Source organism: Streptomyces sp. NPDC025273, assembly GCF_040638585.1.
Lineage (GTDB): Bacteria > Actinomycetota > Actinomycetes > Streptomycetales > Streptomycetaceae > Streptomyces > Streptomyces cinereorectus.
Window position 1 is genome coordinate 172,800 of the sequence record NZ_JBEZYP010000011.1, and the last position, 57,671, is coordinate 230,470.

Sequence of the window (57,671 nt, forward strand, 5' to 3'; positions counted from 1 at the left end):
GCCCTGGCCCACTCCGCCTCCGAGGCCCTCGCCCGGATCGGCGAGGTGCCGGTCGATCTGATCCTGCTCGACCACTATCTGCCGGACCGCAACGGCCTGGCCGTCGTGCGGGAGCTGCGCGCGCTCGGACTCCACACCGACGTGATCATGGTGACGGCGGCCCGCGATGTCGCGACGGTTCAGGCCGCGATGCGCCACGGCGCCCTCCAGTACCTGGTGAAGCCGTTCGCGTACGCGGGGCTGCGCACCAAACTGGAGGCGTACGCGGCGCTGCGCCGCACCTTCGACGGCGGCGGCGAGGCCGAGCAGACGGAGGTCGACCGGCTGTTCGGCGGCTTGTGGGCGACGGGCGGGTCGGATCTGCCCAAGGGCCATTCGCCGACGACCGCGGAGCTGGTCCGCCAGGCCCTGCGCACCGCCGGGGGCCCGCTCTCCGCACAGGAGATCGCGGAGAGCGCCGGCATGAGCCGGCAGACCGCCCAGCGCTATCTGAAGCTGCTGGAGCGCACCGGCCGGGTACGGCTGTCGCTGCGGTACGGCGAGACGGGCCGCCCGGAGCACCGGTACACCTGGGCCGCGGACTCCTGAAGCCGTCCCCCTCCCGAGGCGGGCCTACGCGGCCCCCGCCCCGGTGAGCGACCGGACCTCGGTCTCGGCGTGCTTGGCCTCGTCGGGCGGCTCGGGCGAGGTGACCGTGCCGATCCAGCCGGCGAGGAAACCGCACGGAATGGATACCAGACCCGGGTTCTCCAGGGGGAAGAGCTGGAAGTCCACCCCGGGGAGGAGCGAGGCCGGACTTCCCGACACCACCGGCGAGAACAGGACGAGCAGAACAGCGGGGATCAGGCCGCCGTAGACGGCCCAGACCGCTCCGCGCGTGGTGAAGTTCCGCCAGAACAGCGAGTAGAGGAGCGCCGGAAGGTTGGCCGAGGCGGCGACCGCGAAGGCCAGTCCCACCAGGAACGCGACGTTCAGGTTCTGGGCGAGCAGCCCGAGGGCGATGGCCACCACGCCGACTCCCGCCGCGGCCACCCTCGCCACGGCGACCTCGCTGCGCTGCTTGGCACCCGGACGCCGGAACGTCGCGTAGAGGTCGTGGGCCACGGACGCGGACGAGGCCAGAGTGATCCCGGCGACGACCGCGAGGATCGTCGCGAAGGCGATGGCGGCGACGACGGCGAAGAGCACCGTGCCGCCGGTGGTGCCCTCACCGCCACCGAGTGCGAGCGCCAGGAGCGGGACCGCGGTGTTCCCCGAGGCGTTGGACGCCCTCACGTCCGCGGAACCCACCAGGGCGGCCGCTCCGAACCCGAGCACGATCGTCATCAGGTAGAAGCTGCCGATCAGCCCGATGGACCAGACGACCGAACGCCGTGCCGCGCGGGCGGTGGGCACGGTGTAGAAGCGCGACAGGATGTGCGGCAGGCCGGCGGTGCCGAGCACGAGTGCCAGGCCCAGGCTGACGAAGTCGAAGCGCGCGGTCCAGCTCCCGCCGTACCTGAGTCCGGGTGAGAGGAAGTGCCTGCCGTGTCCGCTGCGTTCGGCGGCGGTGTGGAGGAGGGCGTTGACGTCGCCGTGGAAGTGTGCGAGGACGAGCACGGTCAGCACGACGGCTCCGGCCATCAGCAGGACGGCCTTGACGATCTGGATCCAGGTCGTGGCGCGCATACCACCGAGCGACACGTAGACCACCATGAGAGCCCCGACACCGACCACGGTCCAGGACCGGGCCGTGTCGCTCGTGCCGCCCAGCAGCAGGGCGACGAGGCTGCCGGCGCCGACCATCTGCGCCACCAGGTACAGCACGGAGACCGTGACGGACGACGTACCCACCGCGGTGCGCACCCGGCGCTCGGCCATACGGGCGGCGACCACGTCGGCGAGGGTGAACCGCCCGCAGTTGCGGACGAGTTCGGCGACGAGGAGCAGGACGACGAGCCAGGCCACGAGGAAGCCGACCGAATACAGCATGCCGTCGTAGCCGAAGAGGGCGATCAGCCCCGAGATGCCGAGGAAGGACGCGGCGGACATGTAGTCACCGGCGATGGCGAACCCGTTCTCCATGGGTGAGAACAGCCTTCCGCCCGCGTAGAACTCCTCGGCGGATCCCTGCCTGTTCCGGCTCACCCAGGTGGTGATGCCGAGCGTCACGGCGATGAACACGCTGAACAGCAGCAGCGCCAGCGTCTGGTGATCCCCGCTCACCGGCCGGCCCCTCTCGTCATCTCCTGGGTGTCCCAGCGCAGTTCCAGCGCGGCCCGGTCCCGGTGCAGGCGGGCATGGCGCGCATACGCCCAGGTGAGCAGGAACGTGGTGACGAACTGTCCGAGCCCCGCGATCATCGCCACGTTGAGAGCGCCGACGACGGGACGCGCCATCAGACCGGGAGCCGTGGTGGCGGCGACGACGTAGGCGAGATACCAGAGCAGGAAGGCCGCCGCCGCGGGGACCACGAACCTCCGGTAGCGGCGGCGCACGTCGCGGAAGGCCGCGCTGCGCTGCACCTCCAGGTAGATATCGGCTGCGCTGTGGCTGTGCCGCGCCGCGGGCCCGGGCCGTGTGTCGGGCACGGTGCCCCCCGTACCGTCCGGCTCGCCCCACTCCGGGACCGGCGCGTCGTACCACGGGTCTTCGAGCCGCGTCACCACGGCATCCGGCACTGCTTCCTTCTCCACCGAACAACTCCCTTGTCCACGAGCCTTTTCGGCCGCGTAGCCAAGAATGGGCAGATCGGGAAGATCCCGAGCACTTCATTCACCGGGCTTCACCTTTTCAGGTGAAGGAAGTGCCGGGCGGCCGCGCGAGACCGGCCGGAAGCGAAGGGCCGGCGGGAACGCTCGGCGCGGCGCCCCGCTCCGGCGCCCGCCGGAGCGCCCTCGTCGCAGGGCCGGCCTCGCCGGGCACCACGGCCTCGATCACCGGAACACGGCCTCGATCCCCCGGAACACGGAAGAACCCCGCCCGCCGGTCTCCGGGATGCTGGAGGACCCGAGGCCTCCGACGCCGCGGGAACACCGGAGTCAGGGGATCGGCCCGAGGGGGTGACCATGGGCGGAGACGACGTCTCCGCCCATGGGGGAAGGAATCAGACGTCGATGCGCGAGCGGTCCAGCGTCGCCGCCGAGCTGGTGATGAACTCCTTGCGCGGCGCGACCTCGTTGCCCATCAGCAGGTCGAAGACCTGCTCGGAGGATTCCAGGTCGCCGATGTTGATCCGCCGCAGCGTGCGGTGGCGCGGGTCCATCGTGGTCTCTGCCAGCTGGTCGGCGTCCATCTCACCGAGACCCTTGTAGCGCTGGATCGAGTCCTTGAACCGGACGTTCTTGCGCTGCAGCTCCAGCAGCGTCTGACGCAGCTCGTTGTCGGAGTAGGTGTAGACGTACTTGTCCTGGCCCTTCTTGGGCTGGACGAGCTCGATCCGGTGCAGCGGGGGCACCGCGGCGAAGACCCGCCCCGCCTCGACCATCGGCCGCATGTAGCGCTGGAAGAGCGTGAGCAGCAGACACCGGATGTGGGCGCCGTCCACGTCGGCGTCGACGAGCAGGACAATCTTGCCGTAGCGAGCGGCATCGATGTCGAACGTACGCCCGGAACCCGCTCCTATGACCTGGATGATCGCGCCGCACTCGGCGTTCTTGAGCATGTCCGACACGGACGACTTCTGGACGTTGAGGATCTTCCCCCGGATCGGCAGCAGAGCCTGGAATTCGCTGTTCCGGGCCAGCTTGGCGGTACCGAGCGCCGAGTCGCCCTCCACGATGAAGAGCTCACTCCGCTCCACGTCGTCGCTGCGGCAGTCGGCGAGCTTCGCGGGCAGCGAGGAGGACTCCAGCGCGGTCTTGCGGCGCTGCGCGTCCTTGTGCTGGCGGGCCGCGATGCGGGTGCGGGCGGCGGCCACCGCCTTGTCCAGCACCGCCCTGGCCTGGGCCTTGGCGTCGCGCTTGGTGGAGGTCAGGAATGCCTTGAGCTCCTTGGACACCACGTTGGCCACGATCCGGTTGGCCGCCGAGGTGCCGAGCACCTCCTTGGTCTGCCCCTCGAACTGGGGCTCCGCCAGGCGTACGGTCACGACCGCGGTGAGGCCTTCGAGGGCGTCGTCCTTGACGATGTCGTCCTCGGCGACGCGCAGCAGCTTCGCCGAGCGCAGGACCTCGTTGACGGTCCTGGTGAGGGAGCGCTCGAAGCCGGACACATGGGTCCCGCCCTTGGGGGTGGCGATGATGTTGACGAAGGACTTGACGTTGGTGTCGTACCCGGTGCCCCAGCGCAGTGCGATGTCGACGGCGAGCTCACGGGTGACCTCGGTCGCCGTCATGTGACCACGCTCGTCCAGGACCGGGACGGTCTCCTTGAACGTCCCCGTGCCGGTCAGGCGCTGGACGTCGCAGACGGCCTTGTCCTGGGCCAGGTAGTCGCAGAACTCGCTGATTCCGCCGTCGAAGCGGAACGTCTCCTCGGTCTTTCCCTCGCCGTCGATGCCCCGCTCGTCCCGGACGACGATGGTGAGGCCGGGGACGAGGAACGCGGTCTGCCGGGCCCGCTGGTACAGCGTCTCCAGGTTGAGCTTGGCGTCCTTGAGAAAGATCTGCCGGTCCGCCCAGTACCTCACCCGGGTACCCGTACGGGTCTTCGGAACGCGCTTCCCCTTGCGCAGACCGTTGGCCGGGTCGAAGGGGCTGTCCGGCCCCTGCTCCGTGAACATGCCCGGAACACCGCGCCGGAAACTGATCGAGTGGGTCGAGCTGTTGCGGTCCACCTCAACGTCGAGCCGCGCGGAGAGCGCGTTCACGACCGAGGCCCCGACTCCGTGCAGGCCGCCGGAGGCGGCGTAGGAGCCGCCGCCGAACTTGCCGCCGGCATGCAGCTTGGTCATGACGACCTCGATGCCGGAGAGCCCCGTCTTCGGCTCGACGTCGACCGGGATGCCGCGGCCGTTGTCACGGACCTCGACGGAGGCGTCGTCGTGGAGGATGACCTCGATGGTGTCGCAGTAGCCTCCGAGAGCCTCGTCGACCGAGTTGTCGATGATCTCCCAGAGGCAGTGCATGAGTCCGCGGCTGTCCGTGGACCCGATGTACATCCCGGGCCGCTTGCGGACCGCTTCGAGCCCCTCGAGTACGAGAAGGTGCCGCGCGGTGTAGTTGGAGCTGTCCCTGTCTGCGCCGCCTGCTCCGGTCAGCAGCGCAGTGGACGGCACGGAATCGGCGGTCACGCGGTTCGCTCCTCGCTGAATTTCATCTGGGGCCCAGTGGGTAACGGGCTCGGCCTCGGTAGCCGCTGAGAGCCTACCGAGGCCTGGTAGAGCGGTTGTAACGCCACCCAGGGGGAATCCTTATGCTAGACCAGCTTCGTATACGCGTTCGATCATTCGTTGGAGTGACGTGCACATCACGTTCCCTTCGAGGCATGAACCATTTAGGCTCCGGGCACGTCCTCATGAACAACCGGCAAGCCAGCCGGCGGACGGGCCCACACAAGCAACGCGAAACCGTAGCGCTACGCAATACGGCACATTCGCCGCCAACCGGCAACGGACAGCCATCCCGAGAAGAATTTTCGAAGAAAAGCCACGAGCGGGAACGTTTTCGGCCTGGTTGGATGTTGACCCTGGTACGACAGCTCGTCGAGCTAGAGAAGAGGCGACGTGACTACTGTTCTGACCCCCGCGAGCCCGCTGACCGCAGCAGACCGCTGTGACCGTTGCGGCGCCCAGGCATATCTGCGCGTCGTCCTGATCAGTGGCGGTGAACTGCTCTTCTGCGCCCACCACGGGCGCAAGTTCGAGCCGGAACTCAAGAAGATCGCCGCGGAAATACAGGATGAGACAGATCGGCTCACTGCCGTGCAGGCAAGTGCCGCCGACGAGGAACAACACTGACACCTCGCATCCACGACGAGCCAGGGGTCCGGTCCAGGACCGGCCGACGGGCGGCCTTCCCACACGGGAGGCCGCCCGTTCTCGTACCTCCGGACCTGACCGGCCGGCCTGGCGGTCAGGCCTGGCCCGCCATCCACCCGATCGCCGCCGAGACGCGGGTGTACACACCGGGACTGCCCGGGCTCCCGCAGCCGCTCCCCCAGGAGACGAGCCCGATGAGGCGCCCACGGGCCACCAGCGGGCCTCCACTGTCGCCCTGGCACGCGTCCCGCCCCCCGGCCGTGTTACCGGCGCAGAGCATCGATGAGGCGTCGTACAAGCCCTGCGGGCCGCCGGGGTACGCCCGCGCGCAGGCACTGTCCGACAGCACCCGTACCTTCGCGGCATGCAGGAGGGACGCGTAGGCGCCGTACCCGGTCGTGTCCCCCCAGCCGTACACCGTCGCGGCCGTACCCGGCTCGTACGCCGCGTCACCGGCCCCGGCCATCGGGATGACGCTCCTTTCCGGCAGCGCCCCGTCCAGGGTGAGCACAGCCAGGTCTCCGGCGTTCGTGCGTGGGTCGTACCGAGGGTTGACCCAGGCCGAGCGCACCGGGATCTCCCGGCCCCCGGGCCCGCCCAGCTCGCCCCGGCCGCTGATGATCCGCAGATCGGGGACCTCCGGGACGGCGGCACCCAGGACCTCCTGCCTCAGGCAGTGCGCGGCCGTGAGGACTTTGGTGGGGGCGATCGCCACCCCGCCGCAGAACTGGCCCGCGCGGGTTCCTCCGAACCGGTCACGGCTCGACAGAGCCACCGTCCAGGGACTGTCCGCGACAGGGACCGGCCTGCCGCCCACCACGATGCCGTCCGCGGCGGCGGGGGCCGGCGGACCGGGTGGTATGACGGCCGCGACGGCCGCCAGGGCACACGCCATGGGGAGGACACGGACGACAACGTGGGGCATGAGGGCTCCTGACGCCGAGGTGAACAGTGCCCACTCAGCGTCATCCGCACGGGTGTGCGCCGCACCCCGCGCACGGACGGAGGGCCCGGAACCTCTCCAGGTTCCGGGCCCTCCGTCCGTGTCCGTCCTCGGCCTAGTCGAGGTAGTCGCGCAGCACCTGCGAACGCGACGGGTGACGAAGCTTGGACATCGTCTTCGACTCGATCTGACGGATGCGCTCGCGCGTCACGCCGTACACCTTGCCGATCTCGTCCAGCGTCTTCGGCTGACCGTCGGTGAGGCCGAAGCGCATGGAGACCACGCCCGCCTCACGCTCGGAAAGCGTGTCGAGCACCGAGTGCAGCTGCTCCTGGAGCAGCGTGAAGCTGACCGCGTCGGCCGGGACGACCGCCTCGGAGTCCTCGATGAGGTCTCCGAACTCGCTGTCCCCGTCCTCGCCCAGCGGCGTGTGGAGCGAGATCGGCTCGCGGCCGTACTTCTGGACCTCGATGACCTTCTCGGGGGTCATGTCGAGCTCCTTGGCCAGCTCCTCCGGGGTGGGCTCACGGCCCAGGTCCTGGAGCATCTGGCGCTGCACCCGCGCGAGCTTGTTGATGACCTCGACCATGTGCACCGGGATACGGATGGTGCGGGCCTGGTCGGCCATGGCGCGGGTGATCGCCTGACGGATCCACCAGGTGGCGTACGTGGAGAACTTGTAGCCCTTGGTGTAGTCGAACTTCTCCACCGCGCGGATCAGACCGAGGTTGCCCTCCTGGATCAGGTCCAGGAAGAGCATGCCGCGACCGGTGTAGCGCTTGGCCAGCGACACCACGAGCCGGAGGTTGGCCTCCAGCAGGTGGTTCTTGGCGCGGCGGCCGTCCTCGGCGATGATCTCCAGCTCACGCTTGAGCTTCGGCGCGAGCTTGTCGGAGTTGGCCAGCTTGTCCTCGGCGAACAGGCCTGCCTCGATGCGCTTGGCCAGCTCGACCTCCTGCTCGGCGTTGAGGAGGGGAACCTTGCCGATCTGCTTCAGGTAGTCCTTGACCGGGTCGGCCGTGGCGCCGGCGACGGCGACCTGCTGCGCGGGCGCGTCGTCCTCGTCGTCGTCGGAGAGGACGAAGCCCTTGTTCTCGCCCTCGCCCTCCTCTTCCTCACCCTTGCCGGCCTTGACTTCCTCGGCCGCCTCGTCGCCGTCGAGGAGCTCTTCGTCCTGCTTGCCGGACTTCTTGGCCGCGGTCTTCTTGGCCACGGTCTTCTTCACGGCGGTCTTCTTGGCAGCCGTCTTCTTGGCTGCGGTCTTCTTCGCCGGAGCGGCAACGGCGACGTCGTCCGCCGCCGCGTCCGTACCCCCGGCCGCCGGGGCGGCAGTGGCGACGGTCCGCGTCACGGTCGTCTTGGCCGCGACGGTCTTGGTGGCGGTGCGCTTGACCGGGCTCTTCGCTGCGACGCTCTTGCGGGCGCGCTTCGGCGACTCCGCGGCACTGACCATCAGCGTCACACCCTCTTCCTCGAGGATCTGGTTGAGGCTGCGCAGAACGTTCTTCCACTGGGTTGGCGGAATCTGGTCAGCCTCGAAGGCCCGACGCACGTCATCGCCGGCGATCTGCCCATCAGCCTTTCCCCGCTCGATGAGCGCCATCACAGACTCGGACTCGGCGATCTCCGGCGGGAGCGTACGGGATGTGCTGGCCGACACGAACAACCTCTCGGAACGATGGAAACGGCTTCCGGTCCGGCCCTGGAGAGGGCTGGAACCGACGTCCGGCGGCTGGGGATGTTGCCGACGGCGCGGGCTTGGCCTCAGAACTGCACAGCGCACTGTGTGGCTGCTGTATTCCTTCCGCGGCGGTCACCTCTTAAGTCATCGCACTGTTTCGAGGAGTGTTACGCCCAAATCGCGTGGCCCCAGTCACACCTCATGCGCGACAAACGGAACCAGGACCTATATATACGTACAATTATGCCGCCGGACCACAGGGGCCCGGCGGCACGCGGTCCGCACGCCCCGGCCGTGTCGTGCTCAGTGCTCGCGAGGCGCGGGCACCACGGGCTCCCCGTCCAGGTGGACGACGAGCAGTTGCCTCATCGCAGCCTCGGCGGCGGCGGAGTCACCCGACGCCAGAGTCTCGACGATCCGCGCATGGTGTCCGAGCGACGCCTCGGTGGGCCGGTCGCACCCCGCGACGGGTCCACCGGAGACGTGCAGAGCCGCCGACACGATGCCGGACAGGTGCTCCAGCATGCGGTTGCCCGCTGCCTGGATGAGCAGGGAGTGGAACTCCGCGTCCGCCCGGGAGAACGTGATGCCGTCCCCTTGCCCCATCGCGTGCCCCATGATGTCGATCATCTCGGCGAGGCGCTGCTGGATGTCCTCACGCCCATGGCCTGCGGCCAGCCGGGCGGCCAGCGGCTCGATCGTCCAACGGAGCTGAGCCAGCTCGCGGCGCTGGTCGTCGCGCTGAGGGCCGAAGGCCCGCCATTCGATGATGTCGGGGTCCAGGAGGTTCCAGTCACTGACCGGCCGGACCCGGGTGCCCACGTTGGGCCGGGCGCTGACCAGGCCCTTGGCTTCGAGAACGCGCAGGGACTCCCTCACAACGGTGCGGGAGACCTCGAATCGCTGACCGATCTCTTCCGGAACGAGCGGCCGATCGGCACCGAGGTCACCGGAAACGATCATCTGGCCGAGCTGCTGGACCAGTTGGCCGTGAAGACCACGGCCGCGACTGGCCGTGCCGCGGCGGCTCGCCCGCCCCAGTTCGGAATCGGAACCACCCCAGGACCGGAGGGCGGCGCGCTCGCCGGCCGGCACCTCCGTACAGGGATAGCGGTCGAATTCGCCCGAGCCGGCGAGGCCGGAGTCGGCGGAGCGGGCGGCGGTCATCATGGTGTGCGCAAGGGTACTCACGCATCCTTTGTCGGCGTGGCTCACCCAGCCCTTGAGGTCTTTGGTGAAAAGCACACGAAAGGGTGATCAGCACCCGCCTCGCAATTGACGCGTTATCGGTAGAAATCGCACACCCTCAGGAGAGTTGCACACACTCGGCCACCACGCCGTGCACCACACTCACCAACGGGCTCTCCCTCGAAGACTGGTGAACACGTACGCGCAGATCAGGGCCGACAACGACAGGGAGAGCGCCACCCCCACCGGATGCGCCACGATCCGCACCGCCGCCATGGCCCAGCGGTCGGTCTCGTACGGCCATTGCAGCCAGGCGAGTTCACGCAGCCGGCCCGGGAGCCCGGTGATCGAACGGACGGACGGCCCCGCGAGCAGCTTCTGCACCAGCGGAACGACCAGCACGGGGACGGCGAGCACGGCGGCGACCCCGGCGCCCGTCACACGGAAGACGCCGGCGGCCAGCAGCCCTGCCCAGGCGCACCCCACCGACAGCCCCGCCCAACTGGCTCCGAGCCGAGCGGCATTGGCCGGTACGTGAACCAAGTCGCCTCCGTAAACGAGGCGCAGGGCCTCGGCATCCGCCAGCACGGACAGCAGGGCCAGCAACAGCGCGACGGCGGCGGACACCATCATCTTGGCCAGCAGGAGCCCGAGGCGCCGCGGGACCGTCCCGCGCCCCGCCGCGAGCGCCGGGTAGCGGAACTCGTCGCCGAAGGAGAGGGCGCCGAGCAGGCCGGCACCGAAGGCCGCGGGAGGGAGCGGCAGCAGATCCGGCCAGGCGACCAGCAGATCGGGCAGGGGTGTACGGCCCGAACGCGCCAGGAGCACGGACAGGCCCGCCGACGCCACCAGAACGGCCACCATGATCATGGCGGTCGTCCTGACGCCGAAGAGGCGGCGCAGTTCATAGCGCACGGGTCGGAGCGGACCACGGGCAGGACGGACGGGAATCGGCGGGGGCAGCTCCGAGACCGCCACCGAAGACGCCTGCCCCGGCACGGTCCTTCTCGCCGGGCCGGCACCGGGATCCGCGACCGGACCCGCATCACCGGTCTCGTCGGCGAGTTGATGCACGGGCACGCCGTGCCGGTACGCCGTGTCACCGATCTCCGCACAGCTGCTGCCGTACACCGACAGCCGGCTGCCGTCCTCGGCGACGACTTCGACGGAGCGCCGGGCCGCGCGCGCCTCACGGCTGACCACGGCGGCCAGCCGGGCAGCGTGGGGTGTCCGCACCGCGACCCTGGGCCGCAGGCGGGTGCGGGAGAAATCTGCGACGTCCTGGTCGGCGACGAGACGGCCGTCGCCGATGGTGACCACACGGTCGGCCGCGCGGGCGGCCTCCTTGGGGTCGCTGGTGGTGTGCAGGACGGTGCCGCCTTCTGCGGCGTGCGCGCGGAGCAGGCCGTGCAGCCAGCTCTTCTCCCTCGGGGAGAGGCCCTTGGCCGGCTCGTCGAGAACAAGCGTGTGCGGATCTCCGAGCAGCGCCGACGCGAGGCCGAGTCGACGGTCCATGCCTGCCGAGAGGGTCCCGATCCGCTGGTCACCCAGCCCGGCCAGACCGACGACGTCGAGCAGTTCGTCGGCTCGTGACACGGGAACCCCCGCAGCGGCGCAGAGCATCCGGAGCTGGCCGCGGGCGGTGCGTGCGGGATGACCCGGTACGTCACCGAGCAGCACACCCACTTCGCGGGCCGGGTGGCCGATACGGTGCAGGGGCCGGCCGCGGAAGTAGGTGACGCCCCGCCCCGATTCGAGTTCGAGCATCAGACGGAGGGCGGTGGTCTTGCCTGAGCCCGGGGCGCCGAGCAGTACGGTGACGCGGCCGGAAGGGGCCTCGAAGGTCAGGTCGTCCACGACGGGGGAGAGGTCGCGGCGGGGAGTGCTGGTGAGTCCGATGGCCTGGAGCATCGCTTCTCTCGCGGAGGGTGAGACCGCTCGGCGGCAGGGTGGCGTACCCCAGCAAGATAACGCGACATTTCAGACTTTTGGTGCAGCATTGTTCCGATGGGCGTTCCGCACGTCCAAAACGCCTGGGCGTGCGGAGCGCCGGGCCTGGTCGAACTTCCGCCCGCCCCGGGCGGCTACGGGCTTCCCGCTCCGCACTCCGGGACCAGACCGGCGGCCTCGAACCTCGGGCTCAGACCTCCGGTCTCAGCATCGGAGGATTGAGCACGGTGGCCGCGCCGGCCCTGAACAACTGCGCGGGGCGACCCCCCTGCCGTGTGGTCGTGCCGCCGGACGGAACGAGGAAGCCGGGCGTGCCCGTCACCTTGCGGTGGAAGTTCCGTGGGTCCAGAACCACACCCCACACCGCTTCGTACACCCGGCGCAGCTCTCCGACCGTAAACTCGGGCGGGCAGAACGCCGTGGCCAGCGAGGAGTATTCGATCTTGGACCGGGCCCGCTCCACCCCGTCACCGAGAATCCGGGCGTGATCGAAGGCCAGCGGCGCGGACTGATCGCCGTCACGGCCGAAGCCGCCGTCGGGGCCGAGGAGATCCTCGACGGGGGCCCAGCGCGCGCTGTTGGCGTCACCACCCGCACGGGGCGCGGGAAGATCGGGAGCCAGCGCCAGGTGCGCGACGCTGACGACCCTCATCCGCGGGTCGCGCCCCGGGTCCCCGTAGGTGGCCAACTGCTCGAGGTGGGCGCCGTTCCCGACGGCGGGGGTGGCCGGATCCTGCGCGCAGAGTCCGGTCTCCTCGACGAGCTCACGCGCTGCCGCGGCACCGAGATCCTCATCTGTTCTGACGAATCCGCCGGGCAGGGCCCACCGGCCCAGGAACGGCGGCTCGCCGCGGCGCACCACCAGTGCGCAGAGCGCGTGACGGCGCACTGTGAGCACCACCAGGTCGACGGTGACTGCGAAGGGCGGGAAGGTCGACGGGTCGTAGGGCGGCATGCAGAAATCATAGTCGTCTGCCTGACGATAAACACCTCCTTCGCCATGTTGGCCCGCCTCCCCAACGATGTTGGTCCGCCTGCCCGCACGTCGCCCGTCCGCCTTCCTCCGGCCCGATGCCGCACTCCGCCGCGACCGCCCCCGTGCGGCCCGGTGGAACGCGGTCGGTCAACGGCCGCTCCTGGCGCCGCGCCGCCCCCGCCCCTGCGCCTGCCCCTGACGCCGCGGGGCGCGGGCACGACGCCGGGCCACGGCCGAGCCGGGGCGTCCGGTGCCGGGCGTCGTCCTGGTCGCCCTCCTCCGCTTCGCAGCCGGTGTGCGCGTGGACCTCGTCCCCGGCCGTCGCACGCCGTGTCCGTTCCGTCTGCCGTCGCCGCCGCTTTCGCGCTCGCCGTCGCTGCCGTGCCGGGCACGCACGCCGCGCTCGCCGCGGAGGCAGCGTCGCAAGGTTTCCGGGTCCAGGCCTTCGTTGCACGCCTGGTGCAGCAGCTGGGCGAACGTGTAGTCGGGATCGGCCCGCAGAGCGAGCCCCAGCGCGACCCTGGCGCCCGGCTCGTCACCGGTGGACCAGGAGACCCAGCCGGCCAGGGTCAGCGGCGCGGCGGAGTGCTCCACGTACGGGCCGACGCAGCGGCGGGCGAGCGCCCGCCACAGCCGCAGAGCCGTCTCCGCCTCACGGCCCTCCATCCACTCCGCGGCCCGGTCCCTGGTCTCGCGGTCCTGCAGCCCGAGGATCACAGCCGCGGCCTCGTCCGTACCGATCAGGCGGTCGTCGTCCGCGTCGGCGGACACGGACGCAGGCGCCCGCCCAAGGCGTTCCATGAGCTCACGGGCAAGCGTCAGGGTCTCCCCCGCGACCTCGCCCCGTCCGTCGGCGTCGAGGATCCTGGACACCAGGACGGCCCCCGCGGAGTCCAGCGCCCTTTCCTGTTCCGCGCCCGCGGAGGCGCCCCACGGCGTGAGCCGCGCCTCCATGTCCCGCAAGGATCCGCGCACCTGAATACCGGCGTACGCGGCTGCCGCCGCCATCACCGTCGTCCCCGGGAGTGCCAGCGGATTGCCCTCGGCCGGGCAGCAGCGCTCGTCGGGGCAGCAGTAGGACCAGTAGCGGCCGTCCGAGATGCAGAGCGCTTCGAGCACGGGAACGTCGAGCGCCCCGCAGGCCGTGCGCAGCCGCTGTGCCAAGGGCCTCAGCCGCTCCATGGTCTGATGGCCGCTCTCTCCCTCGGCGGGGTCCTGGCAGAGGAAGACGACGATCGCGTCCGGGCGTGACTCACGCCTTTCACTGCCCGAGATCAGGCACTGCGCCAGCTGGTCCGCCACCGGTGCCCACTCCGTCGGCGATGGAGGAATACCCAGGCGGAGCCGGCCGCCGAAGCGTCCCCGCCCGCCGTGGAGGGCCACCATGACCACGCTGTCGTTCGGATGGAATCCCATCAGGTACGGAAGGGCGTCGGCCAGCTCGGCGGGACCGCGCAGGGTGATCTGCTGCTCGTCGGCCGGTTCGGTGGATTCGTGGTGCTTGTTCATGGCATGACCGTCCCGCGGTCCGCCGTTTTCCGCGACCCCTGTGGATAAAGTTGTCCACAGGGGCGGGCGGTCGTTCGCGGTTTGCCGCGGGCATCGGGTTGCATGGGGGCATGACCAACCCAGACCGCGCAGAGCTCAGGGCCTCGGCCGATTCCGTACTCGCCCGCCTCGTCGGGGACGCCACCGGCGCTGCCCGGCTGCGTGAGGACCAGTGGCGGGCCATCGAGGCGCTCGTCGCCGACAAGCGCAGGGCCCTGGTCGTGCAGCGGACGGGATGGGGCAAGTCCGCGGTGTATTTCGTGGCGACCTCTCTGCTGCGGGCGCAGGGCAGCGGCCCGACCGTGATCGTCTCGCCCCTGCTGGCGCTGATGCGCAACCAGGTGACCGCCGCCGCCAGGGCCGGCATCAGCGCCCGCACCATCAACTCCTCGAACACCGAGGAATGGGACACCGTACGGGCGGAGGTGGCGGCGGGGGAGGTGGATGTGCTGCTGGTCAGCCCCGAGCGCCTCAACAACCCCGACTTCCGCGACCAGGTGCTGCCGGAGCTCGCCGCCGCGACCGGTCTGCTGGTGGTCGACGAGGCACACTGCATCTCCGACTGGGGGCACGACTTCCGGCCGGACTACCGACGGCTGCGGACCATGCTCGCGGATCTCCCCCCGGGCGTCCCGGTGCTCGCCACCACGGCGACAGCCAATGCGCGCGTGACCGCGGACGTCGCGGAACAGCTCGGCACGGGCGCGGGCACCGACGCGCTGGTCCTGCGTGGCCCGCTGGACCGGGAGAGCCTGAGTCTCGGTGTGCTCCAACTGCCCAATGCCGCGCACCGCCTGGCCTGGCTGGGCGATCACCTCGGCGAGCTCCCGGGCTCCGGGATCATCTACACGCTCACGGTCGCGGCCGCCGAGGAGGTCACGTCGTACCTGCGCAGGTGCGGGCACACGGTGACCTCGTACACCGGCCGGACGGAGAACGCCGACCGGCAGCAGGCCGAGGACGATCTGCTGGCCAACAAGGTCAAGGCCCTGGTGGCCACGTCGGCGCTGGGCATGGGTTTCGACAAGCCCGACCTCGGGTTCGTCGTGCACCTCGGATCGCCGTCCTCCCCCATCGCGTACTACCAGCAGGTCGGACGTGCGGGACGTGGGGTCGAGCACGCCGAGGTCCTGCTGCTGCCCGGCAAGGAGGACGAGGCCATCTGGCAGTATTTCGCCTCGGTCGCCTTCCCTCCCGAGGAGCAGGTGCGGCGCACCCTGGATGTACTCGCCCAGGCGGGCCGCCCCCTCTCGCTGCCCGCGATGGAGCCCTTGGTCGATCTGCGGCGCACCCGCCTGGAGACGATGCTCAAGGTTCTGGACGTCGACGGTGCGGTGAAGCGGGTGAAGGGCGGCTGGATCTCCACGGGCGAGCCCTGGGTCTACGACGCCGAGCGCTACGCCTGGGTCGCCCGGCAGCGGGCCGCCGAGCAGCAGGCCATGCGGGACTACGCCTCGGGTACCGGCTGCCGCATGGAGTTCCTCCGGCGCCAGTTGGACGACGAGGAGGCCACGGCGTGCGGACGCTGTGACAACTGTGCGGGAGCACGGTTCGACGACAAGGTCTCCACCGACACCCTGGACGAGGCGCGGGGCGAACTCGGCCGTCCCGGGGTGGAGGTGGAGCCCCGCAAGATGTGGCCCACCGGGCTGGCGGCGGTGGGAGTGGATCTCAAGGGCCGCATCCCGGCGGGCGAGCTGGCGTTCCCCGGCCGGGCGCTCGGCAGGCTCTCCGACATCGGCTGGGGCAACAGGCTCCGCCCGATGCTCGCGGCCGAGGCGCCGGACGCCTCCGTTCCCGACGACGTGGCGAAGGCGGTGGTCACGGTCATCACCGACTGGGCGAAGGGACCGGGCGGTTGGGCCTCCGGTGCTCCGGACGCGGCGCCCCGGCCCGTCGGTGTCGTGACGGTGGCCTCGCGTCGCAGGCCACAGCTGGTCCACTCACTGGGCAGCGGTATCGCCGAGGTGGGCCGGATGCCCCTGCTGGGAACCGTCTCCTACGCACCGGGGACCGAGGATCTCCGCTTCTCACAGACCAACAGCGCCCAGCGGGTGCGGGCCCTGCACGAGGCCCTGGTCGTGGAGTCCTCACTGGCCGAGGCGCTCACGACGGCGGGAGGCCCCGTCCTGCTCGTGGACGATCTCTCCGACACCGGCTGGACGCTCGCCGTCGCGGCCCGGCTCCTGCGCCGGGCAGGCGCCGAAGGGGTGTTTCCGCTGGTCCTCGCCGTTCAGGCATGACGATGGCTTCGTCCCGGCACCGAACGGGCAGGGATATCTGTGTCATTCCGCCCGATATCCGTCAGCCGCACCAATTGCTCGTTGCCGCCTGCCGATACGACAGGAAGAATTGGACTCGCTCCCCGCACCGTCCCTTCGCGGGCCAGGAAGGGCTGTGCCGCGGCGCGCCCTCACTCGACCCTGCCCGCACCGTGGGCGCGTAGCGAAGGGAGGACCATGACCTTCGGATTCGCTCCGTCCGCAGCCACTTCACTGTCGGCGTCCCCGGTGTCCGCGGGCTCCGTCAACAGCCTTGCCCGGATGCTCGAACCGGCCGAGTGGGCGGCGGCCGGCATACCCCTGCTGCGCAACCCGCGTGAGGTCGTCAGCGGCCTCCACGCGCGGCACAGACCGACCCCGGCCACCGCCGTCGTCGCCGTCCTCGACCATGAGGAACGGCTCACGGCCAGCGCCTCGTTCGCCCGGCGCACCACCATGGCCGCCGACGGCTGGGAGTTCCGCAACTCCTTGCTGGCCCATCTGCGCCGGGTCGTGCCGCACGACCTGCGCCGCCGCACCCCCGTGCGCACGGCGGTCCTGCTCTACTGCCGCGAGGGGGACGAGCGGTGGACCGAGGAGGACGGGGCGTGGATGTGGGGGCTGCGGGATGCCTGCACGCTCCACGGTCTGCGCTGCGGGGCGTACATCACCCTGACTCGGGGAGGCTGGCAGGTCCTCGGCGAGGGCAGGGGCGGCCGCCGGCCCAGTTCCCTGTCCCAGCCGTCCGCCCTGGCCGATGCCTTCGCCGATGACGATCCGGCTCCGCTGCGCACCGGTGGCGGGGCCTCGGAGGCGCTGCGGAGGACCGCCGCCCGCTGAAGACGGGACGTGGGTCCCGGTCGCCCTCACGGACGGCCGGGACCCACGGGAGTACGGCTCAGACGCCGGCGCCGAGCACGGAGTTGATGGTCTGCGGGTCTCCGCAGGCGATCAGCAGCGCACCGGCGCGCTCACGCGCGACGGACAGCGCGCGGGCGGTGCTGTCATCGATGCCGCCGTTCACGGCGACGACGACCACCGGACGGGACGCGCAGCGGTCGATCTTCGACGCGTGCGCGAAGAAGACATCGTCGCCGGCGTCGTGCTGGGCCCAGTACACGGCCTCCCCGAAGGAGAGTTCGTGCGCGGCCCAGGGGTGCTGCTCGCCCGTGGCCAGGACCAGGATGTCACCCGGTGCACGGCCCGAGTCGAGCAGCAGGTCGACGGCCTCGTCGGCTGCGTCGAGCGCACCGTCCACCGGGGTCGGGATCAGCTGGAGCTGCGCCGCGGAACGATTCTCCTGCTGTGTGCGCCCGGCAGGGCGCACCGCGGCGGGAGGGGCGGGTGTGGGACGCGGCGCGGGCCGCGCGGGGCCGGGGCCCGGATGTCCGGGACGCGGCGTGGCCGCGGAACGCGGACCAGGTACGGGGCGGGGGGTCGGCGCGGTGCGGCCGGCGGCCGGAGTGACGCGGGGACCCTGGGCGCTCTCGGGAATCTGAGGCTCCTCGGGGATAAGAGGCATGAGTGGTTGGTTGTCCATCGGAACTCGCCGGCGCTGCGCGCCGGGTGGGTACGCCTGTGCGATCAGAAGTCGAAGCCGAGCTGGCCCCCGCTTTCCGCTGCCGCCGCCTCGGCGGACGATCGGACCTTCTTCAGATGCTGCCACCGCGGCAGCGCGTCGAGATAAGCCCAGCTGAGGCGATGGTGAGGTGTGGGTCCCCACTCCTCCAGCGCGGCCCGGTGTACCGGGGACGGATATCCCGCGTTCGCGCCGAAGGCGAAGTCTGCGTACTGCCCCGAATCCGCGCCCAGTTCGGCCATCATCGTGTCCCGGCGGACCTTCGCGATCACCGAGGCCGCGGCGACGGCGATACAGGACTGGTCACCCTTGATCACGGTGCGGACGTTCCAGGGCGAACCCAGGTAGTCGTGCTTGCCGTCGAGGATCACGGCGTCCGGCCGTACGGGCAGGGCATCGAGGGCCCTGACCGCGGCGAGCCGGAGTGCGGCTGTCATGCCGAGGCCGTCGATCTCCAGCGGTGAGGCGTGCCCCAGCCCGTAGGCCGTGACCCAGTCCTCGAGCAGTGGTGCGAGTTCCGCACGGCGCTTGGGACTGATCAGCTTGGAGTCGGTGAGGCCCTCGGGGGGTCTGCGGAGGCCGGTGACGGCCGCACACACGGTGACGGGGCCGGCCCACGCTCCGCGTCCGACCTCATCGACACCGGCGACGGTCCTGGCACCGGAGGTAGCGCGCAGTGAGCGCTCGACGGTGTGCGTGGGTGGTTCGTACGGCATGGCGCCTGCCAGGGTACGCCGATGGTCACGCCAAGAACACCCCGGGGCACCGGTCGACAGGACTCTGTCCGCGTCCGGCCGTGCGCGGAACGCGGCCGGCCCGGTGCGCCGCGGCGTCCGTCGGGGGCTCACACACGAAGGCACGGGCCGCACGGACGGGAGGCGCGGGTCTCACGTACGGCAGGGCGACACCACCACCTGGTCGGTCACCGGCGTGCCGCCACCTCCGACCATTCGCTTCCGCACGCCTCTTCGCGTTACGTCATCATCGCAAACACGGCGTCGAGCACCATTCCACTCCTGGCGTCCCACCGGTACCCGGCCGGTGCGACACCGTGGCCGAGGACCTCCCGGAAGGCCGCAGTGGGGTTTCGATCATGCCACGGAGGCCCAAGGCCTACGCTCGGCCGGTCGCACTCGCGAAGGAGCGGTCGCCGAACAGACCCGGGCCTCGCGCGTGGAACGGTCCGGACACCACTGCGGGCCGCCCTCCGGGAGACGGCCCGCACGGTGCTGCCCGGACATCAGCGACGTATCCGGAATCAGTACGGGTCGTAGGAGTCCTCCTCGTACCCCTCCCGCTCGCTGTCGTACCTGCCGAAGCCGTAGCACGCGCTCCCGTGGTCCTCGGCGGCATGTTCCCTCAGGATGTCCCGGGCCCTGGCTTCGCCCCAGCTGGAGGCGTACCACGGGGCGTCCGAGGCCTCCAGGTCGCGCTGGATCCTCTCCAGCGCACAGGACCGCAGCGGCTCCGGCAGGGTGTTCAACGCCGGTACGGCATCGGCCGAGAGATCGCGAAGGTACAGGATGTCGATCGTCCTGTCGGAGCGGTACCGCTGGACGCTCTGCTCCGCGATCAGCCCGTCGGGCGAGATCAGCCCGAAGACGAGGACACCGGTGGCGGCACTCACAGCGATGGCGCGCGGCAGCAGCTTCGCGCCGAAGACGCCCGCCGCGAGGATGAGGACCAGCACGACCCCGAGCCAGAGCTCCACGGCGGTGACGGAGATCCGCAGCCTGGTCAGGCCGAAGGCGTCCACGTACAGGTCCATGCGGCGCAGCGCGGAGGCCACGACTACGAGCGTGAGAACGCACAGGACACCGAGCACGCTCCGGACCAGAGTGCGGTCGCGCGCTCCGCCGCGCGGGGCCCAGCGCAGTGCGAGTGCGATGACGAGCAGGGTCAGGACCGTGGCCCAGAGCAGCTGCCAGAAACCCTGGCGCGCGTACGCGGCCGGGGTGAGCCCGGTCTCCTCCAGCACCTTGTCGTAGCCGCCCAGCAGGACGGCCAGCTGGAGTGCGATGAACGCCGCGAAGAGCAGGTTGAGCCCGATCAGTGGCAGTGCCCACTCCGCCCGGCCCCGCGCCGGTCCCGGGCGGACGGTGATGCCGTCCCAGCGCACCGGCGCGGCAGCGCTGTACGCGGCGGCGAGGGCACCGGCGAGGCCGAGCACGAAGAGGAGCACCCGCCACGGGCTGTCACCGACCGACGCATCGGGGGTGAGGCTGCCCAGGAGGTCGGCGAAGGCGGCGTCGGCACTGGCGAAGAGCGCACCGAACACGACGAGCAGCACGAGGGCGACCGCGGAGCTGCGCACCGCGGTCCGCACACGGCCCTGGGAATCGTCCGCACGGTCGCGCACACCACGCCAGCCCCAGCGGAGGCCGGCCGCGACCGACGGGAACAGCCCCAGCGATCCGAGCAGCACCCCCGGCCAGCTCCGGCTGCCGTGCAGGGCGAGCGAGCCGAGGGCCGCGGCGGACACCACGGCGAGGAAGGTCGGCCATCCCGCGTCCCGGAGCGCCGGTACGGTCAGGAGTGCCAGGCCGCCGACCGCCCAGACCGCGGTCCAGGGCCGGAGTCCGCGGCCTGCTGTCCGTGCGGCGAAGAACGCCGCGAGGGCCGCGGGCACCGCGACGATCAGCAGGTTCAGGCCCAGGCCGTCGCCGAGCAGCAGAGCGCTGAGCACTCCGGTGGCGAGGACGGACCAGAGCGTCGCGGCTCCGATCGCGGGCGGCTCGGAGGGCCTCAGCCGGGACAGCGTGCCGGGCTGGTACCCCTGTGCACGGCGCTGCCATGGATCGGACGGGGGCGGCGGTGCCTTGAGGTACGCGGGCACCACCGGCACGTACGGCCCGGAATTCTGTGGTGGGACCGACGACGCCGCCCCGACGGACTCCTGCGGTGCCGTCCCCTCCCGGCCGGGCACCCCGGAGGCTGCACGGCTCCGGGCCCCGGGCACGGCGCCGGGTGCGGACTTCACGGCGTCCTCGGACGACGCCGACGTCTCCGGCCGGCTGTTCGGCCCGGACGGTTGATCGGACATGGGACCCCTCCCCCACCGGGTCCGTCGCGCGGCCGCATCGCGGCGCGGTGGCCCGGACTCTCTCAGGCGCACGCCCTTCAAGATCAATGAGGGCTGTGTGGCCGAAAGGGTAGCCCTGCTCGGACCTGTCGACCGCCCTGGGGGCGCGCTGTGGCAGGACCGTGACAGTGGGCGGGGCACGACGGGCGGGACCGTTCCCGGCGAACAGTGCGGCGCCGGGCCCGGAACGACTCGGAGCCCTTCGGCGGACGCAGACCGGCGGAGGGTCAGCCGGGCGACCGCGGGAGCCAGTCCGGCGGTTCTTCCGTCCGGGCCAGCCAGTCGGCCGGCGGAGCACCGGCCGCGCCCGCGGCGACCACTCCGCCGACGATGGCGCACGTGGTGTCCACGTCACCGCCGGCCTGAGCCGTCACCCAGAAGGCCCGCTCGAAGTCGCCGAGGCTTCGCGCGGCCGACCAGAGAGCGAAGGGAACGGTGTCGTGCGCGCTGGTGCGGCGCCCGTTGCCGAGCACCGCGGCGACCGTCCCCGCGTCCCGATAGTCCAGCATGTCGCGCGCCCTGCGCAGCCCGGCACCGACGGCGCTGCGCGGCACGAGCGCGACGACACCGTCCAGCAGTGCCTCCGGCGTGGGCGGCCCGTCCGGCGCGGCCACGAGCGAGGAGGCGGCCGCTACGGCCATGGCCCCGACCACGGCCTCACGGTGCTGATGCGTGGTGTACGAAGAGATCTCCGCCTGATGCGTGGCCTGCTCCGGGTCATCCGCGTACCAGGCGCCCAGCGGTGCGATACGCATGGCCGAACCGTTCCCCCAGGAACCCTGTCCCTGGAAGAGCGCGGACGCCAGCTCCCGCCAGTCGCCGCCCTCCCTGACCAGCCGGAGCATGCGGTTCACCGCGGGCCCGTAGCCCCGGTCGAAATCGTGGTGCCGGGCGAAGGACAGGGCGAGCGCGTCCTGGTCGATGCGCCCGTGGGCGGCCAGCACGGCGACCACGGAGCAGGCCATCTCGGTGTCGTCGGTCCACTGCCAGTCGCCGGGCGGCAGAGCCCTGCTCTTGAGCAGGGGATAATGGGCCGGGACGAAGAACTGGGAGCCGAGGGCATCTCCCACGGACAGTCCACGCAGGCTGGCCATGGCACGTTCGAAGCGTCGGTCGGAAGCGGAGTCAACGGTCATCGCCCTGCCACTCTATCCGGTGATCCCGTACGGCTCAGGGGTGCGCCACCGCTCGAAGGGCCGGTCGAGCGTATAGCGGCCGTTCTCACCGAGCAGCAGCGTTCTGGTCTCGCCGTTCCCAGGATTGGACAGCGATTCGAACTCCGCCACCGACCAGTGGAACCAGCGCATGCAGAAGAGCCGCATGGTCAGTCCATGGGTGACCAGCAGGACGTTCTCCGGATGATCGGGGTCCTCGAAGCTGCGGTGGAGGCTCTCCAGGAACGCTCCGACACGGTCGTACACGTCGGCACCGGACTCTCCCTGCGCGAAGCGGTAGAAGAAGTGTCCGTACGCGTCCCGGTAGGCCTTCTGCAGCCGGACGTCTTCCCGGTCCTGCCAGTTGCCCCAGTCCTGCTCGCGCAGCCGGGGCTCCTCCCTGACCCGTACGTGCTCCAGGTCGAGACCGAACGATCTGAACGTCTCGTGCGTGCGGCGGTAGGGCGAGACGTAGACGCTGACCCGCTCGGCCCCGAACTGTTCGCGCAGCCCGGCGCCCGTCTCCCGCGCCTGACGCAGACCGGTCGCGGTCAGCCTCAGCGCGTGGTCGGGTTCCCGTTCGTAGACCGTGTCGTCGGCATTGCCCTCGGACTCACCGTGCCGGACGAGAACGATGCGGTGCGGTCGTGCCATGTATCGAGCCTAGATGCCGACCGGGGCGATCGAGCAGTCGTGCGAGCCCCCTCCGCCACATGTGACCAAGGAAACGACCGACGCGACCGTGAAACCCACCGAAACGCCACAGGTCAGACCGTCCAGGACGGTTCCAGCTGCACCACGTCCCCCGTCAGGGCCTCGACGTCCCTCTCGGTCTCCGCCCGAGCCGAGAGCCGGGCGATGCTCTCGGGCCGGTACTTGCCCCGCTCGGCGCTCGACTGCCACATCGACAGCACCAGGAACTCGCGCCCCGGTGCCTCCCCGAAAACTCCGCGCAGCATGCCAGGAGAACCGGCCATCGCCGGGTTCCACACCCGCTCCTGCATGAGGGCGAAGTGGTCGACGCGGTCCTCCCGCACCTGGCTGTGCGCCACCCTGACCACGTCCGCGTCGGTGAAGTGCGGCTCGAAGCCGGTCTTCACATCGAACCGGTACTCGAAAAGCTTGACCTGCATGTCCCTGTACATGCCGGACTGCCCGGCGGCCAGCCTGTCGTGTTCACGGGCCATGAACGCGTCGTAGAAGACACGGTTCTCCCAGAAGGCGAACACGTGGGCGACCTCGGGCCGCCCCCGGCTCCACCCGCCGCCCTGGCCCCTGAATCCGGGTTCGTCGAGCAGCCCCGCCCACTTTCGCTGCCCCCGCCCGAAACCGCGACGGTCCACCACGGTGCAACGAATCCACTTGACCAGCACTGCGCCATCGTACGGCGCCCGGAGTGGCACGGGTCACGCGCCTGACGGGCCGCCAGCAGGAGGGCATGGGCGCCGGACCATATCGGGCCACGCGATGGCCCGATTCCGCCTTCCGTTCCCAACGCGGTTGGATCCACCGACAGTTACGGACATGATCTGAGGTGCAAGAGTTCCGTCGGCCCATCAGCAGGAAGGGAAGTCCGATGAGCACTCCCAAAAAGGACATCGACAAGGTTGAAGTGAGGGTCAAGTGGGACCCGAGTCCGACCGGTGAGCCGGCCAACGACCTCGACATCATCGCGGCCACCTACGAGACGAGCGCGCCGTACGGCAGCCCCGCGTACCTCGTGCACTTCGACAGCAGGTCGCCCGACGGCACGATCACCCTGAACCGGGACAGCAGGACCGGTCTGGGTTTCGGTTTCGACGAGGTCATGACGATCGAGCTGAACCGGCTGTCGGACGCGTACGCCAGGGTCGTCGTCGGCGTCGCCATCCAGCAGCGCGACGGCCGCAAGACCTTCGGCCAGATAGAGCAGACGGCGGTGCAGATCCGTGAGGGCTACACCAACCTGGTGGAGGACGACTTCTCCGGAGTGCACGCGGCCACGGCGGCCGTGGTCGCCGAATTCACCCGGGACGCGACGGGATCCTGGGGATTCCACGCGGCCGTTCGCGGATTCGACGGCGATCCTGATTCCTTCGCCGCGGTGATGGGAAACCGCGTGGTCTGATATCCGACGGGCCCGCGCACCCGGGTCCCGGCGAGAACCGCGTCCGGTCCACGACGCTCGCACCCGGACGTCGACGGCCTGCCGGGAGCGATGAGCGCTGTCCCGGAGGACGGGCGGGCCCCCTACGAACTGATCGCGGACTCCGGCCCGCCGCGGACGCGGACACGCCGGACACCGGTCAGGCGGCCCAGTCCGCCAGGACCTGGCGGCGTACACCCGAGCTCCTGAGCCCCGGAACCCACGATCGTGTTCCCCGGCCCCTGGGACAAGCGGACCGGAACAGCCGCGAGGTGCCCGACGCCGTCGTCGGGGACGTCCTCGCACTCAAGGACCGGCCTGTTCCCCGTGGCCGGTGCCGATTCCGCACCCGTGAATCCGCGGCTCGCCGGAACCCGGACCTTCGGCAGCGGCGTCGTCCTGCACCACCACCGCCGCCCGCGACCGGCACGGCGAAGACGTGACAACGGGGGAGGGGCACCGGCCATGGCCGGTGCCCCTCCCCTTCAGGCTTCGGTCCGCTGTCAGCTGCAGCCGCTGGTCGAGCCGCAGCCCTCGCAGATGTAGCAGGACCCCGCGCGCTGCATCTTCGTACCGCAGGAGAAGCAGAGCGGAGCGTCCGCGCTGATGCCGAGCTGCATCTCGACCAGCTCTGCCGAGGTGTGCGCCGTCCTCGGAGCGGGCTTCTCGGCAGCGCTCTCCTTGGGCGACGCGACCGCCTTCAGCGGCTCCATCTGGAGGGGAGCGGACTGCGCCAGGCTCTCGACATCGAGCTCGTCGTCCCCGAAGGAGGGCTCGTACGAACCGGTGTCCAGGTGACGCTGGCGCTCCTCGGCGGAGTGGATGCCGAGCGCCGAACGGGTCTCGAACGGCAGGAAGTCGAGCGCCAGGCGGCGGAAGATGTAGTCGACGATCGACTGCGCCATCCGCACGTCCGGGTCGTCCGTCATACCGGCCGGCTCGAAGCGCATGTTGGTGAACTTGGAAACGTACGTCTCCAGTGGCACGCCGTACTGCAGACCCACCGAGACCGCGATCGAGAAGGCGTCCATCATGCCCGCGAGGGTCGAGCCCTGCTTGGACATCTTCAGGAAGACCTCACCCAGACCGTCGTCCGGGTAGGAATTGGCGGTCATGTAGCCCTCGGCTCCACCCACCGTGAAGGAGGTGGTGATCCCCGGACGGCCCTTGGGCAGACGCTTGCGGACCGGGCGGTACTCGACGACCTTCTCGACGGCCGTACGAATGGTGTCCTCGGCCTTGGCGGTGACCGCCTCCTTCGCCTTCTCCTTGGTCTTGGCGGAGAGGGGCTGGCCGACCTTGCAGTTGTCGCGGTAGATCGCGAGCGCCTTGACGCCCATCTTCCAGGCCTCGAAGTAGACCTCCTCGACGTCCTCGACGGTCGCCGTCTCCGGCAGGTTGACCGTCTTGGACAGGGCGCCCGAGATCCACGGCTGGATGGCCGCCATCATGCGGACGTGGCCCATCGCGGAGATGGAACGCTCGCCCATCGCGCAGTCGAAGACCTCGTAGTGCTCGGTCTTCAGACCGGGGGCGTCGATCACGTTGCCGTTGTCGGCGATGTGGGCGACGATCGCCTCGATCTGCTCCGGCTGGTAGCCGAGGCGGCGCAGCGCCTGCGGCACAGTGCCGTTGACGATCTGCATCGAGCCGCCGCCGACCAGCTTCTTGAACTTGACCAGGGCGAGGTCGGGCTCCAGGCCGGTGGTGTCGCAGGACATCGCGAGACCGATGGTGCCGGTGGGGGCGATAACCGAGGCCTGCGCGTTGCGGAAGCCGTTCTTCGCGCCGAGGCGGATCACGTCCTGCCAGGCCTCCGTGGCGGCGGCCCAGATCGGCGAGTCCAGGTCGTCCACGTGGACGGCCCTGCCGTTGGCATCGGAGTGCTGCTTCATGACGCGCTGGTGCGGCTCGGCGTTGCGGGCGTAGCCGTCGTACGCACCGACGACCGCGGCGAGCTCGGCGGAGCGCCGGTAGGAGGTACCGGTCATCAATGACGTGATGGCCCCGGCGAGCGCACGGCCGCCGTCGCTGTCGTACGCGTGGCCGGTCGCCATCAGGAGGGCGCCCAGGTTGGCGTACCCGATGCCCAGCTGGCGGTAGGCGCGGGTGTTCTCGCCGATCTTCTGGGTCGGGAAGTCCGCGAAGCAGATCGAGATGTCCATCGCGGTGATGACCAGCTCGACGACCTTGGCGAAGCGCTCGGCCTCGAAGGACTGGTGTCCCTCACCGTCGTCCTTGAGGAACTTCATCAGGTTCAGCGAGGCGAGGTTGCACGAGGTGTTGTCCAGGTGCATGTACTCGCTGCAGGGGTTCGAGCCGTTGATCCGGCCGGACTCCGGGCAGGTGTGCCACTGGTTGATCGTGTCGTCGTACTGGATGCCCGGGTCGGCACAGGCCCAGGCCGCCTCGGCCATCTTGCGGAAGAGGGACTTGGCCTCGACCTCTTCGATGACCTCACCGGTCATGCGGGCGCGCAGGCCGAACCTGCCGCCGGACTCGACGGCCTTCATGAACTCGTCGTTCACGCGGACCGAGTTGTTGGCGTTCTGGTACTGGACGGACGTGATGTCGTCGCCGCCCAGGTCCATGTCGAAGCCCGCGTCGCGCAGGGCGCGGATCTTCTCCTCCTCCTTCACCTTGGTCTCGATGAAGTTCTCGATGTCGGGGTGGTCGACGTCGAGAATGACCATCTTGGCCGCGCGGCGGGTCGCGCCACCGGACTTGATCGTTCCGGCGGACGCGTCGGCGCCCCGCATGAAGGAGACAGGGCCGGAGGCGTTACCACCGGACGAGAGCAGTTCCTTGGAGGAGCGGATACGGGAGAGGTTCAGGCCGGCGCCCGAACCGCCCTTGAAGATCATTCCCTCTTCCTTGTACCAGTCGAGGATCGACTCCATGGAGTCGTCGACGGCCAGGATGAAGCAGGCCGAGACCTGCTGCGGCTGGGGTGTGCCGACGTTGAACCAGACCGGCGAGTTGAAGCTGAAGATCTGGTGCAGGAGGGCGTACGCCAGCTCGTGCTCGAAGATCTCGGCGTCCGTGGGAGAGGCGAAGTAGTCGTAGTCCTCGCCGGCCTTCCGGTACGTCTTCACGATCCGGTCGATCAGCTGTCGCAGACCGGTCTCGCGCTGGGGCGTGCCGACCGCACCCCGGAAGTACTTGCTGGTGACGATGTTGACCGCGTTCACCGACCAGAAGTCGGGGAACTCGACGCCACGCTGCTCGAAGTTGATCGAGCCGTCGCGCCAGTTGGTCATGACGACGTCACGGCGCTCCCACGCGACCTCGTCGTACGGGTGCACGCCGGGAGAGGTGTGGATGCGCTCGATGCGCAGGCCCTGCTTGGTCGCAGTCGACTTGGTCCCCTTGGTGCGGGAACCTCGTGCCGGGCCGCTCGCCGTCTCTGTCATGCCGCCTCCCATATGTGGGCAAAAACGCCCTGAAATGCCCATATCTTCCCAGGGCACAGTCTGTGTCTGATGCTCCGGACGCCACGTACGGCGCCACGGAACAGGTCTTGTTGCCGCCCGCTTGGGGCCTTGCCGCTCCCACCGGCCGGCCGGTGATCAGTCAGCGGCGACAGCGGCAGGGGCGGGGACCTCGCCGGTCTCGCCGCTCCCGCCCTTCTCCGCGGGAGGCCGTCGCTCGCGGAGTTCCGCGATGGCGGCCTCGAAGTCTTCGAGCGAATTGAACGCCCGGTACACGGACGCGAAGCGCAGGTACGCGACGAGGTCGAGCTCCTGCAGGGGGCCCAGTATGGCGAGACCGACGTCGTGCGTGGTCAGCTCCGCGCTGCCCGTGGCCCGCACCGCCTCCTCGACCCGCTGCCCCAGCTTCGCGAGTGCGTCCTCCGTGACGGGACGCCCCTGACATGCCTTGCGGACACCCGAGATGACCTTGGTCCGGCTGAAGGGCTCGGTCACGCCGCTCCGCTTGACCACCATCAGCGAGCAGGTCTCCACCGTCGTGAAGCGACGGGAGCAGTCGGGGCACTGGCGCCGGCGCCGGATCGACGTCCCGTCGTCCGTGGTGCGACTGTCGACGACCCTGCTGTCGGGGTGCCTGCAGAAGGGGCAGTGCATGGTTTCCCAACCCTCCTTCACGGCACGACTGAATGGCCCGCCCAGGTCCGGACGAACCCTTCGAGGCAGTCACCAGCATAGGCGATGAGCTCGGCCCCGAGAGACCAGGACCACTACTTCTGGGCGGCCGTGGCGATCCAACCACTAGATCTAGGGTTTTACTCCACTCCAGCCCTAGCGCGTGTCGCGCTTCCCGGGCGGCCCGGAGGCAGCGTACGGCCCGGCACGAGAGTAAGGGAAACGCACGGTCGCCAGGCGCGCGGACCCACGGGTGACAGACTGGCGCGGGCACGTCGCGGCACCCCTCACGGCCACACACCGGCCCGTCCGCGGACACACCCCCCGCACACAGGCGGCAGGCCGGTGAAGGCTAGCGTGAACCCCGGATCCGTCACGGGATCCAGGCTCGGGTCCGGATGGCATTCGCGCTCCGATCCGGATGGCAGCCGCGGCCGGACCGGGGCCGATCCGGCCGGTGGATACGTGCTCATACACCGCGCGGCCAGCTCGTGACAGTCCTTTATTTGTTTTTCACTCGAACGTGTGTTTGGCGCAACCTTTCGAAAGCTACTACCGTTGCCTCACTAGGGAGACCATTCGAGAGGGGCCGACGTGACCACCACCGCAGACAGTGCCACCATCACTGCCCAGGACCACCGCTCCCAGAGCCGACTTGAGCCGGTGCATGCCATGAATGACTCAGTCACGAACACGGAGGGCCCGGAGCCCGCGCGACCTGCGCGCTCCTTGCCCGGCCGCCCTCCTGGAATCCGGGCTGACAGTTCAGGGCTCACGGACCGGCAGCGGCGCGTGATCGAGGTCATCCGGGATTCCGTGCAGCGCCGGGGCTATCCCCCGTCGATGCGGGAGATCGGTCAGGCCGTGGGGCTGTCCAGCACCTCGTCCGTCGCCCACCAGCTGATGGCTCTGGAGCGCAAGGGCTTCCTGCGCCGCGACCCGCACCGCCCCCGGGCGTACGAGGTCCGCGGTTCGGACCAGCCCAGCACACAGCCGACCGACACCACGGGGAAGCCGGCCGCTTCGTACGTACCGCTGGTCGGCAGGATCGCCGCAGGTGGGCCGATCCTCGCCGAGGAGTCGGTCGAGGACGTCTTCCCCCTCCCCCGCCAGTTGGTCGGTGACGGCGAGCTGTTCGTCCTGAAGGTCGTCGGCGACTCGATGATCGAAGCGGCGATCATGGACGGCGACTGGGTCACGGTCCGACGCCAGCCCGTCGCGGAGAACGGGGACATCGTGGCCGCCATGCTGGACGGCGAAGCCACGGTGAAGCGGTTCAAGCGCGAGGACGGCCATGTCTGGCTGCTCCCGCACAACTCCGCGTACCAGCCGATTCCCGGCGACGAGGCGACCATCCTGGGCAAGGTCGTGGCGGTGCTGCGACGGGTGTGACATCCGCCGGTTCGGACCGGGCCCCGGGATCCCTGCGCCGGTTCCGGGGCCCTGTCGTGTCCGCCCGCAAAATGGCCGTCCCCGTTGCGTCCGTCCGCACGGGCGGACCCGTACGCGTCCGGGCCGGTCTACCCGGCGGCCTTGGCCGCCGCGTCGATGGCAGCGAGCGAGCGCCTCGCCTGGTTCCGGTCCGTGGTGTACCAGAAGTCCGGCAGCGAGGCCCGCAGATAGCTCCCGTACCGGGCGTTGGCCAGCCGGGGGTCGAGTACGGCGACGACCCCCTTGTCCCCCGTGGCACGTACGAGTCGGCCGGCGCCCTGAGCCATGAGCAGTGCGGCATGGGTCGCCGCGACCGCCATGAAGCCGTTGCCACCCGCTTCCTCGACCGCCTTCTGGCGCGCGCTCATCAGCGGGTCATCGGGCCGCGGGAAGGGAATCCGGTCCATGACCACGAGCTGGCAGCTCGGCCCGGGGACGTCGACGCCCTGCCACAGCGACAGCGTCCCGAAAAGGCAGGTCTCGGGATCTGCGGCGAAGTTCTTGATCAGTTCCCCGAGCGTCTCCTCGCCCTGCAGCAGGATGGTTCTGTCCTGCCGGCCGCGCAGCTCCTCGGCCGCGGCCTGGGCCGCCCGCATCGAGGAGAACAGCCCCAGCGTGCGCCCCCCGGCCGCGTCCACCAGCTCGGCGAGCTCGTCCAGCATGTCGGTGCGGGATCCCTCCCGGCCGGGCGTGGCCAGGTGCCGGGCGACATACAGGATGCCCTGCTTCGGATAGTCGAACGGGGAGCCGACGTCCAGGCCCTTCCACTGCGGGACGTCGTCGCCCGCCGTGCCTTCGGGCGCGAGTCCCAGCGAAGCCCCCACCCCGTTGAAGTCCCCGCCCAGCTTGAGGGTGGCCGAGGTCAGGACCACCGAGCGGTCGGCGAAGAGCTTCTCGCGCAGCAGCCCTGAAACGGAGAGCGGGGCGACACGCACGGACGCGCCGAAGCGGTCGTGACGCTCGTACCAGACGACGTCGTACTCGGAACCCTGGGTGATGCGCTCCGCGACGCTGTGGACGGACTCGACCGATGCCATGGCCTGTTTCCGGACGGCGTCCTCGTCCTGGACGGACTTGTCCCGGGTGGAGCCCAGAGCGGAGATCACCGTACGGGCGGCGTCGCGCAGCGCCATCAGCGCATAGCCGAGGTCCTCCGGAACCTCTTCCAGACGTCCCGGAAGGGCCAGCTCCATGACCCGCTCGAACCCCTCGGAGGCGGTCTGGAGGGCGTCGGCCGCCTTCTCGTTCACCAGCTTCGCCGCACGGCGCACCGCACGGTTCACCTGGCCCGGGGTGAGCTCGCCGGTGGCCACCCCCGTGACCCGCGAGACCAGCTCGTGGGCCTCGTCGACGATCAGCACCTCGTGCTGCGGGAGCACCGGGGCGCCCTCGATCGCGTCGATGGCGAGCAGGGCGTGGTTGGTGACGACGACATCGGCGAGCTTGGCCCGCTCGCGGGCCGCCTCGGCGAAGCACTCGGCCCCGTACGCGCACTTCGTCGCACCCAGGCACTCGCGCGAGGAGACCGAGACCTGCGCCCAGGCCCGGTCCGACACACCCGGGGTGAGGTCGTCCCGGTCCCCGGTCTCCGTCTCGTCCGACCAGTCCCGCATACGCAGCAGGTCCTGGCCGAGCTTGCTCGACGGAGCCGCCGCCTCGAACTGGTCGAAGAGCCCCTCCTCCTCGTCCTGCGGGACCCCTTCGTGGAGCCGGTGCAGGCAGAGGTAGTTCGACCGGCCCTTGAGCATCGCGAACTGGGGGCGGCGGCGCAGCAGCGGGTGCAGGGCCTCGACCGTACGCGGAAGGTCCCGCTCCACCAGCTGGCGCTGGAGGGCGAGGGTAGCCGTGGCCACCACGACACGCTCCCCGTGGGCCAGCGCGGGCACCAGGTAACCGAGGGACTTGCCCGTGCCGGTACCGGCCTGGACGAGCAGGTGGGCGTTGTCGTCGACGGCCTCGGCAACGGCCTCGGCCATGGAGACCTGGCCTGGCCGTTCCGTACCGCCGACGGCGGTCACGGCGGCGTGGAGGAGCTCGGGGAGAGATGGCTTCGTCATAGCCCGACCACCCTACGGCGCGGCAGTGACAACAGCGATCGGTCCCGGACTCACGCGGAGGGGTGCAGCGGGTTGGGGACCGTGCCGTGGACGGCGGCGTGCGGACGCTCCGGCCGGTCACGGTAACCGTCCAGATGCAGACGGTTGCGGTTCAGGCAGAGCCGTTCGATCGTGGGTGTCAGCATGTCGAAGATCTCGAACCGCTCCTTGAGCTCGGGGAAGCGCGCGTGGTGGCGCAGGATCTCGGCACGGACGAGTGACCAGAATTCACCCTCCGGTACGTCGAGCTGGTCCTCGCAGAGCGGGGAGAGATAGCGGAACACGCCCACCAGGAGCCCCGCGTGGATGAACTGGGTGAGGAACGAGGGGTCTTCGGTCAGCAGGATGTCGCGGACGTCCGCCGGCATCCCGTCGTGCTCGGGCAACGGCCGGGCGCTGACGTTCACGTCGTCGACGAAGTCCTTGATCGCCAGGCATACCGGCACGTCGTTCTCGTCGAACACGACGATGGCGTTCTCACCGTGCGGGGAGAAGACGGTGCCGTAGCGGTACAGGAAGTGCAGGAGCGGCGGCAGCAGCACGGCGAAGAGGCGGGTCAGCCAGGCGGCCGGGGTCAGACCGGAGCGGGCGACGAGCTCGGCGGTGAAGGCACGGCCCTCGGGGTCCGTGTGCAGCAGCGAGGCCAGCGTGCGGGCCCGCTCCCCGGGTGCAAGCCGCGGCTGCAGGGGCTCCCGCCAGATCGCGCCGAGGATCTCCTTGTACTGGTAGGGCGCCTCGGGGAGGTGGTCGTAGAGCGGATGCTCGACCGCCACGGAGGCGACCTCACCGAGCAGGATGACCCCGCAGGTGTCCCGCAGGAAGGGGTCGTTGTCACACAGTCCCTGGACCCAGGCGGTGACCGCCGGGGCGGCGAGCGTGCGGGCGGTCGGAAGGCCGCGCCAGACGAGGGTGTTGAGGATCGACAACGGCAGTTTGACCGTGTGCCGGTCGGGCCGGCCCACGTTGGTGAACGTACGGATGGACTGCTGCGGGAGCCTGAGGTCGGCGTCGGCGTGCAGGGGCACGATGGCGCCGTCGGCGATCGCCGGGGCGAAGAGCGGGACGATCCACTCGTCCCATTGCCACGGATGCACCGGCAGGAGCAGGTAGCCCTCGGGGTCGAGTCCGCGGGCGCGCAGGGCGGCGGCGAAAGAGGCCCGGACGGGTGGGTCGAGCTCTTGGGCGTAGAGGCGCTCGGGGGAGGCGAGCCGGGTCACACCCCGGTAGGTCGCCATGTGCTTGCCGACCGCGATCCAGGGGAGTCTGGTCGCCGAGCGCGCTTCGGGGGTGAAGCGGGCCGCGTCGGCGGCGGAGAAGCCGAGACGCCCCTTGTTGGCGACGAGCCAGGGGTGGCCGGTCTGGTGCCCTTCGAGGTCGGCGTAGGGGAGATCGGCGAGCTGTGCCGCTCGGAGCGCGGTGTGGTCCAGCCGGGCGTCGGCCACGAGTGTGCTGGTGAGCTCACGGACGAGGTGCCCGAGGGTCGCGCCGTCGAGCCCGAGGAGGCGGCGGGCGCGGGCGAGGAACCGCAACGGATCGCGGAACGCCGTGCCGTGGCCACGACCGTCCGGGGCCGTCTCCCAAGTCCCCTCCGCGGCCGTCCCCGCAGGGGTCTCGCGGATCGATTCGGGGTCCACGCGCCAACTGCCGTACACACCGCGCCGGGCACGGAAGTGCAGGGTGGCGCCGTCGTCGAGCACCAGGGCGTAGCCGCTGGTCCTCCCGTTGCGGGCCTCCTCCCGCGGGGCGGGGGCCACGACCTCCTCGTAGGCGAATTCACCGAGCATCTTCGCGAGCAGCCGCACCGCCGCCCGGTCCCACAGCCGCGGGTTCAGTTCCGGTATGTCGAGCGGCAGGTGGGGCTCCGGCGGTGTGTGGCTCGCAGGATATGTCGGCACGGGGACTCCTCCGGGTGTGACCGATGGGGTTCGAGCGGTGGGTGTGGTGCGGCAAGTCGTTCACAGCTGGGCACGGTGGGCTCGGTCGCGGACCATCAGGGCGGCCCGCTTGTCGGGGAGTTCGACCTCGGCGGCGAAGCGGAATCCGGCACTCAGGAAGGCCGAGACGGAGGGGGTGTTGCGGAGGTCCGGCTCGGCGACCACGCGGGCGCAGGGCGGACGGTTGTCCAGCACGAGGTCGGAGACGGCCCTGAGCAGTACGGTGCCGATGCCCCGGCCCCGGTTGCCCACGCCTCCGATGAGGAGGTGGACGCCGGTGTCGTGTGGCCGGGCCGGGTAGTGGCGGGCCAGCGGGTCCAGGTCCGCCCGGTAGATCTCCCAGTAGCTCATGGGCCTGCCGCCGAGCACACCGAGGCAGGGAACGCTGCGGCCGTCGCCTTCGAGCTGCCGGCACAGATGCCCGGCGGTGACCGACTCCGGTCCGGCGAGCTCCCAGAAGGCGGCGACCGCGGGGTCGTTCATCCAGCGGCTGATCACCCCGAGGTCGCGTTCGACCTCGACGGCGACCAGCTGGAACACCCCGGCGGGCGTGGTGACGGGGCGCCAGGTGTCGGGCAGGCCGATCAGATCGGGAGCGTCCGGCCGGGAGACGCTCGCCGGCGGGCGGTCGCCGAGCAGGGCGAGCAGCTCCTCGGTGAGCCGCAGCTCCAGGGTGTCCTCGACGCCGGTGGCGCCGGGTGGGGCAACGGCGCCGGTTCCGGCCTCGGTGTGCGCGTCGGCTGGATGCACCGGGACGCTCTCCTCTCGTGGGTGCGGTCGGTCGTGTCTCTCAGCTGTGGAGGGGGTTGGCGATGGTGACGTATACGGACTGGGTGTCGACCGGCCCGACGAGCTCGTCCAGGCCGTGCAGCCGGGTCAGCAGATTCGCCTTGCAGCGCAGCTGCGTGGTTCCGAGCAGGTACGCAGGCAGCGGGGAGCCCAGCGTGACGTTCCGTTCGAGGAACTGCCGGAAGGCGGCGAGGAGCAGCCTCTCGTCGGCCAGTCGCTGGGCGCCGAAGGCTCCGATGAGCCCGAAGACGTTGTTGATGCCGAGGTAGTAGGCGAGACGTTCGTCGGTGACCGCGTCGGAGACGAAGGTGTCGCTGACGGCGCCGATGCCGGGAAGCCGGCGCTCCAGTGCGGCACGGTGGGACTCGCGAAAGTAGTAGCCCTGGTTGTCGCGGTACCTGCCGCCGACGGGCCAGCCGTCCAGGTCGAGGAGCACGAGCGTGTTCTGCTGGTGGGCTTCCAGGGCGACGCCCGCGCGGGCGTCGAGCCAGAGGACGGGCAGGACCACACGGTCGAGGTAGCGCAGGAACCACTCGGCACAGACGGCTCCGGTCGTCCGGCCCGTGCGTGCGGCGAGGTCCGAGACGGTCTGCGCGAGCCGGGAGTGCGCACCGGCACGTCCCGGCCAGGGACGCGGGGCGGTGAGTCCGGCGATGCACACGGCGTCGTCGGCCGGGCCGAACGGATTGTGCCGGAGCATGACGTCGAGGCCGGGGACGGGGCTGCCGTCCGGAGCGTCGACGGCGAGCCAGGCGGGGTCCCGGACGATGTCGAAGCCCGGGTGCGCCGCCTGCCACTGACCGGCCAGTCCGGTGCTCAGCAGCCGGTGGACTTCGACGCCGCGGTGGAGTTCCTTGCGCAGGTTCTCCCGGCGGGAGTTGGTGATGCGGACGCCCAGGGAGAGCTTCAGCATGACCTCGGCCCCCGGCCGGTGCACGGTGCGGACGGAGGAGGTGGGGTACCAGCGTCCCCCGTGGGGACCGAGGTCGTGCAGGAGGCCCTTCTCGCGGAGCGCGGCGACCTCCGGGCGGCGCACCAGATCGGCGGCCTGCCAGGGGTGGAGCGGGAGGGCCGCGGTGCCGTCGGGGAGATGCAGCCCGTCGGCGTGGGGTGCGAGGAGCTCCTCCGCGGAGACCGGGCGGCCTGCCTGTGTCCAGGACGACTCGGTGGCCAGTACGGACCGGTCGACGGCCATCCAGTGGAGCGGGAAGGAACCGCGCAGTTCGGGCGAGTAGAGGAGCGTTTCGGATTCGGAGAGGCCTTCGCGGCTCTTGGGCGTGGGGTGCAGGGGGTGGCCGAGGACGAGGGACTGTTCGGCGGTGAGGAACAGGTCGGCCTCCGGGGACGCGTCGGGGATGCGCCTGCGCTCCGCGATGAAGCCCCCGGTACGGCGTACCGAGTCGGCGACCCTGGCCACGAGGTCCGTGCCGGCGTTCCGGTCGCTCTCGCGTCCGAGGAGCGCGGCCACGGTGACGGCGTCGACGGCCGGTGCGCCGACCGGTGCGGTCTCCAGGACGGGGGCGCCGAAGCGGTGCCATCCCGTGGCGGACCAGTGGCCGACCGGCACGAGGAGAGCCGTGCCGCTGGCGGGGAGCGGGATGCGCAGGGTGCTTCCCTGCGGCCGGGGCAGGTCGTTCTCCCGGGTCCAGCAGCGCAGCAGGTTCTCGGTGCCCGCCGCGTCCGCGGCCCGGACGGGTTCGGGGTGGTCGAGCGGGTCCACGGGGCCGGGAGGCCGCGGTCCGTCGGGCCCGGCAGCCGGGAGCGCACGGGTGGGGGCGGAGGTCCCCGCCGTGTCGCGCAGGGTTCCGCGGGGGCCTGCCTTCTGGCGCGGCACGGTCTTCGACTCGACGGCCAGGAGGCCGTCCGGCAGGTCCTGTCCTCGCTGCTGGCTGGTGAGAGGGCCGTCGGCCTCGGGCGCAGGGGTGGGGTTCACGGCGGTCTTCCTTGTGAGGGGTCCGGGTCAGCGGGTCGGCCCGGCAGCGGCCCGACGGTGCGGGGAGCGCTCTGCCGCTCGCAGCGCGTCGGCGAGGCGGTCGACGACCGCTGTCGCCTGTTCGTCGGTGAGCGTGAGAGGGGGGAGCAGTCGGACCACGGCGCTGTGGCGGCCGCCGAGTTCGACGATGAGGCCGCGGTGCAGGCATTCCTGCTGGACCGCGGCGGCGAGTACGGGGTCGGGCGGCGGGGCGGAGCCGCTCTCCTCGGTGACGGTGAGCGGGGCGGACTCGGGGTCGACGAGCTCGATGCCGATCATCAGGCCGCGGCCCCGTACGTCGCCCATGCTCGGGTGGTCGGCGCTCAGGGCCTGCAGGCGGGCGAGCATGCGCGCGCCGAGCGTCGCCGCGCGCTCGGCGAGCCGGTTCTCCCGTACGTACGAGAGGGTGGCGGCACCGGCCGCCATGGCGAGCTGGTTGCCCCGGAAGGTACCCGCGTGGGCGCCCGGCTGCCAGGTGTCGAGTTCGGCGCGGTAGACGATCACGGCGAGCGGCAGCGAACCGCCGATGGCCTTGGAGAGGACCATCACGTCGGGTACGACTCCGCTGTGCTCGACGGCCCAGAACGTGCCGGTCCGGCCGACGCCGGTCTGCACCTCGTCCGCGATCAGCGGGATGGAGCGGGTCCGGGTGATCTCCCGCATCCGGCGCAGCCAGCCGTCCGGGGCGGGATTCACCCCGCCCTCGCCCTGGACGGGCTCCAGGATCATGCCCGCAGGGGAGGGCACCCCGCCCTTGGGGTCGTCCAGGAGGTACTCGGTCCAGCGCGCGGCGATGTCCTCGCCCCGCTCGCCGCCGGTCCCGAAGGGACAGCGGTAGTTCTGCGGGAAGGGCAGCCGGGTCACGCGCACGTCCGGGGCGCCGCCGGACGCGGCCAGCGCTCCGGCGGTCATCCCGTGGTACGCGCCGGTGAAGGTGAGGAGCTCGCCGCGGCCGGTCGCGGCACGCACCAGCTTGAACGCCGCCTCCACGGCGTCCGTCCCCGCCGGTCCGCAGAACTGGATCCGCCCGTTGTCGGCGAGATCCCCGGGCAGGGTGGCGAACAGCTCGGTCGTGAACGCGTCCTTGACGGGTGTGGCGAGATCGAGGACGTGCAGCGGCGCGCCGGAGTCGATGACGTTCCTGATGGCTTCGAGCACCACGGGGTGGTTGTGGCCGAGGGCCAGGGTGCCCGCCCCGGACAGACAGTCGAGATAGCGGCGCCCGTCCGCACCCTCGATCGTCATGCCCCTCGCCCGCACCGGCACGATCGGCAGGGATCGCGCGTAGGTACGGGCCGCTGATTCACGCAGTGCCTGACGCCGCAGGATCCCCTCGTGCGCAGGGGGAAGTGTCACCGGAGCTGGTTCGGTCACGGCCACGGCTGTGGGTCCTCCTGCTGTCACAGTTGCCTTGCACGGCGGTACGTCGCCCCAGGTACGGACTGTTCGCGTGAACGCTGTCCGGGTGTCCCCCGTACGTACCAACGACGCGGAACGCGAGGGATCACGGGTAAATCGGAAGATCCTTGCGCAGACGGAACCGTGGACCTGCCTCGTACCGTCCCCATCGGCACCGGCATAGTGGGGGCCGCACTCGGCACGGGGCTGCCCCCGTCGCCCTGGGTGTGTGCCGCAGTGCCGCCAGGCAGTGCCGAGCGCACCGGGCACCGCAGTGCAGTACCGAAGTCAGTGACGAAGTCCCAGGGGGATCACCAGATGCGACCCATGCGCCCGATCGACACCGCACGCCGTGGGAGGAGCCCTCGCCGCCCCTCCCCCGTGTTCGCCGCAGCCGCCCTCGCCGCTGTCCTGACGCTCACCGTCACCGCCTGCGGGCCGGAGGAGAACGGGGCGGGCTCGTCGAGCGATGCCGGCAGCCAGGCCTCCGACGGCAAGGTCACGATCCCGGACGATCTGAAGGACCGGCTCAAGGAGCACGGGATCGACCTCGACCAGTGGAGGAACGGCGAGTGGAAGAACTGGGACAAGGACACGTGGCTGCGTGAGGCCAAGGACTACGTCAACCCGATCATCGAGGACCTCTGGGACCCGGACCGGATGCGGGATGCCGACAAGGCCCCGGAGAACCCCGTCGACAACGACATCTCGGGCGACGACGGTGTGACGGATCCGGCCCCCGCCCCGGTCGAGGCCGCCGGTCTGCCGACGCCGTACCACGACAACGCCCCGGAGTCCGGCAAGCTGTTCTTCGACGGCCCCGAGGGATCCATGGTCTGTTCCGCGACCGTGGTGAAGGACCCGGCCAACCCCGGGAAGTCCAACATGGTGTGGACGGCGGGGCATTGCGTGCACGCGGGCAAGAAGGGCGGCTGGTACCGCAACATCGCCTTCGTCCCGTCGTACAACAACACCGGCCTGTCGGTGGCGGAACTGCAGAACGCACCCAAGGAGAAGGTCGCTCCGTACGGCGTGTGGTGGGGCCAGTGGGCGCAGACGTCCGAGCAGTGGATCGCCCAGGGTGCCGCGACCGGCGGCCAGGGTGCCCCGTACGACTTCGCGGTCCTGCAGGTCACCCCGGAGAAGGGCTCCACGGGCAAGTCCCTGGAGGAGACCGTCGGTTCGGCGCTCCCTGTCGACTTCAACGCCCCGGCCGTCCCGGAGATGGACAGCATGACGGCGACCGGCTATCCGGCGGCTCCGCCGTTCGACGGCCAGAAGGCGCTCCGGTGCACGGACAAGCCCGGCCGGCTCTCGGTCTTCCGGAACGAGCCGACGATGTACCGCATCGGGTGCACGATGACCGGTGGTTCCTCCGGCGGTGGCTGGGTGGCGAAGGGCCAGGACGGTGAGCCGGCCCTGGTCTCGAACACCTCGATCGGCCCGGTGACGGCGGGCTGGCTGGCCGGCCCCCGTCTCGGCGAGGAGGCCAAGGGCATCTACGACTCGGTCAGCAAGAAGTACGCGGGACGGTAGGCCCGGATCCGGGGTCCTCGGTGCGGCAGTCGCCGGCCGGGGACCCGGCCGGCCACACGCACCACAGCCGGCAGGCCCGGCCCCCTGCCTGCGTGAGGGGGCCGGGCCTGCCGGCTGAGCGCTGCCCGGGCGGCGCGGTGGTGGATCAGGGAGCCACGGGAACGAAGCTGGACAGCTCCGCACCGAGCTCCTCGTGCACCCGAGCCTTGAGCAGGGTGCCCTCCGCCGTGTGCTCCTCGGAGATCACCTCACCCTCCGCGTGCACCCGGGAGACGAGTCCGCCCTGGATGTAGGGCACGAGGGCCTCGATCTCGACGGACGGCCTCGGCAGCTCGGCGTCGATGAGCGCGAGCAGCTCGTCGATGCCCGCACCGGTGCGTGCCGACACGGCGATCGCGTGCCTCTCGTTGCGCAGCAGCCGCTGGAGGACCAGCGGGTCCGCCGCGTCCGCCTTGTTGATCACGACGACCTCGGGCACGTCGACCGCCCCGACCTCGCGGATCACCTCACGGACGGCGGCGAGCTGCTCCTCGGGCACCGGATGGGAGCCGTCCACCACGTGCAGGATGAGATCGGACTCGCCGACCTCCTCCATGGTGGAGCGGAACGCCTCGACCAGGTGGTGCGGAAGGTGGCGCACGAACCCGACGGTGTCGGCCAGGGTGTAGATCCGGCCGCTCGGCGTCTCGGCCCGGCGCACGGTCGGGTCCAGGGTGGCGAACAGCGCGTTCTCCACCAGGACGCCCGCACCGGTGAGCCGGTTGAGCAGGGAGGACTTGCCCGCGTTGGTGTATCCGGCGATGGCGACCGAGGGCACCTTGTTGCGCCTGCGCTCCTGGCGCTTGATCTCGCGGCCCGTCTTCATCTCCGCGATCTCCCGGCGCATCTTCGCCATCTTCTCGCGGATCCGGCGCCGGTCCGTCTCGATCTTGGTCTCACCGGGGCCACGGGTGGCCATACCGCCGCCACCGCTGGATCCGCCGCCGCCCATCTGCCGGGAGAGCGACTGACCCCAGCCGCGCAGGCGGGGCAGCATGTACTGCATCTGTGCCAGCGACACCTGCGCCTTGCCCTCACGGGACTTGGCGTGCTGGGCGAAGATGTCGAGGATCAGGGCGGTCCTGTCGACCACCTTGACCTTGACGACGTCTTCCAGGTGGATCAGCTGGCCGGGGCTGAGCTCACCGTCGCAGACGACGGTGTCGGCGCCCGACTCGAGAACGATGTCGCGCAGCTCCAGCGCCTTGCCCGAGCCGATGTACGTGGCCGGGTCGGGCTTGTCGCGGCGCTGGAAGACGGCGTCGAGCACCTGGGCGCCCGCCGTCTCGGCCAGTGCGGCCAGCTCGGCGAGCGAGATCTCCGCGTCGTGCACCGTCCCCGACGTCCAGACACCGACCAGCACCACGCGCTCCAGGCGCAGCTGTCGGTACTCGACCTCGGTGACGTCCTCGAGCTCCGTGGAGAGACCGGCCACACGGCGCAGAGCCGCCCGCTCGGAGCGGTCGAGCTGCTCGCCGTCCCGCTCTCCGTCGATCTCGTGGCTCCAGGCGACGTCCTCTTCCATCAGGGCGTCGGCCCGGAGGCTCTCGGTGAGGCTCTCGGAGATGGGGTCCGTGGCGCTCTGCGCGTCCTGCGCGCCCTGGGGAAGGGAAGAAGAGGAGGTCATTGGATCCTTACGTCGATAGAAGTCCGATACGTCAGTCACAACGCGTGACCCCGCCGGATGATTCCCCGAGGGGGACGCACCGGCCGGCCGCTGTGCCGACGCGTCGATAGTGGCATGTCCTCGCCGGACTCGTCACTCGGGTTTGCGGGCAGTCGCGGAGCCCTGTGGGGAGCCCGCGCCCCGGGGCTCGGCGCTGCGCCAGTCCGGGTGCCCCGGCATGGGCGGCGTCTTCTCCCCGTACAGCCAGCCGTCGAAGAACGCGGTCAGGTCCCGCCCCGCGATCCTCGACGCCAGCCCCGTGAAGTCCGCGGTGCTCGCCGACCCGTCGCGGTACCTGCGCACCCAGGTCCGCTCCAGGTCGTCGAAGGAGGTCTCCCCCATCTCCTTGCGCAGCGCGTACAGGACGAGTGCGCCGCCGTCGTACACCACCGGCCGGAACAGGCTGATCTTGTGATCCGGGGACGGGACGTCGGGATGCGCGGGCGGACCGCCGGCGGCTCGCCATGCGTCGGACCGTGCGTAGGCCTCACGCATCCGCCGCTCCACGGGCTTGCGCGCGTGCTCCTCGGCGAAGCGGGCCTCGTACCAGGTGGCGTGTCCCTCGCTGAGCCACAGGTCGGACCAGACCGCCGGCGAGACACTGTTGCCGAACCACTGGTGGGCGAGCTCGTGGACCATGATCGATTCGATGTACCACTCGGGATGTCCCGCCTCGGTGAACAGGGACCGTTCGAAGAGCGAGAGCGTCTGGGTCTCCAGCTCGAAGCCGGTCTCCGCGTCCGCGACCAGCAGCCCGTAAGTCTCGAACGGGTAGGGCCCGACCTGCGCCTCCATCCAGGCCACCTGCCCGGGGGTCCTGCGCAGCCAGGGCTCCAGCTTCCTGCGGTCGGCCGCGGGCACCACGTCGCGTACCGGCAGCCCGCGTGGCCCGGTCCGGTGCAGGACCGCGGAGCGGCCGATGGACACCTGGGCCAGCTCGGTGGCCATCGGGTGCTCGGTTCGGTAGGTCCAGGTGGTCATGGCTCCGTGTCGGTGCTTGCCGGCAGGCAGGCCGCCGGCCACGACCGTGAGGTCCTCCGGCGCGGTGACCCGGAAGGTGAAATGGGCCTTGTCCGCGGGGTGGTCGTTACCCGGGAAGACCCGGTGGGCGGCGTCGGCCTGGTTGGCCATGGCGAGCCCGTCGGCCGTCCGGACCCAACCGCCGTTGGCCTGGTCGCCGGACGGATCGCTGGTGTGCCGGACGGTGAGGCGTACCGGGACACCCGCCGGGAGCCGGGCGGGTGCCTGGACGACGAGGTCCTCCCCCTCGGTGGCGAACTCGGACCGCAGGCCGTTGACGTCGACGGACCGGACGGTGCCCCGGGCGAAGTCGAGGTTGATCCGTTCCAGGGGTGCGGTGGTGCGCGCCTCGATCCTGGTGACGGCGTCGAGCGGCTCGGTGTTACGGCCCACGTAGTCGAGGGAGATGTCGTACGAGAGGACGTCGTACCCGGGGTTGCCGAGCAGGGGGAACAGGCGGTCGCCGATGCCCAGCGGTACGGGCGCGGGCAGGGTCGCGGCCACGAGGGTGGCCGAGGCGGTGGCCAGCAGGGCGGCGCGCAGTCGACGGGAGGTGAGCGGCATGGACTACGGCTACCAGCGGGAACTCGCCGTGCGGGGGTGGCGCGCGCCGCACCACCCGAACGGGGTCGCCGGGAACGGGCAGGAGGGGCAGGGGCGGTCCGTCAGACCGTGGTGGCGGGCTGCTGGGCCCGGCTCACGTCGTACACCCCGGGTACGTCGCGCATCGCCCTCATCAGTCCGGGCAGCCCTGCCGCGTCCGGGAGCTGCAGCGTGTAGGTGTGCCGGACGCGCTGTTCGCTGGGCGGTTCGACGGTCGCGGCGACGATGGCGGCGTCCGCCGTGGCGATGGCCTCGGTCAGGTCGGCGAGCAGCCGGGGACGGCCGAAGGACTCGGCGACGAGGGTGACCCGGTAGTCGGCCGTGTCGCTCCAGTCACCCGTGTCGTTCCAGCGGGCCCCGACGGCCGCCCGGCCGATCGCCCTGGTCCGGGCCACCGCCGGACACTCCGTCCGGTGCACGGTGACTCCCCCGCCGCGCACCGTGCACCCGATGATGTCGTCGGGCGGAACGGGCGTGCAGCAGCCGGCGAGGCGGACCGGTACGCCCGGCGTGTCGACGGCCACGCTCGCGGCCCGGCTGCCCTCCCTGCCCCGGCCCTTCGCCGCGTCGTCCGCGGGCTGGAGCTGCGGTCTCGGTTCCGCGGGCCTTCCGTGTGGCCCCTGGGCGCCGTCGGGATGGGCGTCGAGCCACCCGGTGATGGCGATCCTCGCGGCAGGCGTACGGACGTGGTCGAGCCACTCCGGTGAGGGCCCGGAGGAAGCGTCCTGGGCGAGCAGCGGCTGCACCGTGTCGCCGTCGTTCAGCACGGTGCTGAGTGTGGCCAGACGGCCGTTGACCCGGGCCCCGATGGAGCCGTGGGCCTCGTCGCCGTACTGCGCGTACGCGGCGTCGACGCAGCTGGCGCCCGCGGGCAGCCCGAGCGTCCCGCCGTCGGTGCGGAACACCGTGATCTCGCGGTCCTGGGCGAGGTCGGCGCGCAGGGTGGTCCAGAACGTGTCGGGGTCGGTTGCGGACTCCTGCCAGTCCAGGAGCCGGGAGAGCCAGCCGGGCCTGGTCGGGTCGCCACGCTCGCCGTCCACGGGCTCGGCCTGGTGCGGGGCGGTGCTGCCGTCCGCGGTGTAGGGGTTGCCGAGCGCGACGACGCCGGCCTCGGCGACCTTGTGCATCCGGTGGGTACGGATGAGGACTTCGGCGACCGCACCCTCCGGGCCGACGACGGCGGTGTGCAGCGACTGGTAGAGGTTGAACTTGGGTGCTGCGATGAAGTCCTTGAACTCGGAGATCACCGGAGTGAAACAGGTGTGCAGCTCGCCCAGGACCGCGTAGCAGTCGGCGTCCTCGCCGACCAGCACCAGCAGCCGTCCGAAGTCGGTCCCGCGCAGTTCCCCACGTTTCATCCTGACCCGGTGGACGGACACGAAATGGCGCGGCCTGATGAGGACTTCGGCCGTGACGCCGGCTTCCCGCAGGGTCGTTCTGACGCTTTCGGCGATGTCCGCGAGCGGGTCCTGCGCGCCCTCGGACGCGGCGATCAGGGACCGGGTGTGTTCGTACTCCTCGGGGTGGAGGATCGCGAAGACGAGATCCTCCAGCTCGGTCTTGAGTGCCTGTACGCCGAGGCGTTCGGCGAGCGGGATGAGCACGTCGCGGGTGACCTTGGCGATCCTGGCCTGTTTCTCGGGGCGCATGACGCCGAGGGTCCGCATGTTGTGCAGCCGGTCGGCGAGCTTGATCGACATGACCCGCACGTCGTTCCCCGTGGCGACGAGCATCTTGCGGAAGGTCTCCGGCTCGGCGGCCGCACCGTAGTCGACCTTCTCCAGCTTGGTGACTCCGTCGACCAGATAGCAGACCTCGTCGCCGAATTCCTCGCGCACCTGAGCGAGCGTCACTTCGGTGTCCTCCACGGTGTCGTGGAGGAGGGAGGCCGTCAGGGTCGTGGTCTCCGCGCCGAGTTCGGCGAGGATCAGGGTCACCGCCAGCGGATGCGTGATGTACGGCTCGCCGCTCTTGCGCATCTGGCCGCGGTGGGAGGACTCGGCAAGGAGATAGGCCCTGCGCAGAACGGTGAGATCGGCGTCCGGACAGTGCGCGCGATGGGCCTCCGCGACATGCCCGATGGCATCGGGCAGCCGGCCACGGGAGGCCGGCCCGAGCAGGGCCACACGACCGAGCCTGCGCAGATCGATCCTGGGACGACTGCGCTTGCGAAGGGGAGCACCTGGATTGGTGGCCTCTGCGCTCATGGGGCACCTCCGGCAACGTCGACCGGCGGTGGGGAGATGCGGATGCGCCTCCGGGCCGGTGCTTGATGCTACCGACCCCACCACGTGGCGCAGTCCCGCTCTCGCCCAGCGTGAAACGGATCACCCATTCGAGCGAAACCCTAGCGCGTCGATCCGAGCAGGCCGGGATCGATCACACCCTCGGCGACGATCACCGCCGGACCCGTCATGTCGACCCCGCCGTCCGGGTACTCGGTGATCACCAGCGTGCCGCCGGGGAGGTCCACCGTGTACGTGGCGGGCGAGCCGGTCTCCGCGGGGTCCACGCCGTCCCTGCGGGCGGCGGCGACGGCCACGGCACAGGCGCCCGTACCGCAGGAGCGGGTCTCGCCGGAGCCGCGCTCGTGGACGCGCATGGCCACATGGCGCGGTCCGCGGTCCACGACGAACTCGATGTTGACGCCGTCCGGGTAGACGGCCGCCGGGCGGAACGACGGTACGGAGCGCAGGTCCCCGGCGTGGGTCAGGTCCTCGACGAACGCGACGGCGTGCGGATTGCCCATGTTCACGTTCCGGGTGTCCCAGCTGCGGCCGTCGACCGTGACGGTGACTCCGCTCCCGGGCAGCACGGCCCCTCCCATGGAGACCGTGACGCAGCCGTCCTCGGCGATGTGCACCCGCTTGACCCCGCCCCGGGTGGCGACGGCCAGATCGCCCCGCTCGACGAGTCCGGCACGCTGCAGGTACCGGGCGAAGACGCGCACGCCGTTGCCGCACATCTCGGCGACCGAACCGTCCGCATTTCGATAATCCATGAACCACTCGGCCTGCTCGGCCATGCCCGAGGCGTCGGGGTGCGCGGCGGACCGCACGACGTGCAGCAGACCGTCGCCGCCGATGCCCGCCCGGCGGTCGCACAGCCGAGCGACGACGGGGGCCGGCAGGTCGAGGGCGTTGTCCGGGTCGGGGACGATGACGAAGTCGTTCTCGGTGCCGTGGCCCTTGAGGAAGGGGATCTGCGAAGCGCTCACGGTCCCACTGTACGAGGCCGCGCCGACAGCCCGCGGAACCGGTCCGTCCACCGGGACCGGCGGGGTCTTCCGCTCAGGAGCGGAGGCGGGCCACGCGCCAGACGGCGAGTGCGACCACTCCGGCGCACACGGCGACGTACAGCCCGATCACGCGCCAGTCGGGCCGTTCACCCGGTCCCCTGGCCGCCAGGCCCGGCCAGGTGTGGCCCACGCGGCGCGCCGCCATCATGCCCCAGCCCGCGGCGCAGCCGCTGATGAGCAGTCCGAGCATCGCCACGACGGCACCGCCGTCGCCGAACTCGAAGGCGAGCGGGAAGGCGAACATCAGGGAGCCGAGCGCGGCCAGCATGACGATCGGTGCGAGCTGCCAGATCCGCATGCGGCGGGCCGGGCGCAGCTCGACCTCGACCTCGGGGGTCACATCGAGCTCGTCGGGCCCGTCGGGGCTCAGACGTCCTGCCTCGTGCTGCGCATCCGGTGCGTCCTGGTCTGTGTCGCGAGGGCCGGCCTCCATCGCCACGCGCCCTCCCATACTCGGACTCCACTGGTCGATCGATGCTCGATGATGGCACGCTCCAGGGCACCGGAATGACGGGTGGAGCGTCCCGATGCCATCACGTGATCAGGATGTAACCGCTCGTTCGACCAACGCCAGCGCGCGGTGCGGGAGTTCCGCGCGCTGTTCCTCGGCGCCGCTCAGCCACCGCACGCGCGGGTCACGGCGGAACCATGAGTCCTGGCGGCGCGCGAAGCGCTTGGTGGCGCGTACGGTCTCGGCGCGTGCCTCGCCCTCGGTGCACTCCCCCGCGAGTGCGGCGAGGACCTGCTGGTAGCCGAGCGCCCGGGAGGCCGTGCGGCCCTCTCGCAGCCCCAGGCCCTCCAGGGCGCGCACCTCGTCCACCAGCCCGGCCTCCCACATCCGGTCCACCCGGACGCGGATGCGCTCGTCGAGTTCCGGGCGCTCGACGTCCACTCCGATCTGGACGGCGGCGTACACCGCTTCGTCGCCGGGAAGGTTGGCGGTGAAGGGCTTGCCCGTGATCTCGATGACTTCCAGTGCGCGGACGATACGCCGTCCGTTGCTGGCCAGGATGGCGCGGGCGGCCTCCGGGTCCGCGGCGGCGAGCCGGGTGTGCAGGGCCCCGGAGCCCTCCTCCGTCAGCTCCTGTTCGAGTCTGGCGCGCACCTCGGGATCCGTACCGGGGAATTCCAGGGCGTCGATCGCGCCCTTCACGTAGAGACCCGAGCCGCCCACCAGGACGGGGGTGCGCCCCTGGGCCAGCAGCCGGTCGATCTCCGCACGGGCGAGGCGCTGGTACTCGGCGACGCTGGCGACCTCGGTGACCTCCCAGATGTCCAGCAGATGGTGCCGGATCCCGCCGCGCTCCGGACGCGTCAGCTTGGCCGTGCCGATGTCCATCCCGCGGTAGAGCTGCATGGAGTCGGCGTTGACCACCTCACCCCCGAGCTGCTGGGCCAGGTACACACCCAGATCGGATTTTCCGGCAGCGGTGGGGCCGACGACGGTGATGACGCGGGGGGTGGGAGCTGATCTTCTCACTGAGACAGTGTCTCAAACTTCGGGACGATTCCCGAACGAGCGAGGTGACGTCCCGGGGCCGCGATCGTTGCCGCTGCGGGCGGCCGGACACGGCGAGTCACGCACGTTTGCCCCTCCGCGAGTAAAATGTCAGCACAGTCCCCAGCACGGAAGGTGACCCATGAGTTTCCTGGACAACCTGAAGGCCAAGCTGGCCCCGGCCAAGGACAAGGTCGGTGACCTCGCGCACCAGCACGGGGGCAAGGTCGGCCAAGGCCTCGACAGGGCCGCTCGCACGGTCGACCAAAGGACCAAGGGCAAGTACAGCGACAAGATCGTGTCCGGCACGCAGAAGGCCAAGGACGCGGTCGACCGACTGGGCCACCGCAACGAGGGCGGTACGCCTCCCGCACCTCCCGCGCCCTGACCCGGGCCAGCCGCACCTGAGGACCGTGGAGCGATCAGCCCCGCGGTCCTCAGGGGTGTCCCGCCCGTGCGGGTCACGTCCAGCGGCCCTCGTACGCGATCACGACCAGGCGGCCACGAAGTAACCCACGCCGTACGGGGCGTCCTCGTACAGCAGCCGTCCGCCCAGCCCGGCTCCCCGGGCGGCGCCCGCGAGCACCTGCCAGGGCGCCCGGCCCGCCACCTTCAGTTCGTACGCGAGCGACTCGTCCAGCGCGCTCAGCGCGGCCAGGTCCGCGCCGCCCAGGGCTCGCGCCGCCGCCACGTCGAAGTCCACCGCCCGCTCGTCCAGGTAGCCGGGTGCCTTGACCGTGCGGCAGGCACTGCCGTCACCCATCACCAGCAGGGCGACCCGGTCCGCACGGGTCGCGAGTTCCCGTCCGGCCCGCGCGCAGCGGTCGGCGGTCAGCGTCTGCCCCACCCCGAGTCCTTCGACCGGGGCGTCCGCCCACCGGTTGCGGGCCAGCAGCCAGCCGCCGACGGCGAGGGACGCGGGAAGCCGGCGCTCCGGTGCCGGGGAAGCGGCCGGTGCCTCCCCCAGGCACACGGTGAGGTCGACGCCGAACCCGGCGAACGAGCCCTCCGAGCCCGCGGGGAACACACCGCGGTCGTCCGCTTCGGCGGGCCCGGCCACGATCAGCAGATCGGGCCGGGCGGCGGCGAGTACACCCAGGGCGTCGGCGCACGCGTTCCGCGCGGCATCGAGCTCGGGTGCGGCTCCCGCGGCTACCTCGGGAACCAGCAGCGGCGGGCAGGGACAGACGGCGGCGGCGACAAGCATGCCGGTCAGCGTACTGCGGTGGCCTTCAGTCGCAGCCGCACCCGGGGGCCGCGGCGGCGGGCAGCGGGGCCGGGGCTCCGATGCCTGGCAGCCCCAGCATGACTCCGGCGGGCTTCGCAGCGGCCGCCCGGGTCCGCTTCTCCCAGGCGTCGCCCGACCGGGTGAGCCGGACGCCGAGGGGCGCCCCCTCGGCGAGCAGGTGGTGCGGGGCGGCGTAGGTCACCTCCACGGTCACCACGTCCCCGGGACGCACGTCCTGGGCGGGCTTCGTGAAGTGCACCAGGCGGTTGTCCGGGGCGCGCCCGGAGAGGCGGTGGGTGGCGCCGTCCTTGCGGCCCTCGCCCTCCGCGACCATGACCTCCAGGACGCGGCCGACCTGCTTCTTGTTCTCCTCCCAGGAGATCTCCTCCTGGAGGGCGGACAGGCGCATGTAGCGTTCCTGGACGACCTCCTTGGGAATCTGCCCGTCCATGTCCGCGGCGGGCGTCCCGGGGCGCTTGGAGTACTGGAAGGTGAAGGCGTTCGCGAATCGGGCCTCGCGCACCGCGTGCAGCGTCTGCTCGAAGTCCTCCTCGGTCTCGCCGGGGAAGCCCACGATGATGTCGGTGGAGATGGCGGCCTCCGGCATCGCGGCGCGCACCTTCTCGATGATCCCCAGGAAGCGCTCCTGGCGGTAGGAGCGGCGCATGGCCTTCAGGACGGTGTCCGAGCCCGACTGCATCGGCATGTGGAGCTGCGGCATCACGTTCGGCGTCTCGGCCATCGCGGCGATCACGTCGTCGGTGAAGTCACGCGGGTGGGGCGAGGTGAAGCGGACGCGCTCCAGCCCTTCGATCGTGCCGCAGGCGCGCAGCAGCTTGGAGAAGGCCTCGCGGTCGCCGATGTCGGAGCCGTAGGCGTTCACGTTCTGGCCGAGCAGTGTGATCTCGCTGACGCCCTCGGCGACGAGCGCCTCGATCTCGGCCAGGATGTCGCCGGTGCGGCGGTCCTTCTCCTTGCCGCGCAGCGCCGGGACGATGCAGAACGTGCACGTGTTGTTGCAGCCCACGGAGATCGACACCCAGGCCGCGTACGCGGACTCGCGCCGGGTGGGCAGCGTGGAGGGGAACGCCTCCAGGGACTCGGCGATCTCGACCTGCGCCTCCTCCTGGACGCGGGCGCGCTCCAGGAGCACCGGCAGCTTGCCGATGTTGTGCGTGCCGAAGACGACGTCCACCCAGGGGGCCCGCTTGACGATGGTGTCGCGGTCCTTCTGCGCGAGACAGCCGCCGACGGCGATCTGCATCCCGGGGCGCTTGGTCTTCATCGGGGCGAGACGGCCGAGGTTGCCGTAGAGCTTGTTGTCGGCGTTCTCACGCACCGCACAGGTGTTGAAGACGACGACATCGGCGTCACCGTCGGAGCCCGCCGGGGCCGGCACGTAGCCGGCGTCCTCGAGGAGCCCCGACAAGCGTTCGGAGTCGTGGACGTTCATCTGGCACCCGTAAGTGCGTACCTCGTAGCTCTTCTGGACGTCCACTGCTTCGCTCCGGTTGCCGCTGGTCATGGGACAAGGGTAGGCGGTGATGCCGCCTCTCCCGCCGCCGGAGCTTTTTGGGCCTTTGCCCAGGATCGGGCCTGGCCAGGACGGGGCGCGGCCTGGCAGGATCGCGCCATGCTGCACGCACTGCCCCGATTCGGCCGGCGACGCACCCTTCAGGGGGGCGCCGCCGCCGCCGTCGTCCTCGGGCTGCTGCTGTGGTGGGTGTCCCCCCTCGGGGAACCGGAACCCAGCGGCTCGCTCACCTTCTCCACCGGCGTACGCAGCGGGGTCTACCAGCGCTACGGGCAGCGGCTCGAGGGTGCACTGGCCAAGGACATGCCCAAGGTGTCGATACGGCTGAAGACCAGCGAGGGCTCCCAGCAGAACATCGAGCGGGTGGCGACGGGGAAGGCCGACTTCACCATCGCCACCGCCGATGCGGTCGCCACCTATCTGCAGAGCGGGAAGCCCGGGGGCGAACGGCTGCGCGGCTGCGTCCGGCTCTACGACGACTACGTCCAGCTCGTCGTGCCCAGGGACTCCGGGATCCGGACGGTCGCCGGTCTGCGGGGCAAGCGGGTCGGCGTCGGGCAGAAGGGATCGGGGGTGCTTCTCGTCGCGGAGCGGCTGATGAGGGCGGCGGGGGTCGACCCGGCCGAGGACATCACCCCGGTCGAGGCGGGCATCGACACGATGCCCGCGAGGCTGTCCGACGGCCGGCTGGACGCCTTCTTCTGGTCCGGCGGGCTGCCGACCGGTGCGGTGGAGGACCTGGCGGAGAAGTTCGCCATCCGGCTGGTCCCGCTTGAGGATCCGCTGATCCGCGAGCTCCAGGCGGTCGGCGGCTCCACCCGCCACTACCGCTCGGCCGCGATGCCGGCCGACGCGTACGACCACGCGCACCAGGGGACGGCCGTCCAGACGGTCGCGGTCGCCAACCTGCTGATCACGACGGACCGTACGGATCCGCTGATGACGGAGGCGTTCACCCGGACCGTCATCGACAGCCGGGACCGGATCGGGCGTGAGGTCCACGCGGCGCAACTGGTGGACCTGCGGACGGCGATCTACACCGATCCGCTGCCCCTGCACACGGGCGCCCGGCACTACTACCGCTCGGCCAAGCCCTGACCGTCCGCGTATGCGTGCGGGGGGTCGCGCGGCACGGTGACCGTCACCCGCAGTCCGTGCGGCTCGTTCCTGGCGTAGCCGATCGATCCGCCGCCCGCGGTGAGCAGGGCGCGCGAGATGGAGAGCCCGAGACCGGATCCCTTGATGTTCTGGTGCCGGTTGCTGCGCCAGAAGCGGTCACCGATGCGCTCCAGCTCCTGTTCGGTGAGCCCGGGCCCCCGGTCGGTGACGACGACCGTCGCACCGGCACGGCCGGACCCGGCGGTGACCCGGACCTCCTGGCCCTCCGGGGTGAACTTCAGTGCGTTGTCGATGACGGCGTCCAGCGCGCTGGAGAGGGCGATCGGGTCCGCCCAGCCGGTCAACGCGGCCGCGCCGTCCAGCGTCAGCCGTACGCCCTTGTCCTCGGCGAGCGGGCGCCACGAGGCGACCCTTTCGGCGGTGAGCGCGCCGATGTCCGTGAGCTGGAGGTCCGCCGCCGCGTGCTCGGCCAGCGCGAGGTCGAGCAGGTCGTCCAGGACCTGGGCGAGGCGCTTGCCCTCGGTGCGCACCGAGGCGATCTCCTCGTTGCCCTCGGGGAGTTCGAGGGCGAGGAGCTCGATCCGCAGGAGCAGCGCGGCCAGCGGGTTGCGCAGCTGGTGCGAGGCGTCGGCGACGAAGGCGCGCTGCTGTTCCAGCACGTCCTCGACGTTGTCGGCCATCTCGTTGAACGACCGGGCCAGGCGTCTGAGTTCCGGCGGCCCCCCGGACGCGGCGACCCGGGACCGCATCCGGCCGCTGGCGATGTCGTGGGTGGCCGCGTCCAGGATCCGCACGGGCAGGAGCACCCATCCGGTCAGGCGGAAAGCGGCACCGACCGCCACCAGCATGGCCGCTGCCTCACCGAGGCCGATGAGCAGCCAGCCGCGCAGCGTCCTGGCGCGCATGCCGCCGGTGGGCGAGTCGGTCACCACGACGGCGACCACGTCACCGTCCCGCACGACCGGTGAGGCGACGACGACCCGGCCGTCCTGCCAGGGCCAGACCTGGGGCGGGTCGTGGGAACGGCGGCCGAGCAGGGCCTCCTTGAACGCCTCGCGCCCCTCACCCGCGGCCGGCACCAGCCAGGAGTCGGGTGCCTTGGCGAGGGCCCTGTCGTCCCGGTAGAAGACACCCGCCTTGATCCCGTACACCGAGTTGTAGGCCTCGAGTTCGGTCTGGAGGATCCGCTGCCGTTCGTCGCTGCCGTCGACGGGCTCGCTGACGAACTGGGCGAGTGCCGCGAAACGCGCCGAGTCGTCGATCCGGTCGATGACGACGCGCTGCTGTTCCGCGGCGGCCACCTGTACGGCCAGCGGAAAGCCGAGGGCCAGCAGGACGGCGGCCATCAGGATGATGAGCAGGGGGAGCAGACGGGTGCGCACAGGGACCGTGCGTCCTCAGCCGGACGGCGCGACGAGCCGGTAACCGACACCTCGCACGGTCTCGATGAGAGCGGGGAGCCGCAGCTTGGAACGCAGCGACGCCACGTGCACCTCGAGGGTGCGGCCCGTTCCCTCCCAGCTCGTCCGCCACACCTCGCTGATGATCTGCTCCCGGCGGAAGACCACGCCGGGACGCTGCGCGAGCAGCGCGAGCAGGTCGAACTCCTTGCGGGTGAGCTGGACCTCCTGGCCGTCGACGCTGACCCGGCGGGTCGGCAGCTCGATGTGGACGGGTCCGAGCCGCAGAGCCGCGAGCGGGGTCGCCCCGGTGTCCTCGCCGGCGGTCCTGCGCCGGGCGACGGCGTGGATCCGGGCGAGGAGCTCCCCGGTGTCGTACGGCTTGGTGACGTAGTCGTCCGCGCCGAGGTTGAGACCGTGGATCCGCGAGCGGACGTCCGCCCGTGCGGTCACCATGATCACAGGGATCGCGGAGCGCTTGCGGATCTTCCCGCAGACCTCGTAGCCGTCCTGGTCGGGCAGTCCGAGGTCGAGGAGCACCACCCCGAAGGGTTCCTTGTCCGCGGGCAGCAGCGCCTGCAGGGCCTCCTCGCCGCTGCGGGCGTGCACCACCTGGAACCCGTGGCGCGCGAGCACGGCGGACAGGGCCGCCGCGACGTGGTTGTCGTCCTCGACGAGCAGCAGTCTCATGACCCCCCTCTCCGTCTCACGTGTACCGGGCGTGAAAACTATGCGTGATGGCCGGCGTCCGTTCCACCCGGCGCCCCTTCGTGTGCGACGACGATTCACGTCGTCCCGCATCAGGGCATCCACTCCGATGACGGGTGCCCCAGTCAAGCCCCTCCCCGTTACCAGCGGGTTTCCGTTATCCACCCGGTACGCCGATGCGCGCGTCGAGGCGTCCCGTTCACGCGGAGTGTCCGGTTGCGGCCGGATCGTTATGCTCAATTTCCGCTCAGATGTAATGACGCTGATCTCACCGCGTCACTAGGGTCTCCCCCTAACCGAGGAGGACGGAGCAAAAAGCCGATGAGCGGAGTTTCAGTGACCAAGGCCGCCGAGGATGCCGTACCTGTGGCGAACGACCTTGTCGTACTGAGCAACGTCAACAAGCACTTCGGCGCGCTGCATGTGCTCCAGGACATCGACCTGACCATCGCCCGTGGCGAGGTCGTCGTCGTCATCGGACCCTCAGGGTCCGGTAAGTCCACGCTGTGCCGCACGATCAACCGCTTGGAGACGATCGACTCGGGCGCGATCACGATCGACGGCAAGCCGCTGCCCCAGGAGGGCAAGGAGCTGGCCAGGCTGCGTGCCGACGTCGGCATGGTCTTCCAGTCGTTCAATCTCTTCGCGCACAAGACGGTGCTCGAGAACGTGATGCTGGGCCAGCTCAAGGTCCGCAAGATGGACAAGGCTGCCGCAGAGGAGAAGGCACGCTCGCTGCTCGACCGGGTGGGTGTGGCCACGCAGGCCGACAAGTACCCTTCGCAGCTCTCCGGCGGTCAGCAGCAGCGCGTCGCCATTGCACGCGCGTTGGCGATGGACCCCAAGGTCATGCTGTTCGACGAGCCGACGTCCGCGCTCGACCCGGAAATGATCAACGAGGTGCTGGAGGTCATGCAGCAGCTCGCCCGGGACGGGATGACCATGGTCGTCGTCACCCACGAGATGGGCTTCGCCAGGTCGGCGGCCAACCGTGTCGTCTTCATGGCCGACGGGAAGATCGTCGAAGAGGCGGCGCCCGACCAGTTCTTCAGCAACCCGCGCAGCGACCGGGCCAAGGACTTCCTTTCGAAGATCCTTCACCACTGATCCCGCACGGCTGCTCTCCGGACCAGCTGATCACTCACATCGCGTCAACCCCAGGGAATTCCACCATGCAGCTTCGTAAGGTCACCGCCGCCTCGGCCGCCGTGCTCGCACTCGCCCTCACCGCCACCGCCTGTGGCTCCGAAGACAAGGACGACGCCGCGGGCTCCGGCGGCGAGAAGATCACCATCGGCATCAAGATCGACCAGCCCGGTCTGGGACTGAAGACGCCGGACGGCAAGTTCGCCGGCTTCGACGTCGATGTCGCCACGTACATCGCGAAGGAGCTCGGCTTCGACGCCAAGAACATCAACTTCGTCGAGACGAAGAGCGCCGACCGCGAGACCGCCATCGAGCGCGGCGACGTGAAGTTCATCGCCGCGACGTACTCGATCAACGACGAGCGTCTGCAGAAGGTCGACTTCGCGGGCCCGTACCTCCTGGCGCACCAGGACGTCCTCGTCCGGGCCGACGACGACTCCATCAAGTCGCCCGAGGACCTCAACGACAAGAAGCTCTGTTCCGTCACCGGTTCGACCTCCGCGAAGAACGTCAAGGACAAGCTGGCCCCCAAGGCTCAGCTGCAGAACTACGGCGGCTACTCCGAGTGCCTCACCGGCCTGGAGAACAAGGCCATCGACGCGCTGACCACGGACGACTCCATCCTCGCCGGATACGCGGCGCAGGACGCCCACAAGGGCAAGTTCAAGCTGGCCGGCTTCAAGATGACCAACGAGAACTACGGCATCGGCCTGAAGAAGGGCGACGCCGACCTGAAGAAGAAGATCGACGCCGCGCTGACCAAGATGGTCTCGGACGGTTCGTGGGACAAGGCGGTCGAGACCAACTTCGGTCCCGCCAACTACAAGAACGAGCCCGCCCCGAAGATCGGCAACGTCGTCAAGTAGGACTCCCATCGCCGGCGGTCCGAAGCCGGGCTGATGAGGTGCGCCGCCGCGGAGGCGGCGCACCGAGCCCTCCCCACACGTGGAAGCACGGGAGATCGTGTTCGACTTTCTTGAAGGTTACGACCTACTGGGGGCCTTCTGGGTGACGGTGAAACTCACCGTCTACTCCGCCCTCGGTTCCCTCATATGGGGAACGCTGCTGGCCGGTATGCGGGTCGGCCCGGTCCCTCTGATGCGCGGGTTCGGTACCGCTTATGTGAATGTTGTCCGTAACATCCCGCTGACCGTCATCATCGTCTTCGCCTCGCTGGGCCTCTTCCAGACCCTGCAGGTCACCCTCGGGGGCGGAGACGACTTCGAGGCCATCAACTTCCGGCTCGCGGTACTCGCGCTCGCCCTCTACACCGCGGCCTTCGTCTGCGAGGCGCTGCGCTCGGGCATCAACACGGTTCCCGCGGGCCAGGCCGAGGCGGCACGGGCACTCGGGCTGAGTTTCACCCAGGTTCTGCGGCTGATCATCCTCCCGCAGGCCTTCCGCTCGGTCGTGAACCCACTGGCCAACGTGCTGATCGCGCTGACGAAGAACACCACCGTCGCCGCGGCGATCGGCGTGGTCGAGGCGGCGTACCTGATGAAGGACATGATCGAAGCAGAGGCTCAACTCATCCTGATCTCCGCCATCTTCGCGTTCGGATTCATCTGCCTCACCCTTCCGACCGGGCTCCTCCTCGGCTGGGTGAGCAAGAAGGTGGCGGTGAAGCGATGACGACGTCCGTCCTCTTCGATGCGCAGGGGCCCCGCGCCAAGCAGCGCAATGTCCTGTACACGGTCATCTTCGTCGCGGCCCTCGCGGCCGTGGCGTGGTGGGTCTACGTCAGCCTCGACGAGAAGCACCAGCTCGACTGGGTCAAGTGGGAGCCGTTCTTCACGAGCTCCCAGCCGTGGGAGACCTATATCTGGCCGGGGCTTCAGAACACGCTCAAGGCGGCGTTCTTCGCCCTGCTGATCGCGCTGCCGCTCGGGGCACTGTTCGGTATCGGCCGGCTCTCCGACCACCGCCGGGTGCGGATGCCGTCCGGGATCGTCGTGGAGTTCTTCCGCGCCATCCCCGTCCTGATCCTGATGATCACGGCGAACGCCGCGTACTCGGAGTTCACCGACATCGCCAGCGACGTGCGTCCGCTGTACGCAGTCGTCACGGGCCTGGTGCTGTACAACGCCTCGGTCCTGGCCGAGATCGTGCGGGCCGGGATCCTGTCCCTCCCGCGGGGGCAGACCGACGCCGCGAAGGCGATCGGCATGCGCAAGGGCCAGACCATGCGGTACGTGCTGCTGCCGCAGTCCGTCACCGCCATGCTGCCCGCCATCGTCAGCCAGATCGTGGTCATCGTGAAGGACACCGCGCTCGGCGGTGCGGTCCTCACCTTCCCCGAACTGCTCGCGTCGGTCCGCCCGATGAGCGCGAACTACGGTGCGAACACCATCGCGTGCTTCACCATCATCGCGCTGATCTTCATCGCCCTGAACTTCGCGATCACCTCGTTCGCCAGCTGGCTCGAAGGCAGGCTGCGGCGCGGGAAGAAGAGCACGGGCACGGTGGTCGGTGCCGGGCCCGACGGGGGTCTCAAGACCATCGGCACGCCGCCGCTCCGGATCGAGGACGGCGGCGCGACCTGACGGTCCGCCGACCATTGACCCACGGGGGGCGCCGGCGCAGCTGCCGCGCCCCCCGCCACGTTCCGGTGTCACTTGACGCAAGCACCGGCAATAGGTTGCATACGTTCTGTGATCGTGCCCCGAACCTACGCCGCCGCAACCCCTTCCTCCCTCCCCGTTCCGACTGCCGGCGCCGGAGGGTTCGCACCGTGGACCCGGTGATCGTCGTCGGCGCCGGTCCGGTC

46 protein-coding genes (2 of these 46 cut by a window edge) are annotated in these 57,671 nt (G+C 70.5%); 14 read left to right on the forward strand and 32 right to left on the reverse strand.

What is annotated here, in order from left to right:
* On the forward strand, positions 1 to 588 hold the 3' portion of the coding sequence (locus tag AB0F38_RS19885; protein ID WP_361894707.1) for a response regulator. Its footprint begins 90 nt before the window's first position; the window shows 588 of its 678 coding nt (coding positions 91-678); the start codon falls outside the window, past its left edge; the stop codon is at positions 586 to 588.
* A gap of 24 nt (positions 589 to 612) precedes the next feature.
* On the opposite strand, the gene AB0F38_RS19890 is transcribed toward AB0F38_RS19885, so the two are convergent.
* The 3 genes from AB0F38_RS19890 to AB0F38_RS19900 form a co-directional block, all read right to left on the reverse strand.
* Positions 613 to 2,205, reverse strand: a complete 1,593-nt coding sequence (locus tag AB0F38_RS19890; protein WP_361894710.1) for a cation acetate symporter — start codon at positions 2,203 to 2,205, stop codon at positions 613 to 615.
* Positions 2,202 to 2,675, reverse strand: coding sequence for a DUF485 domain-containing protein (locus AB0F38_RS19895; RefSeq protein WP_361894713.1), 474 nt, complete (start codon positions 2,673 to 2,675; stop codon positions 2,202 to 2,204). The genes AB0F38_RS19890 and AB0F38_RS19895 overlap by 4 nt, the downstream gene beginning before the upstream one ends.
* Positions 2,676 to 3,085: 410 nt before the next feature.
* Positions 3,086 to 5,212, reverse strand: a complete 2,127-nt coding sequence (locus AB0F38_RS19900; protein WP_361894716.1) for a DNA topoisomerase IV subunit B — start codon at positions 5,210 to 5,212, stop codon at positions 3,086 to 3,088.
* 432 nt (positions 5,213 to 5,644) lie between these two features.
* Here AB0F38_RS19900 and AB0F38_RS19905 point away from each other — a divergent pair, with 432 nt between their 5' ends.
* Positions 5,645 to 5,878: a hypothetical protein gene (locus AB0F38_RS19905; protein ID WP_014153643.1), complete on the forward strand. Its 234-nt coding sequence runs from the start codon at positions 5,645 to 5,647 to the stop codon at positions 5,876 to 5,878.
* A gap of 115 nt (positions 5,879 to 5,993) precedes the next feature.
* Here the strand turns inward: AB0F38_RS19905 and AB0F38_RS19910 are convergent, their stop codons facing one another.
* The 6 genes from AB0F38_RS19910 to AB0F38_RS19935 all read right to left on the reverse strand — a co-directional run bounded on the left by AB0F38_RS19910 (position 5,994) and on the right by AB0F38_RS19935 (position 14,146).
* On the reverse strand, positions 5,994 to 6,824 hold the full coding sequence (locus AB0F38_RS19910; protein WP_361894720.1) for a serine protease: 831 nt from the start codon (positions 6,822 to 6,824) through the stop codon (positions 5,994 to 5,996).
* A gap of 133 nt (positions 6,825 to 6,957) precedes the next feature.
* Complete coding sequence (locus AB0F38_RS19915; protein ID WP_361894723.1) at positions 6,958 to 8,502, reverse strand: RNA polymerase sigma factor; 1,545 nt, start codon at positions 8,500 to 8,502, stop codon at positions 6,958 to 6,960.
* Between the two features lie 324 nt (positions 8,503 to 8,826).
* Positions 8,827 to 9,693: a FadR/GntR family transcriptional regulator gene (locus AB0F38_RS19920; RefSeq protein ID WP_361894901.1), complete on the reverse strand. Its 867-nt coding sequence runs from the start codon at positions 9,691 to 9,693 to the stop codon at positions 8,827 to 8,829.
* A gap of 180 nt (positions 9,694 to 9,873) precedes the next feature.
* Positions 9,874 to 11,622: an ATP-binding cassette domain-containing protein gene (locus AB0F38_RS19925; RefSeq protein WP_361894726.1), complete on the reverse strand. Its 1,749-nt coding sequence runs from the start codon at positions 11,620 to 11,622 to the stop codon at positions 9,874 to 9,876.
* 229 nt (positions 11,623 to 11,851) lie between these two features.
* Positions 11,852 to 12,616 (reverse strand): NUDIX domain-containing protein, encoded by a 765-nt coding sequence (locus tag AB0F38_RS19930; protein ID WP_361894729.1) that lies wholly within the window; start codon positions 12,614 to 12,616, stop codon positions 11,852 to 11,854.
* Positions 12,617 to 12,784: 168 nt separating this feature from the next.
* Positions 12,785 to 14,146 (reverse strand): DUF4192 domain-containing protein, encoded by a 1,362-nt coding sequence (locus AB0F38_RS19935; RefSeq protein WP_361894732.1) that lies wholly within the window; start codon positions 14,144 to 14,146, stop codon positions 12,785 to 12,787.
* A gap of 110 nt (positions 14,147 to 14,256) precedes the next feature.
* Here AB0F38_RS19935 and AB0F38_RS19940 point away from each other — a divergent pair, with 110 nt between their 5' ends.
* Positions 14,257 to 16,428 (forward strand): RecQ family ATP-dependent DNA helicase, encoded by a 2,172-nt coding sequence (locus AB0F38_RS19940; protein WP_361894735.1) that lies wholly within the window; start codon positions 14,257 to 14,259, stop codon positions 16,426 to 16,428.
* A gap of 216 nt (positions 16,429 to 16,644) precedes the next feature.
* Positions 16,645 to 17,286 carry a hypothetical protein gene (locus AB0F38_RS19945; protein WP_361894738.1) on the forward strand — a complete coding sequence of 214 codons (642 nt, stop codon included), beginning with the start codon at positions 16,645 to 16,647 and terminating at the stop codon, positions 17,284 to 17,286.
* Positions 17,287 to 17,344: 58 nt separating this feature from the next.
* Here the strand turns inward: AB0F38_RS19945 and AB0F38_RS19950 are convergent, their stop codons facing one another.
* The 6 genes from AB0F38_RS19950 to AB0F38_RS19975 form a co-directional block, all read right to left on the reverse strand.
* Positions 17,345 to 17,968 (reverse strand): hypothetical protein, encoded by a 624-nt coding sequence (locus AB0F38_RS19950; protein WP_361894741.1) that lies wholly within the window; start codon positions 17,966 to 17,968, stop codon positions 17,345 to 17,347.
* Positions 17,969 to 18,030: 62 nt separating this feature from the next.
* Positions 18,031 to 18,741, reverse strand: coding sequence for a ribonuclease HII (locus AB0F38_RS19955; protein WP_361894744.1), 711 nt, complete (start codon positions 18,739 to 18,741; stop codon positions 18,031 to 18,033).
* A 542-nt stretch (positions 18,742 to 19,283) separates the two neighbouring features.
* A complete protein-coding gene (locus AB0F38_RS19960) occupies positions 19,284 to 21,068 on the reverse strand; it encodes a DUF4173 domain-containing protein (protein ID WP_361894747.1) in 1,785 nt (594 codons plus the stop codon).
* Between the two features lie 266 nt (positions 21,069 to 21,334).
* Complete coding sequence (locus AB0F38_RS19965; RefSeq protein ID WP_361894750.1) at positions 21,335 to 22,243, reverse strand: ADP-ribosylglycohydrolase family protein; 909 nt, start codon at positions 22,241 to 22,243, stop codon at positions 21,335 to 21,337.
* A gap of 12 nt (positions 22,244 to 22,255) precedes the next feature.
* The gene (locus AB0F38_RS19970) at positions 22,256 to 22,915 is read right to left on the reverse strand and encodes a histidine phosphatase family protein (RefSeq protein WP_361894753.1); all 660 of its coding nucleotides are present in this window, start codon (positions 22,913 to 22,915) and stop codon (positions 22,256 to 22,258) included.
* 113 nt (positions 22,916 to 23,028) lie between these two features.
* Entirely contained in the window at positions 23,029 to 23,634 is a 606-nt protein-coding gene (locus AB0F38_RS19975) for a YdbC family protein (RefSeq protein WP_361894755.1), read from the reverse strand.
* A 203-nt stretch (positions 23,635 to 23,837) separates the two neighbouring features.
* On the opposite strand from AB0F38_RS19975, the gene AB0F38_RS19980 reads away from it, so the two are divergent.
* Positions 23,838 to 24,368: a TerD family protein gene (locus AB0F38_RS19980; protein WP_361894758.1), complete on the forward strand. Its 531-nt coding sequence runs from the start codon at positions 23,838 to 23,840 to the stop codon at positions 24,366 to 24,368.
* 521 nt (positions 24,369 to 24,889) lie between these two features.
* Here AB0F38_RS19980 and AB0F38_RS19985 read toward each other — a convergent pair.
* The gene (locus AB0F38_RS19985) at positions 24,890 to 27,799 is read right to left on the reverse strand and encodes a vitamin B12-dependent ribonucleotide reductase (protein ID WP_361894760.1); all 2,910 of its coding nucleotides are present in this window, start codon (positions 27,797 to 27,799) and stop codon (positions 24,890 to 24,892) included.
* A gap of 156 nt (positions 27,800 to 27,955) precedes the next feature.
* Positions 27,956 to 28,471 carry a transcriptional regulator NrdR gene (gene nrdR / locus AB0F38_RS19990; RefSeq protein ID WP_361894763.1) on the reverse strand — a complete coding sequence of 172 codons (516 nt, stop codon included), beginning with the start codon at positions 28,469 to 28,471 and terminating at the stop codon, positions 27,956 to 27,958.
* 612 nt (positions 28,472 to 29,083) lie between these two features.
* Between nrdR and lexA the strand changes: the two genes are divergently transcribed.
* Positions 29,084 to 29,881, forward strand: a complete 798-nt coding sequence (lexA, locus tag AB0F38_RS19995) for a transcriptional repressor LexA (RefSeq protein WP_361894766.1) — start codon at positions 29,084 to 29,086, stop codon at positions 29,879 to 29,881.
* Positions 29,882 to 30,009: 128 nt separating this feature from the next.
* Here lexA and AB0F38_RS20000 read toward each other — a convergent pair whose 3' ends face one another.
* The 5 genes from AB0F38_RS20000 to AB0F38_RS20020 are packed head-to-tail and all read right to left on the reverse strand — an operon-like array spanning position 30,010 to position 38,091.
* Positions 30,010 to 31,977, reverse strand: a complete 1,968-nt coding sequence (locus tag AB0F38_RS20000; RefSeq protein WP_361894769.1) for an ATP-dependent DNA helicase — start codon at positions 31,975 to 31,977, stop codon at positions 30,010 to 30,012.
* A gap of 50 nt (positions 31,978 to 32,027) precedes the next feature.
* Positions 32,028 to 33,911, reverse strand: coding sequence for an IucA/IucC family siderophore biosynthesis protein (locus tag AB0F38_RS20005; protein WP_361894772.1), 1,884 nt, complete (start codon positions 33,909 to 33,911; stop codon positions 32,028 to 32,030).
* Between the two features lie 60 nt (positions 33,912 to 33,971).
* Positions 33,972 to 34,700: a GNAT family N-acetyltransferase gene (locus tag AB0F38_RS20010; RefSeq protein WP_361894775.1), complete on the reverse strand. Its 729-nt coding sequence runs from the start codon at positions 34,698 to 34,700 to the stop codon at positions 33,972 to 33,974.
* A 40-nt stretch (positions 34,701 to 34,740) separates the two neighbouring features.
* Complete coding sequence (locus AB0F38_RS20015) at positions 34,741 to 36,672, reverse strand: IucA/IucC family protein (RefSeq protein ID WP_361894778.1); 1,932 nt, start codon at positions 36,670 to 36,672, stop codon at positions 34,741 to 34,743.
* A gap of 27 nt (positions 36,673 to 36,699) precedes the next feature.
* Entirely contained in the window at positions 36,700 to 38,091 is a 1,392-nt protein-coding gene (locus AB0F38_RS20020) for a diaminobutyrate--2-oxoglutarate transaminase family protein (protein WP_361894781.1), read from the reverse strand.
* 345 nt (positions 38,092 to 38,436) lie between these two features.
* Here AB0F38_RS20020 and AB0F38_RS20025 point away from each other — a divergent pair, with 345 nt between their 5' ends.
* On the forward strand, positions 38,437 to 39,645 hold the full coding sequence (locus tag AB0F38_RS20025) for a hypothetical protein (protein WP_361894904.1): 1,209 nt from the start codon (positions 38,437 to 38,439) through the stop codon (positions 39,643 to 39,645).
* Positions 39,646 to 39,790: 145 nt separating this feature from the next.
* On the opposite strand, the gene hflX is transcribed toward AB0F38_RS20025, so the two are convergent.
* The 6 genes from hflX to miaA form a co-directional block, all read right to left on the reverse strand.
* Positions 39,791 to 41,311 (reverse strand): GTPase HflX, encoded by a 1,521-nt coding sequence (hflX, locus tag AB0F38_RS20030; protein ID WP_361894784.1) that lies wholly within the window; start codon positions 41,309 to 41,311, stop codon positions 39,791 to 39,793.
* A 132-nt stretch (positions 41,312 to 41,443) separates the two neighbouring features.
* Complete coding sequence (locus tag AB0F38_RS20035) at positions 41,444 to 42,934, reverse strand: M1 family metallopeptidase (RefSeq protein WP_361894787.1); 1,491 nt, start codon at positions 42,932 to 42,934, stop codon at positions 41,444 to 41,446.
* 101 nt (positions 42,935 to 43,035) lie between these two features.
* Entirely contained in the window at positions 43,036 to 45,180 is a 2,145-nt protein-coding gene (locus tag AB0F38_RS20040; protein ID WP_361894790.1) for an HD domain-containing protein, read from the reverse strand.
* 140 nt (positions 45,181 to 45,320) lie between these two features.
* Complete coding sequence (gene dapF / locus AB0F38_RS20045) at positions 45,321 to 46,190, reverse strand: diaminopimelate epimerase (protein ID WP_361894792.1); 870 nt, start codon at positions 46,188 to 46,190, stop codon at positions 45,321 to 45,323.
* 73 nt (positions 46,191 to 46,263) lie between these two features.
* Positions 46,264 to 46,704 (reverse strand): hypothetical protein, encoded by a 441-nt coding sequence (locus tag AB0F38_RS20050; protein ID WP_361894907.1) that lies wholly within the window; start codon positions 46,702 to 46,704, stop codon positions 46,264 to 46,266.
* 108 nt (positions 46,705 to 46,812) lie between these two features.
* Positions 46,813 to 47,751, reverse strand: a complete 939-nt coding sequence (gene miaA, locus AB0F38_RS20055) for a tRNA (adenosine(37)-N6)-dimethylallyltransferase MiaA (protein ID WP_361894795.1) — start codon at positions 47,749 to 47,751, stop codon at positions 46,813 to 46,815.
* Positions 47,752 to 47,911: 160 nt separating this feature from the next.
* On the opposite strand from miaA, the gene AB0F38_RS20060 reads away from it, so the two are divergent.
* Positions 47,912 to 48,157, forward strand: a complete 246-nt coding sequence (locus AB0F38_RS20060) for an antitoxin (RefSeq protein WP_361894798.1) — start codon at positions 47,912 to 47,914, stop codon at positions 48,155 to 48,157.
* 99 nt (positions 48,158 to 48,256) lie between these two features.
* On the opposite strand, the gene AB0F38_RS20065 is transcribed toward AB0F38_RS20060, so the two are convergent.
* The gene (locus AB0F38_RS20065; RefSeq protein WP_361894801.1) at positions 48,257 to 48,976 is read right to left on the reverse strand and encodes a class III extradiol dioxygenase subunit B-like domain-containing protein; all 720 of its coding nucleotides are present in this window, start codon (positions 48,974 to 48,976) and stop codon (positions 48,257 to 48,259) included.
* 25 nt (positions 48,977 to 49,001) lie between these two features.
* Positions 49,002 to 50,522: a tRNA (N6-isopentenyl adenosine(37)-C2)-methylthiotransferase MiaB gene (miaB, locus tag AB0F38_RS20070; RefSeq protein WP_361894804.1), complete on the reverse strand. Its 1,521-nt coding sequence runs from the start codon at positions 50,520 to 50,522 to the stop codon at positions 49,002 to 49,004.
* Positions 50,523 to 50,630: 108 nt separating this feature from the next.
* Between miaB and AB0F38_RS20075 the strand changes: the two genes are divergently transcribed.
* Positions 50,631 to 51,629: a TAXI family TRAP transporter solute-binding subunit gene (locus tag AB0F38_RS20075; RefSeq protein ID WP_361894807.1), complete on the forward strand. Its 999-nt coding sequence runs from the start codon at positions 50,631 to 50,633 to the stop codon at positions 51,627 to 51,629.
* Here AB0F38_RS20075 and AB0F38_RS20080 read toward each other — a convergent pair.
* Both AB0F38_RS20080 and AB0F38_RS20085 read right to left on the reverse strand, forming a co-directional pair.
* Entirely contained in the window at positions 51,608 to 53,032 is a 1,425-nt protein-coding gene (locus AB0F38_RS20080; RefSeq protein ID WP_361894810.1) for a HAMP domain-containing sensor histidine kinase, read from the reverse strand. The two genes, AB0F38_RS20075 and AB0F38_RS20080, sit on opposite strands and share 22 nt — an antisense overlap.
* Before the next feature lie 15 nt (positions 53,033 to 53,047).
* Positions 53,048 to 53,740, reverse strand: coding sequence for a response regulator transcription factor (locus tag AB0F38_RS20085; protein WP_361894813.1), 693 nt, complete (start codon positions 53,738 to 53,740; stop codon positions 53,048 to 53,050).
* Positions 53,741 to 54,079: 339 nt separating this feature from the next.
* On the opposite strand from AB0F38_RS20085, the gene AB0F38_RS20090 reads away from it, so the two are divergent.
* From AB0F38_RS20090 to AB0F38_RS20110, 5 genes are all read left to right on the forward strand, one after another.
* The gene (locus AB0F38_RS20090) at positions 54,080 to 54,865 is read left to right on the forward strand and encodes an amino acid ABC transporter ATP-binding protein (RefSeq protein WP_361894816.1); all 786 of its coding nucleotides are present in this window, start codon (positions 54,080 to 54,082) and stop codon (positions 54,863 to 54,865) included.
* 65 nt (positions 54,866 to 54,930) lie between these two features.
* Positions 54,931 to 55,770 (forward strand): glutamate ABC transporter substrate-binding protein, encoded by an 840-nt coding sequence (locus AB0F38_RS20095; protein WP_361894819.1) that lies wholly within the window; start codon positions 54,931 to 54,933, stop codon positions 55,768 to 55,770.
* Between the two features lie 97 nt (positions 55,771 to 55,867).
* Positions 55,868 to 56,536 (forward strand): amino acid ABC transporter permease, encoded by a 669-nt coding sequence (locus AB0F38_RS20100; RefSeq protein WP_361894822.1) that lies wholly within the window; start codon positions 55,868 to 55,870, stop codon positions 56,534 to 56,536.
* Positions 56,533 to 57,447 (forward strand): amino acid ABC transporter permease, encoded by a 915-nt coding sequence (locus AB0F38_RS20105; RefSeq protein WP_361894824.1) that lies wholly within the window; start codon positions 56,533 to 56,535, stop codon positions 57,445 to 57,447. Before AB0F38_RS20100 ends, AB0F38_RS20105 begins: the two co-directional genes overlap by 4 nt.
* A 188-nt stretch (positions 57,448 to 57,635) precedes the next feature.
* On the forward strand, positions 57,636 to 57,671 hold the beginning of the coding sequence (locus AB0F38_RS20110; RefSeq protein WP_361894827.1) for an FAD-dependent monooxygenase. The gene runs 1,599 nt beyond the window's last position; 36 of the gene's 1,635 nt are visible here — the first part of the coding sequence; it begins with the start codon at positions 57,636 to 57,638; its stop codon lies off the right edge, out of view.

Excerpts from the sequence above, each read along its gene's own strand:
- AB0F38_RS19910 (WP_361894720.1), bottom strand. The coding sequence starts at position 6,824 with ATGCCCCACGTTGTCGTCCGTGTCCTCCCCATGGCGTGTGCCCTGGCG.
- AB0F38_RS19920 (WP_361894901.1), bottom strand. The coding sequence starts at position 9,693 with ATGATGACCGCCGCCCGCTCCGCCGACTCCGGCCTCGCCGGCTCGGGC.
- AB0F38_RS19925 (WP_361894726.1), bottom strand. The coding sequence starts at position 11,622 with ATGCTCCAGGCCATCGGACTCACCAGCACTCCCCGCCGCGACCTCTCC.
- AB0F38_RS19930 (WP_361894729.1), bottom strand. The coding sequence starts at position 12,616 with ATGCCGCCCTACGACCCGTCGACCTTCCCGCCCTTCGCAGTCACCGTC.
- AB0F38_RS19935 (WP_361894732.1), bottom strand. The coding sequence starts at position 14,146 with ATGAACAAGCACCACGAATCCACCGAACCGGCCGACGAGCAGCAGATC.
- AB0F38_RS19940 (WP_361894735.1), top strand. The coding sequence starts at position 14,257 with ATGACCAACCCAGACCGCGCAGAGCTCAGGGCCTCGGCCGATTCCGTA.
- AB0F38_RS19945 (WP_361894738.1), top strand. The coding sequence starts at position 16,645 with ATGACCTTCGGATTCGCTCCGTCCGCAGCCACTTCACTGTCGGCGTCC.
- AB0F38_RS19950 (WP_361894741.1), bottom strand. The coding sequence starts at position 17,968 with ATGCCTCTTATCCCCGAGGAGCCTCAGATTCCCGAGAGCGCCCAGGGT.
- AB0F38_RS19955 (WP_361894744.1), bottom strand. The coding sequence starts at position 18,741 with ATGCCGTACGAACCACCCACGCACACCGTCGAGCGCTCACTGCGCGCT.
- AB0F38_RS19960 (WP_361894747.1), bottom strand. The coding sequence starts at position 21,068 with ATGTCCGATCAACCGTCCGGGCCGAACAGCCGGCCGGAGACGTCGGCG.
- AB0F38_RS19965 (WP_361894750.1), bottom strand. The coding sequence starts at position 22,243 with ATGACCGTTGACTCCGCTTCCGACCGACGCTTCGAACGTGCCATGGCC.
- AB0F38_RS19970 (WP_361894753.1), bottom strand. The coding sequence starts at position 22,915 with ATGGCACGACCGCACCGCATCGTTCTCGTCCGGCACGGTGAGTCCGAG.
- AB0F38_RS19980 (WP_361894758.1), top strand. The coding sequence starts at position 23,838 with ATGAGCACTCCCAAAAAGGACATCGACAAGGTTGAAGTGAGGGTCAAG.
- AB0F38_RS19985 (WP_361894760.1), bottom strand. The coding sequence starts at position 27,799 with ATGACAGAGACGGCGAGCGGCCCGGCACGAGGTTCCCGCACCAAGGGG.
- nrdR (WP_361894763.1), bottom strand. The coding sequence starts at position 28,471 with ATGCACTGCCCCTTCTGCAGGCACCCCGACAGCAGGGTCGTCGACAGT.
- AB0F38_RS20000 (WP_361894769.1), bottom strand. The coding sequence starts at position 31,977 with ATGACGAAGCCATCTCTCCCCGAGCTCCTCCACGCCGCCGTGACCGCC.
- AB0F38_RS20025 (WP_361894904.1), top strand. The coding sequence starts at position 38,437 with ATGCGCCCGATCGACACCGCACGCCGTGGGAGGAGCCCTCGCCGCCCC.
- hflX (WP_361894784.1), bottom strand. The coding sequence starts at position 41,311 with ATGACCTCCTCTTCTTCCCTTCCCCAGGGCGCGCAGGACGCGCAGAGC.
- AB0F38_RS20035 (WP_361894787.1), bottom strand. The coding sequence starts at position 42,934 with ATGCCGCTCACCTCCCGTCGACTGCGCGCCGCCCTGCTGGCCACCGCC.
- AB0F38_RS20040 (WP_361894790.1), bottom strand. The coding sequence starts at position 45,180 with ATGAGCGCAGAGGCCACCAATCCAGGTGCTCCCCTTCGCAAGCGCAGT.
- AB0F38_RS20050 (WP_361894907.1), bottom strand. The coding sequence starts at position 46,704 with ATGGAGGCCGGCCCTCGCGACACAGACCAGGACGCACCGGATGCGCAG.
- AB0F38_RS20060 (WP_361894798.1), top strand. The coding sequence starts at position 47,912 with ATGAGTTTCCTGGACAACCTGAAGGCCAAGCTGGCCCCGGCCAAGGAC.
- AB0F38_RS20065 (WP_361894801.1), bottom strand. The coding sequence starts at position 48,976 with ATGCTTGTCGCCGCCGCCGTCTGTCCCTGCCCGCCGCTGCTGGTTCCC.
- miaB (WP_361894804.1), bottom strand. The coding sequence starts at position 50,522 with ATGACCAGCGGCAACCGGAGCGAAGCAGTGGACGTCCAGAAGAGCTAC.
- AB0F38_RS20075 (WP_361894807.1), top strand. The coding sequence starts at position 50,631 with ATGCTGCACGCACTGCCCCGATTCGGCCGGCGACGCACCCTTCAGGGG.
- AB0F38_RS20085 (WP_361894813.1), bottom strand. The coding sequence starts at position 53,740 with ATGAGACTGCTGCTCGTCGAGGACGACAACCACGTCGCGGCGGCCCTG.
- AB0F38_RS20090 (WP_361894816.1), top strand. The coding sequence starts at position 54,080 with ATGAGCGGAGTTTCAGTGACCAAGGCCGCCGAGGATGCCGTACCTGTG.
- AB0F38_RS20095 (WP_361894819.1), top strand. The coding sequence starts at position 54,931 with ATGCAGCTTCGTAAGGTCACCGCCGCCTCGGCCGCCGTGCTCGCACTC.
- AB0F38_RS20105 (WP_361894824.1), top strand. The coding sequence starts at position 56,533 with ATGACGACGTCCGTCCTCTTCGATGCGCAGGGGCCCCGCGCCAAGCAG.